Origin of the sequence: Ammoniphilus sp. YIM 78166 (genome assembly GCF_004522215.1) — a bacterium.
In the GTDB taxonomy this organism is placed as follows: domain Bacteria; phylum Bacillota; class Bacilli; order Aneurinibacillales; family RAOX-1; genus YIM-78166.
In genome coordinates this window covers 1-55,279 of sequence record NZ_SDLR01000012.1, presented here as the reverse complement: position 1 = coordinate 55,279, position 55,279 = coordinate 1, and the positions used below count along the sequence as shown (strand labels likewise).

Here is a 55,279-nt window from a genome sequence, read left to right as displayed (position 1 = left end):
GAGAGAGGAGAGGGAACTGCATTTCTTTCACCAATCGATTAGCGTAAATATGCCCAGCAATGTGATGAACACCGATTAAAGGAATACCCTTCGCAAAGGCAATCGACTTAGCCGCGGATACCCCTACTAGCAACGCCCCCACTAAGCCTGGACCATACGTAACAGCAATTGCGGAAACATCATCTAACGTTAGTTTAGCTGTGTCTAACGCTTCTTGCAGAATAACTGTAATGCCCTCTACATGTCTGCGCGAGGCAATTTCCGGGACCACCCCGCCGAAACGCTTGTGGATATCCACTTGAGAAGAAACCACGTTCGAAAGAATCTCCACCCCATCACGAACAACCGCGACAGAGGTTTCGTCACAGCTGGTCTCGATCCCTAGAATATAGCAAGGCTTACCTGGTTCATGAACTTTTTGACTCCATTGATTGATCTTCATTTTCAAAATTCACCCACATAATTAGGGCATCCTCGCCGTTATCAGAATAGTATCTGGGACGAACCCCTTTATTATAAAACCCTAGCTTCTGGTAGAGACTTTGCGCGATCACGTTAGATACCCGCACTTCCAGAGTCATCGCCATAGCTCCTTGTCTAATCGCATGAAGCTTCATCGCGACCATCAGTTTTTCTCCCCACTTCTGTCCTCGATAGGCAGACGCAATTGCAATATTGGTAATGTGAGCCTCATCTCCTATAATCCACATTCCTCCGTATCCCGCGACCTTCCCTTGAACCTCCAAAACTAAATAATAAGCAAAATGATTGTTAGAAAGCTCGTTTTCGAAGGATTGCCTAGACCAAGGAATGGTGAAGGTGTCACATTCAATTTCTTGCACGGCATCCAAATCACCTAGGGTCATTCGACGGATTCGATAATGGTCCATTGTGGTTCACCTACTTTTGTTGGGAAGCGAGCCATTTGGACTCCGCTTCAGCTAACTGTAAATATTGAGGTGCAAAAGCATCCACATCCATAGTGGAGCCTTCCTGCAGCCTTCTAAGCCCTGTTCTGGCAATATAGCCAGCACGAGGGACATTCCACTCCGGTTGGCCAAAAACGGCAAGGGAGCCCATCTTTTCTTCGATAGTTTGGCGATGGATGGCCACATCATCCCCTAAAAAGAGCACCGGAACCGCTTCTTCCGCCAAGCGTGCCGTCCACTCCTCCATCAGGCACAGCTGATCGGCCTGAACCCGTGTTCCATTTTGGAATAAACTTGTATAAGCCTGCCCTCGCCGAGCATCGAATAAAGGACAAACTCTCCCTGTAAAATACGGGATGTTAGCAGCTAACGCTTCTAAACTCGACACCCCGACTAAAGGGATGCCTAGAGACCAGGCCATGCTCTTTGCTGTCGTTACTCCCATCCGGACCCCAGTATAAGACCCAGGTCCATGGGCAACCGCAATCCCTGATAGCTCACTTGGAGATAAATCGAGCTCTTCCATCAGAGCCGCTATGGCGGGCATGAGCCGGATCGCATGGTTTTTCTTGAGATTCGTAGTATATTCCCCCAGCAGCTTATGCTCCTCCACCACCGCTAGGCTTAACACCAGATTGGACGTATCTATGGAAAGTACTTTCATGTTTTCAGCTCCTCACACATCCTCTGGAAACGCTCCCCCTTAGGATACAGATGGATTTCCCGAGAATCGCCTTCTAACCGCTTAATATAAATGCTAAGCAACTCGGAAGGGAGTAAAGAAGGAATCCGGCTAGCCCATTCCACAACGGTTACGCCCTCACCGTAAAAATATTCATCAAATCCCAGCTCTTCAAATTCATCGTCTACCCGATAGACATCCATATGATAAAGAGGCATCCGTCCTTGGTATTCCTTGATCAGGGTAAAGGTTGGACTGTTGACTACTCCTTTTACCCCTAGGGCTCGAGCTAAGCCTTGCGTGAAGGTGGTCTTACCAGCGCCTAGGTCGCCCTCCAGTGCAAGAACATCTCCTGGAAGAAGCAGCTCAGCCAATCGTTCAGCCCAACTTTGGGTTTCTCCCGCTGAGTGAGAGGGAAAAATATAGGGATCACTTGAATAATTCAATTTTAGACACTCCTAATAAATTAGAAATTCTTCCCTGCCTATTATATCTTTCACCAACTTTGGCCGCAATAAAACCAACAGGTAAACTTGAAAAGCAGGAAGGGATTTTAGTAGACTAAGGTCAAACGATTTGTTAAGAGAGAGATGGAGGACGTAAACATGCGCTTTTGCTTGCTTCAAGGACCACAGGGGCTTGAATTTGTATCGATACCTGGGGATCATATGTATCAATTCGTAGCGTTATTCCGTAGGCTTCATAAAGAAATGGATAAACTGACGGCTGGAGAAAAGCCGGTTTTACCTACCGTTATTGCCGAATTCAATGATTTAGAGCTGGTTTCCTACGACCATAGCGTGGTGGATGGCTTGGACTACATTAATCAACTGGAAAGCCTATTTGCTGATATTCAAGAAGAAAACTATCCGTTGATTTCTTTATTAACAGAAATTCGAGCTTTTCAAGCACAATTAGAGTACTTAGCAGAAGAAGAAGAAAATTAGTTGTTCACCCTCTCCCCTTTTCTGAATATCTTATAGGTAACAGAACCTTAAGAACAAAAGAAGAGGGCAGAGGAGGGACCTATCATGCCCGAATGGCTGCGCAAACAGCTTATGCGTGCCTTTCTCGGAAAAGATCGAAGGCAGATTCGTCTACTGAACGATTGCTGGTTTGTCTATAAAGAAAAAAGCAACAGCAAAGGCTTTTACTAGCCTAGCGATGTTTATGATGAAAAAAGGAAGCAGTCCCGTGACTGCTTCCTTTTATGGTTTTCTAGGATGTCGGCGGAACCATGGATAAGCCCACTCGCATCTTTTTCACATCGATTTCAGTCACCCATACCGTTACAATTTGACCGACGGACACCACGTCTAGCGGATGTTTAACGAACTTGCCACTCAGCTTGGAAATATGGACTAATCCATCATTCTTTAAGCCGATATCGATAAAGGCTCCGAAATCCACCACATTACGCACCGTCCCTTGAAGCTCCATCCCCACTTTCAAGTCCTCAATGGTAAGGACATCCTTCATCAACAAAGGCTTCGGCAGCTCGTCACGAGGATCACGACCAGGTCGCAGCAAGCTGTCAAGGATATCCTTCAGCGTAGGTTCCCCAATTTCCAGCTTGGCAGCCATATCGGCAAGATGGACCGTTTGCAGCTTTTCTTTTGCCTCAGGACTGCCAATCTCCACTGGCTGAATGTGGAGTAACTCGAGTAACTTAGCTACTTTATCATAGGATTCGGGATGAATCGGTGTTTTATCTAAGGGGTTTTTCCCATCCATCACTCGCAAGAAACCAATGCACTGTTCGTAGGTCTTGTCCCCAAGTCGAGGAACTTTTTTCAGCTGAGCGCGACTCGTAAACTTGCCCGTCTCTTCCCTAAGCTTCACGATATTCTTGGCTACTTGCTTACTGACCCCTGAAACGTATTGGAGCAAGGAAGGAGAGGCGGTATTCACATCGACTCCAACATAGTTTACAGCGGACTCCACCACAAACTGGAGGCTGTCGGCCAATCGAGTCTGGCTGACATCATGCTGGTACTGGCCTACCCCAATCGATTTTGGATCAATCTTAACCAGCTCTGCCAAAGGATCCTGCAGGCGGCGTGCAATGGAGACCGCGCTGCGCTCTGCCACATCCAGATCAGGGAATTCTTCCCCGGCAAGCTTCGACGCGGAGTACACGCTCGCTCCGGCTTCACTCACGATAATATAGAAAATTTCTTTCTCGATTTCTTTGAGCATGTTGGCGACGAATTCCTCGGTTTCTCTTGAGGCCGTTCCATTCCCGATGACCACGATATCAATTTGGTAGGTTTGGATCACATCTTTAAGGATTCGCTTGGCCTCTTCTACCTTATTGGCAGGAGGAGTCGGATAAACCACCCCAACTTTATGTAGCTTACCGGTTTCATCGACCACCGCAAACTTACATCCCGTCCGATATGCCGGGTCTAATCCCAAGACCATCTTCCCTTTTACTGGGGCTTGCAACAGCAGCTGACGCAGGTTTTCAGCAAAAATATGAATCGCCTGCTCTTCAGCGGTCTCGGTTAATTCATTTCGCACTTCACGCTCCACAGCAGGAGCAATTAAGCGCTTATATCCGTCTTCCAATGCGGATTCGAGATAAGAGGCTGCTACCGTCTGGCGAGGGATGAACTTTTTCGTAAGAAATTGAGTGATCGGCGCCGTATCTACTTCCAGCTTGACCTTCAAGATGCCCTCTTTTTCCCCGCGGTTAACCGCCAGGATGCGATGAGGAACAATTCGCTTCACAGGCTCAGAATACTGATAGTACATCTCATAGACGTTCTTTTCCGATTCTTCGTCTTCCTTCTTTTCGACTTGGATTAGCCCTTGCTGTAAGGTTTGCTTTCGAATCCACTTCCGCACATCCGGATCATCCGATACCATTTCAGCGACAATATCCATGGCTCCTTGGAGGGCTTCTTCTACCGTATGGACTCCTTTTTCGGCATCGACGAATGGCGCGGCTTCCTCTTCTGGGTTGCCTTTCACCGGTAAACTCATCAGATAGGCAGCCAATGGCTCCAAACCTTTTTCCTTGGCCATGGTCGCTCTTGTTCTGCGCTTTTGTTTATAAGGGCGATAAAGGTCTTCTACTTCCTGCAGCTTGGTTGCCGCTAATATGCTTTTCTCAAGCTCTTCCGTAAGCTTGTCCTGTTCTGCGATGAGGCGGATCACCTCTGTCTTCCGTTCTTCAAGGTTTCGCAGGTAGGCTAAGCGCTCCTGAATCGTCCGGATTTGATTTTCATCTAATGTTCCCGTTACTTCCTTACGATAACGGGCGATAAATGGAACAGTATTACCTTCATCGAGGAGCTCCACTGTGCTTTTGACGGATTTAATGCCAATTCCGGATTCCTTCGCTATGGTATCAATCATTTGGTTCAAGTCCATTCCCGTTCGCTCCTTACATGGGGGAAAATAGGATAGGCGGTGAGCCTAGAATTACCCCTATATTAACACTCTGCCTTCCATTGTACCATTTTCTAGCATAACAACGAAAGGGCTCACCGGAGTGAGCCCTTGTCTGATGGATATCTAGCTTGCCAAAGGAAAGGTAAATAATATTGCAAAAAACTATATAAACTAAAAGTCGATCAAGCCTAAACTTATCTGTATCGCTTCGTTCACCTTATCCATCATTTCTTCATCAAGGTGTGTGATTTTGTCCGTCAATCGCTGTTTATCGATTGTACGGATCTGCTCCAAAAGAATCACCGAATCCCGGTCGAACCCATAGCTCTTAGCATCAATCTCGACGTGTGTAGGAAGCTTAGCCTTTTGAATCTGAGCTGTTATAGCCGCGACGATGACCGTCGGACTGAAACGATTCCCTATATCATTCTGGATAACTAGCACCGGACGAACACCGCCCTGTTCTGATCCTACAACAGGAGATAGGTCCGCAAAGTAGACATCGCCACGTTTAACAATCACAAATTACACCCCGCTAACTAAGCGGCCCAAGGTATAATTCGCTTCCTCTTCCGCTTGGAAAGCCTCCGAAGCCATGTTGAGATTGATGTTAGCCATCTCCATGTACCCTCGTTGCATAGTTTCACGGATATGGCGCTTCTTGCGCTCTCTAAGATAGAGTTTCATCGCTTGTCTGATAAATTCACTTCGATTTGATTGTTCTCTTTCCACGACACCATCCACCTCTTCTAGCAAATGATGTGGCAAGCTGATCATAATACGCTTGGTATCCATCTTAGACAAGACAAACGCACCTCCAACGACACTTACACCATGTGATCTGCATAAACGCATGCCAATAGTACCATTATGTCGAAACACATGAAGAAATATACCAATGAGTATATATCCTAACACGCTTTTTCTTTCAACACAACCTATTTATTCTCTGTCGAAAGCCGATATCCTTCTACTAATTTGTAGAAATTAGGACTCCACTGGCGGATTATACTCCATGATTGTACCATTTTACTCTCCTACCCGACAAGGAAATACGACAATTTCAAAGCAGAAAATTTTTGGTCATGACCGTGGTCCCTTGCTTCTTATAAACCCTTGGCACACGCTTACTTATCATGCATGTCACTTCATAATTAATGGTTTCAAGCAGTTTGGCCACATCATCAACGGTGATCTGTTGGTGATCTTGCTCCCCCATCAGTACGACCTCATCACCAATACGCGCATCTGCAACAGCTGATATATCGAGCATCAACTGATCCATGCAGACTCTTCCGACAATCGGAACATATATACCTTTCACTAAGGCCTTTCCTTTGTTAGATAAAGCACGGGAGAAACCGTCAGCATAACCAATGGGAATCGATGCAATTATCGCTTCGGATGGGGTAGTATACGTAGCTCCATAACTGATGGATGTGCCTGGCGGCACCTTTTTCACATGAGCGATTTTAGACTTTAGCGAGAAGGCTTCTTGAAGTTGAATCCCTTTATTGCGTGTATAGGCAGACGGATATTGTCCATATAAGCTTATTCCTAAGCGCATCATGTTATAACCATAATCCGGGAATAAAATTCCTCCAGCACTGTTGCTGCAGTGTATAATGGAAAATGAATACGGTTCAATCACTTTAATAAAGTTATGATGCTGAAGGTGGGTATATGCTGGATCTTCTTCATCCGCACAGGCAAAATGTGTAAACACCCCTTCAACTTCCACACCAGGAGAGGCCTTAGCCACTTGCATCAGTTCTGCAAGTTCCTCCTCTGTTCTAAGCCCCACACGCCCCATACCCGTATCGACCTTAATGTGTACTTTCACTTGCTGATGGAGACGACTAGCTTCTTCCTGCAGCGCTTCGATAAGCTCTCGGTGAAAAACAGTCAACGTAATTTGATGCTTAATCGCTTCTCCTACAAATTCCGGTGCGGTATAACCCAGCACGAGGATAGGCGCTTGAATCCCAGCCTGTCGCAATTCGAGGGCTTCATCCAGCAGCGCTACGCCGAGATAGGTTGCTCCTGCTGCAATGGCTGTTTTCGCAACGGGTACAGCCCCGTGACCATAGCCGTCCGCTTTCACTACAGCCATAATCTGAGTCGATTCAGGGAGATGCTGGCGAAACGCCTGCACATTATGAGCTATTGCATCCAGGTCTACTTCTACCCAAGTGTTCCGGTAAAACTTCTCCCCCATAGCCAATCACCTTTTTTTCTTATTTTTTTTCATTTTCTCTAATTGATCATCTAGTTCCCATAAAAAATCCTTAGAAACCATGAGGGGCTCTTTCTTTCCTTGTAATCGAAACAAGGCTTTCCAATCCGATGCACGCTCCACCTCTTGGAGGGGGAAAACACGCTCATTGCCACTCATGCGGATAATGAGCTCCTTCTTTGTCAAGATATACTCAGGAGTAAGCACTTTTCTGTACAAGATGGGAGCGCATCCAATAATGACCACGGCAGACAATACAGCAAGCACTTTATAAAGCCCGGTATCTGCTGGCATATACCCAGCTAAAACAAACATTACAGCCATATAGACAAGTGTTTCATAAATCCGGTAGCGGGTGGGTCTTTTCTGAAAAATGTCCATATAGGTAGAACTTTCTCTCCTAATCAAGTCTTGCACGTTTTATTCACTCCCTTCATCCATCTACCTTAGCGAATTTAATTTGGGAAGTCAATTTACATTATAGTCTACCGTTAACAGTTGACCATTTACTTTTTTTTGATATGATATATTTATTTCAATTTCCAATTGGAGCCTAATACTTATGTCCATTTTCCTTACAATGTTTTTCACGGGTATCCTCCTTGGATTTACCGGAGCTGGCGGTGCAGGGTTCATGATCTCTATCCTGGTTACCTTTTTTAACATTCCCATCCATACAGCTTTGGCAACAGCTATGGCCGCGATGTTTTTAACGGTGGTATCAGGAGCATTCAGCCACTTTAGAGAAGGTAACCTTGAACTGCGCAGCGGAATCGTAGCTGGCCTGTTTGGAGCCGCTGCTGCGTATGCAGGAACACAGGTGGCCCACCATATTCCGGGTGAACAGCTTATCGTGTTTACAGCCGCGATGCTTCTGCTGTCTGCTCTCATTCTTTGGCTAAGGACCAGGTGGAAATTGACCGAATCCGATACAGAACTCACTGAGGTACGTAGCTGGCGCTTGAAGTCGGCTGGAATCGGGCTCGCAACCGGTGGGATGTCTGGACTTTTTGGCGTTGGCTCAGCTCCTTTCATCCAAGTGGGCTTATTAATCTTCTTGCGTAAAAGCTTAAAAATAGCCGCAGGAACAACGATGCTCATTATTCTGCCAACAGCCCTTTTTGCTTCAATAGGATATTACCAAAGCGGACACCTTGATCCGAACTTGTTAGCCAAAGTCGTATCTGGATCGATGATTGGTTCCTATATCGGGGCTAAGTTTACCAAGCACGCTCCTGTTTCTGTACTGCGCATTTTCATGATTAGTGCACCCCTTCTTAGCGGCCTTCTGCTCCTATTTTAACTAAAGAAGAGACTGACTCGAGGGAGTCAGTCTCTTCTTTAGTTTACTTCCCGATTTGATTAAAGGTGGACTTCGCCACAGAGATCAACTCATCCTCCGGAAGATCACCTGTAAGCAGGTACTCCACGCCGTCAAACGCCCATGTTAGAGTTTTCTTCTGTTCCCCTGTCATGACGCCCATCGTATGACCGAGATCCACAATCTCTCCACTTGGATAACTCACCGTTGCCGCCTTTGGTCTTTCCTCAATCAAGGTCATGCTATACTCGCCTTGGTAGCGTAATACCACCTGTGGGCCTTCAGGCGTATCTACCTTTTGTACACCCATGAAGGTTAATCCCTCTGGTACGTAGGTTGGTTGAATGACGCCAAAGCTGCCCTTAGGCTCTGGAGCTGGCTCTCCATTAGCCATTGTAGGTACGGAGCCGTTAATCATGCTCGTTTCCATATTTCTTTCTTTATTAAAAGAATTGCTGTCAAACTTCGCATCGGATTGGAAGTTTGCAAACTCTACGGTTACCATGACGTTCTTATTGGTATCCATCACATCTACTTTAACAGGAGACAAATCGGTGGCTAACCAGATTTTCTGTGTAGTTAAAGAACGATTCTGATAATCTGCCTTAACTTCAAAGGTATACTTGCCTTCTTCTTCAGCAAAGACGCGCTGGTCATCGTTGAGGATGCTCTTAACTAAGGATTCATAGAGATAAACCTGTGCATGATTTTCAGGCCATCCGCTTTGGAAACGGAAACTCTTGTTCAAGTGAGGGGTAAGAACAAACACCCCTTCTTCGTTGCGTAAAATAATTTGGGTAATGTCTCTTTCCTTTGAGGTGAGAGCCACACGGTAGAAGTCCGGCTTATTATGCCATACCTCCACATCATAGGTTTGTGGATCTTTACCTGTTTGCAGGGTCAGCTTCGCATTCATCTTATACCCTGTCATCTTTCCTAGCTGAGTATTCAAATCTGCCACAATATCATCTACACCCTTAGGGCCGCAGCCCGTAGCAAGCATGGAAATGATGGCAACAAGCATCATCAGCCATCCAAGTTTACGTTTCATAATCAATTCATCCCCTTCGCTCGTAGTTTGAACAAAGGAGGGCCCCACATTGGGTTATGATGCCGTGTATTTTACGCTTCAACTGACGATAAATCGTGGATCGCTCTTCCAATCCAGTGGCCTAGATCAGAGGCTGCCCCGCTGTATTCGTCCATGAATTCTCCCGACATTCCATGAAGATACACTCCAAGTAAGAGGCCTGACAGAATATTTCCCGTTTGGTTGGCAAACGAGGCAATCATGCCGGACAATACGTCGCCAGATCCGCCCTTGGCAAGCGAAGAGCTGCCGCGAGGACTGACAAAAAGTTCTCCCTGGGGAGTAGCAATGATGGGATAAGTTCCTTTAAGCACAATGTATACCTGATGTTGGACAGCAAATTGCCGAGCAATAAGAGGGCGCTGAGCTTCCACTTGCTGGGCCGTCAGCCCAGTAAGCCTGGCCATTTCCCCGGGATGCGGGGTCAGCACCACCGACTCCCTGCCTTGAATCATCGTGAGATCCTTAGCGAGTAAGGTTAAGGCGTCCGCGTCGAGCAAAAGAGGTCCCTGCGTGTGACGTATCACCTGTTCAAGCCATTCTCTGCAAGGGGCCTGACCGATTCCGGGACCTACGATGGTAAAATCATAGCGTCCCTGGCGTTCCGACAAGAGCTTCCAGCTATCTTTTGACAGATAGCCTTCCTCTTCTGGCCATAGCCAATAGATCGGCTCGGTCATTTTTCCTGCGACCATGGGCTGAATGGATTTGGGAATTGCTAAAGTCACCATGCCTGAGCCGGAACGAACGGCTCCCATGGAAGCAAGGGCGGGAGCTCCCACATAATCGGCGCAACCTGCCACAATGAGAACATGTCCGTATGTCCCCTTGTGAGAGTGACGTGGTCTTCGCGGAAGAAGCTGTCCCATGCTTTTCTTGTCCAAAACATGGTCCTTCACCCCTGCTTGCTCATGCACCCAGGAAGGGATAGATATATCCCTAACGATCAGCTCTCCACATTGACTCGAACCGGGGAACAGGTATTGCCCCCATTTCGGGCTCGCAAACGTCACCGTTACGTCTGCCTGGATGGCTTGGTCGTGGATCGCTCCGGTATCTGCACAAACTCCACTAGGTAGATCAATCGAGAGGATGTACGCTTTCGGCTGTCTGTTGACCTCTCCGATTACTTGGTCTAGCGGTTCGCGCAGTGCCCCTCGAGCGCCTGTTCCCAAAAGGCCGTCTATGATGAGATCCGCCTGCTCAAGGTCCTGGTTTAGCTCGCTGGCCTCATGATCCTGCCACTTCTTCACAGCATGTCTGCTTCGAAGCAAGGCCTCATAGCAAGTTCGCGCATCCGCACTCAACTTCTCCTCAGATCCTATCAGCCAGGTGTCCACTTTGAACCCCTTGTTGATTAAATGTCTAGAAACGACAAACGCGTCACCGCCGTTGTTTCCATGCCCCGCCAGTACGACAATTCGAGCCTTTGCCCAACGGGCTTCCACCTCTTTTACAACAGCTTGCCCTGCTGCCTCCATCAAGACTATGCCTGGAATGCCGATTTCCTTCATGGCGAAGCGGTCGATCTCTCGCATTTGCTGCGCATTCACCAAATACACCCTTCTTCCCTCCTGATCCCGCGTTATATATGTATGTCCACACCTGTCCACTTATGACACTATGCTTGTTCGATAATCACCTGAGCCACCGCATATTTCTTTTCATGAGAAATTGAAACATGAAAGATAAGCTTCTCTTCTGGATCGTTGATGGCCCTCCAAGCAGTAGAGGGCGCGATGATCGGCTTACCTCTCTCATCTCTCGTAATTTGGATGTCTTGCCAACTTAGTTCCCTGCCAAAACCAAAGCCTGTGGCTTTCGCGAAAGCTTCCTTAGCCGCAAATCTCCCCGCGACAAACTCAATTTGTCGGTTTCCGGTAGGAATGTTCTGGCGTTCCTCTTCCGTCAGGATACGAGCTAAGAACCGCTCTCCCTGACGAGCTAGGATCCTTTCCATTCTCTCTTTATCTACAATGTCGATACCGATTCCCTTGATCATCTATTTTAGCCTTTCTGCCTCTAGGGCTTCCTTAGGTAGTTCTTTTGCCGTGGTCTCTCCTACGTTTCGATACTCTGTCATGTACACAATATGTTCGTGTAGGCGGGCAAGAGAGGGCTTCATCTTTACTTCGAGAACTGTTTTCTGTAGATGTTTTGACTCCTTGTTGATCGAGACCGTTAAAGTTCCTTCTAGCACATCGTCAAACCTTACTCCATGAACCTCATCCTGAAACGGATGTAGGCTTATTTTGTATAAGGTGTTGTCTTCATGATGAGTCCGTTGTATCGTTTTAGCTTTCATTAAGATCCTTTCCCAAAAAGGGAACGGTTCCTTGAGCCCCTGCACCTCTCCAGCCACAGGATGGGTATAGTCCGCTTTATTCCAATGGTTGGCATTCTCACTATAAATATAGAGGACATCGGGCTGAAAATAAATTTGAAAATGAAACTCCTCCGTGTCGGTTAACCGTGCTGCAGAGGATACCCAAATGACATAGGGGTCGAGTTTGGCTTGTGAGTGTATTTTGAGCTGTTGTTGATCGCCGGACCAGATGGTTTGAACGGTTTCATAGGAAGGCCACTCCTGGGCGCGAGAAAGATGGTCTCGAAGCATCAGCAAGGTTTCTTCCTGACCGCTGTTAATAGAAGTATAGGTGATGAAAAAGGCGCCTAGGCATACCGCGATGAGGATGCTGTATTTAAGATAAGTAGCCATTGAGACTGTACCCCTCTTTTTCTTGCCAGTACCCTAGATCTCTTCGATTGGTAAACTCGATCCGCTCCAGCCATTTGATGGATTTATACCCATACATCTGGGGGTGAAAAAGCCGGACAGGAGCTCCTTGACTTTCTAACAAAGGCTTATCATCGATTTGGTAGGCAATAATGACATCACGACCTACCAACTGGGACCATTCATAGGTTTCCGTGTAGATCTGATCCGAAGAATACATCTTTACATACATCCCTTCCGGCTGTACCCCCGCTTGCTTCACTAGCTCACTTAGCGGAATACCGTCCCATTTTACACCCGTTACACTCCAGCCAGTCACGCAATGAAAGTCTTGGATATAGCTGTGCTTGGGCAGTTGCATTAGTTCATCGAACGTAAGCTCAAGAGGTGTTTGGACAAGTCCGTCTACACGTAATCTCCATGTCGCTGGATCAAACACGGGAGTCTCACTGCTCACGGAATAAATGCGGAAATATCCTCTTCGCTTCACTTCTTCTATGCTTGCTAGAAACGACGCCGAGATCGGTTGAAACCATTTGGTTAGTCCACCGAGTAGCATGGCGATGGTCGTTCCACCAAACAGGAAAAGGACGTCTCTTCGGCTGATTAGCCACCCACGATCCCGCTCCACTACTCTTGGTTGTTTGGGTTGGTATTTGGAGTATATCCACAGTCCAATGTGTATGAGGATCCAAGGGATGATAAACAAGCTGATGGCATCGTGAACGGTGATCGATAGTTGGCGAAGAGTAAAGTACCCTGCTGGGTTAATCCACAAATAGATGCCGGTAACTGTCCATAACAGCCCTAGAAAAACCATGAGACAAAGATGGAACGTCTTCCTCCAAGACCGGTGCTTCTTGAAGTAAGGGAAGACAAGCGGAATCGCAGCAAGCAGGAACAAAGAATAGAAGATACCTACTGCAATATGAAACTGCCGGATCTGCCATCTTCCTTCAATCAGGAGAATACGAAGCTCTGGGATAAAAAGAATGGCGCCGCTGAGGAGTAGGATCAGAATGAGCAGGGCATGGGTGAAGTGGATGTAGCGATAGAGGGTCTGTTTTTTCACAAGCATCGCTCCCTTTAATACTAATATCTTAAATATAGCAGATGGCGGGGTGAAATGATATCGGGGGTGGGGAGTTCGGCTATGGGGTGGCAACAGTATCCTGGGCCACTATGATGCACCCTTCTCGGCTCTCGAGCGGATTCGGTTTAATCTAAAAATACAGACTAAAATCACACAAAACCTCGAAAAAGTTTAGCGAGATGCTCTACCTCCTTTACCAAAACGAGGTCACGGGACCAGGCTATGGCTGGAACATAGCAAAAAACGCTGATCCCCCGGGATATCCCAAGAAATCAGCGCTCCAAAAATCTTATAGTACTCGTGTAAAGCCGTGATAAATATGGCCTTGGTGTGGATCGACGGTTATTTCGTCCCCATCCTTCAGGAGGGTTGTGGCTTCCTCGACTCCGATAATGACGGCCTTGTTTAGGTTTAATCCTACGATGGCCCCATGGGAGGTCAAGCCGCCTTCTTCGGTAATCAATCCCGCTGCCTTCTCAATATAAGGCGTGACCTCTTTGTCAGTCGATTTGGCGACGAGGATGGTGTTTTCGTCGACGCGGTCTTCCCAGCCAGGGCTGCCAATGACGACGACTTTACCGGAAGCCGAAACATCGCTCATGCCTCTCCCTCTGGCCACAACTTTTCCTACAACATGAACCTTCATCATGTTGGTTGTGCCTGGCTCTCGGACAGGTACACCTGCGGTAATGACAATCAGGTCTCCCTGCTTAATGATCTTTGCCTGAATGGCCGACTGGATGGCTTGCTCCATCATTTCATCTGTGTTGTCTGCACTCTCGAACTGAATAGGCACAACACCCCATACGAGGGAAAGACGATTGACAATGTGCTCATGAGGCGTAACCGCTACAATAGGACAAGCTGGACGGTGCTTCGATACTACATGAGCAGTATAGCCGCTTTCCGTTGGGGTAAGGATGGCAGCTGCGTCTAACGAAGCAGCCGTAGCCGAAACCGCTTGTCCCATCGCATCCGTAATGGTCACTTTGCCTGATTGAGGAGGGTGTAGCCGCTCCTTATACATCGATGAAGACTCAGCGCGTCGGGCAATACGGTCCATGGTTTCCACAGATTCAACTGGATATTTCCCTGCAGCTGTCTCACCAGAAAGCATAATCGCATCGGTTCCATCAAAAATGGCATTCGCCACGTCACTCGCTTCCGCTCTCGTCGGACGAGGGTTTCCTTGCATGGAATCAAGCATCTGAGTGGCTGTAATGACAGGCTTACCTGCAAGATTGCAGCTGGAAATCAGCTTTTTCTGAACAAGAGGAACCTCTTCAGCAGGAATCTCAACTCCTAAATCTCCACGCGCTACCATCAAGCCATCGGCTACTCCAAGAATTTCATCGGCATTCAAGACACCTTCTTCGTTTTCAATCTTGGCGATGATGGCGATACTTGCACCCTGCTCTTCTAACATCTGGCGGATCTGAAGCACATCTGCTGCTTTACGAACGAAGGAAGCGGCTATAAAATCGACTTTCTTGCGGATACCAAAGTTAATATCGGAGATATCCTTTTCTGTGATACTTGGAAGATTAACGGCAATCTTAGGTAGATTTACACCTTTGCGATTCTTAAGCACCCCGCCATCCAGTACGCGGCAACGAACGTCTGCTCCATTGATCTCCTCAACTAAAAGCTCAATCAGACCGTCGTCCACAAGAACTCTTGCCCCAATGTACAAATCGCGTGGAAGCTGGTCATAGGTCACACTGACTTTTTCCTGCGTACCCTCGATCTGCTCCGTTGTGAGGGTAAAGGAATCTCCGGTTTTCAAGGTAATCTGTCCGTCTCTAAGAACTCCTGTACGAATCTCTGGACCCTTCGTATCTAACATAATTGCTACGTTGCGTCCCAGTTTTTTCGCCACTTCTCGAATTCGGTCAATTCGAACCTCATGCTCCTCATGAGAGCCATGAGAAAAGTTTAACCGTGCAACATTCATGCCGGCTACAATCAGTTTCTCTAGCGTTTCAGGTTGTTCACTCGCAGGTCCAATGGTACAAACGATCTTAGTTCTTCTCATCCCGTCACCTCATTTGTTTATATGGAAAGACTTCTTGCTAAGTGATACATAGACATATCTAGCGTATGCTTGTCCCGAGCGGCATCGACGAATGGAGCATGGACGAGCTGTCCACCTTTTAAGCCTACCATAACTCCTTTTTGTCCTTCGACGAGCAAGTCTACTGCTTTTGCCCCCATTTGGCTGGCCATCATTCGATCATAGGCAGAAGGAGATCCTCCTCGCTGCAAGTGGCCTAGAACGGTTACTCGAGTCTCGAGTCCCGTTCGTTCCTGTATCATTCTGGCTACTTCAGCTCCGCTGCTTACCCCTTCAGCAACCACGATAATACTGTGTTTCTTACCACGCTTGTTTCCTTGTTCTAACCTTTGGACGACATCATCCATATCCACTGGCGCCTCAGGGATAATAATGGATTCAGCTCCCACACATAATCCAGACCATAGAGCGATGTCACCAGCGTCTCTGCCCATTACCTCTATGATGTAGGTGCGCTCATGAGAAGAGGCAGTGTCACGAATCTTGTCAATCGCATCTACCACTGTGTTCACGGCCGTATCGAAGCCGATGGTGTAGTCTGTTCCAGCAATGTCATTGTCAATTGTACCTGGTATTCCAACTGTTGGAAACCCTTGTTCTGTTAATTTTCCAGCACCACGGAAGGAACCATCTCCACCAATCACGACTAATCCATCGATTCCGGCTTCTTTCATGCAGGCTAGCGCTTTATTCTGACCTTCAGGAGTTCTGAATTCTTCACTGCGGGCACTGCGAAGGACAGTTCCTCCTCGATGAATAATATCCCCTACACTACCGAGATCCATGGGCACAAAATCTCCACGCATTAAACCATCGTATCCCTGTTGAACCCCAAACACGCTTAATCCCTTATAGATCCCTCTACGGACAACCGCTCGGATGGCAGGATTCATGCCCGGAGCGTCCCCTCCGCTTGTCAATACGGCGATTTTCTTCATGGTTACTTTCCTCCATTTTGTCCTGGTCGTGAATTCCTATGTACCAACCATGCAGCTCCCAACCAACCGGCCTTATTGCCTAGTGTCGCCGGCACGATGTCTGTCGTTTCACTAACCTTATTTAAAGCATATTTTATAAAGTTTTCACGAATCGGTTCTAGGAAAAAGTCTCCTGCCTTCGAAACGCCCCCACCAATGACAATCTTTTCTGGATTTAATACATTTGACATCTGGGCCAAGGCAAGCCCCAAATAATAGCCGACATGATGGAGGATCTTCACGCTCACCACATCACCTGAGCGCGCTGCGTCTATAACATCCTTCGCCGTGATGACCCCCTGTTGCTTCAGGGTCTGTGTTAATCTTGTTTCTTGCTGTTCATCCACGGCCTTTCTTCCATAGTAAGCAATGGCTGTTGCGGATGTTTCCGTCTCCAAACATCCTGGCTTCCCACAATTACATAGAAGTCCTCCCTCGGGCCGGATGGTCATATGACCAATCTCCCCGGCTAGCCCAAGAGCTCCGTGATAAATGTCCCCATTGATAATCAAGCCGCCGCCGATTCCCGTGCCTACGGTTATGCAAATGAGATGTCGAGAACATTTCCCTGCTCCCTGCCACATCTCGCCTAAAGCAGCCGTATTTGCGTCGTTATCCACATAGCTGGGTAAGCCAAGCCGCTTTTCTAATTCCGCCTTTAAAGGTACATTCTTCCACCCCAAGTTGACAATTTCATACACATTGCCCTGTTCTACATCCAAAAGGGCCGGTACGCCCACGCCAACTCCAGCTAAATCCTTGGGGCTTAGTTCTGCTTCCGCCAGCAGTTGATGAAGCATCTGCTGAAACGCCTCTAATACGTTTTCATAATGACCTTGGGGAGTAGCTTGTTCCCGTTCGCAAATAATCTGACCATCCGGCGAACAAATGCCCATCTTAATGGAGGTTCCGCCCAGATCGATTCCAGCATAGTATTGGTTGTCCATGCTTTGCTCCTTATGAGTGGACTGAATAAGTCCCGTATATACATTTTATGTCCATGTCTTTATTTTATATGAAAATCCATTACATGACAATGAATCTTTTCGCAAACATATATGTATTCTTCCAATGCTGTTCATCGAGTGTATTGAGGGTTACTCCTGGCTTGCCAAAGGTATGGATAAATTGACCATTCCCTATGTACATGCCAACATGCCCTACAATCCGATTGGTTTGGAAGGGTCCTGGCACGTAAAAATAAAGTAGATCCCCGATCTGCAAGTTTCCTTTGTCTACAAGAACCCCAAGCGCCGATTGGGCCCTAGCAGTTCTAGGGAGTGAGATGCCAAATCTAGCATATACGTGGCGCGTATAAGACGAGCTGTCAAAGCGCTTGGATTGAGGGAAAGGATCTGCACCAAATTGATAAGGAACCCCCAAATACCGCTTGGCATACTGGACTAACGCTTTGGTATTCACTTTGGCAGTGGGAGCGACTACCGTAGCTACGGCCACTTCTCCTTTAGCAGACGGGGCGCTTAAAGGGGTAATGACAAATCGCTGACTGGACTCATTCCAAGCAACCTGCGTTTCCCAGAGCTCTTCTAGGGCTTTAACCGTGATATAGGGTTTTTGATTGATGGTTTTTGGTGCCGTTGATAGCGTGATTGGTTTGCCGTTCGAGTATGCCTCTTTATGATCCATTTCCAATCGATACACGACATCGGTATACCCCATGTTAAACGTTTCGTCTGATATATCGTAAGTATAGGTAAAGTCTAGGGATTGAGCGGCCTCCTCGAGGGGGATCCATCGTTCTCCACGATGGTCTTGACGAAACTGAATCTCCGAGAAGGTAAGCTTCTCTCCTACCATCAAACGGGCCGACGAAACGGTAGGCTGATGATGGCCAAGATGAGGTTGTAATCCTGCACCACAAGAGGATAATAGGATCACGAGGGATAGCATCATAGAATACCGGAATACACCTACAGTCAAAGACATAGCACACCTCTGCGATCAGTTTAACTTCCTTATCAGGATAATTCCCTTCAAAAAGCTTCTCTAATCGCGAGATTGCATTAAATTTCCATCTTTAAAACCGTTTCAGCTGCTGATTCATCTATAATCAATACATTAATTGAACCTGATTTCGCAATGGCATAGATCGCTTCTGCTTTATTGGAGCCTCCCGCTAAACCGATGACTTGCCGAGCTTTCTTGACATCCTCAAGCTGAAGTCCCATGGTTTCCATTCGATGAATAATCTGCCCTTCCTTATTGAAGTAGTAACCGAAGGCTTCCCCTACCGCCTTGCCTTGCTCAAGGACCTTCAACACCTCACTCGGCGCGTTTCGGCGTATTGCCATCTCTACCGCGCGACCGATACCATGGACGACCACCTGGGAAGAACGAATCAGATCGAGCATTTCACTGATATAGGGGTCGGATTGGATAGACTGATAGACAGATGCGCTTAGATTATCGGAGATATGAAACATGCGATATTGCGCACCCAGCTTTTTAGCCAGGTTGGCGGCAATCTGATTAGCTTGCAATTCCACATTTTCCCCTAAGCCGCCCCGAGCTGGCACAAAGGTGACCTCTGGAAACTGACGGTTCCCGCTCATCATCTCCGCCATCGTCGCAATCGTAGAACCACCGGTCACAGCCACGATATCTTGTTCTCGAAGCACGGACAAAAGATAGTTAGCTGCTGCTCGGCCCAGCTCTTTTTTATCCAGCTCCACTTCGCTGGACTGTCCCGGAACCACGATGACGCGATTGACCTTTAGCCTCTGCTGAAGCTCGGACTCCATATCCGATAAACCATAAACATCTTTAATTAAACCCTCTAAAGATTCTAGAATTTGTAAGCCTGTATCCGTCAAGAACATCCCAATGCTCTCCACTTGGACGAGCCCTTGCTCTTTAAGAAAATCAACCTCTGCCCTTAAGATTCTCTCCGTTGTATGTAGCGAAACAGCTAAACTGCGGCGACCAATGGGCTGTTGCAGATAGATGTTTCGAAGAATGGAGAGTCGCTTTTGCATGACTTCAACGAGGTCGGGAACAAGCCTGAGCTGTAAAGCTAAAAATTCACGCATAGCCGTTTCTCCTCTTTGTCAAAAAATGATCTCATGGCTCCATTATAAGTGGATGGGACGAGAAATACAATTGCAGGACATATGCAGTCCCTAGATCCTTATTTAATTTCCAGCAACTCGGAAACGGTCACAAATTCAAACCCGTCTTTTCTCATATCATGGATCAGTGAAACCAAGGCTTTAATCGATTCTTCTTGATTCACGCCGCCGTCGTGAAAAAGCAGAATGTCGCCTGACCCAATCTTGTTCTTGATACTGCTGGCAATGACCTCTGCCGTTCGGTTTCGTTTCCAGTCTTTCGGATCTACTGACCAATGAATCAGTTCATAACCAGCATCGTAAGTGGCTTTAAGTACAGCAGGCGTCACGACACCGCCGGGTGGCCGATAGCATTGGGGTCTTTTCCCAATTGTATTTACTATCACCTTTTCTGCTCGCTTGATTTGCTGATAAACTTCTGGCCTTTTTAACTTCTTGATATCGGGATGAGAATAGCCGTGATTTCCGATTTCATGTCCGGCCTTGTGTATCCATTGAAGGATTTGAGGGGATTTCTCTGCTTGATTCCCTAAGACAAAAAACGTCGCCTTGACCCCTTCAAGGTTCAAGGTTTCTAATAAAAGAGGGGTATATTTGGGGTCAGGGCCATCGTCAAAGGTAATGGCCACCACTTTTTTCTCCGTATCAATTTTAAAGATGGGGAAGGCTTGATCTGTCGTCCCCAGCGTCATTCGGGTCGGGCAAAGGAATAAGATGACAAGCAGTAAGACTTTCCATGGCATACTGCATACTCCTCTCTTCAATCAATAGCTTTAAATAGTATGGTCCCCCTTGTCCGGAATCATCCTCCACCTCCTGTTGAACACTATAGAAAAAAGGAGGAAAGAGATGCTCGTACGCCTAGGCTATGTGGCCCTATCCCTAGAGCTTAAAAACAGCTCTCCTAACAAGACCATCACGTGGACAAACCTGCAAAAGATAGACCCTAAATTTTATGTATCCAGGCTCACGATTCTTTCGAAGGAAAACCTGCGCAATCAGCTTCGGTTGCTGCGCTATAACTTAGGAGAAGAGATTATGCTGTACCGCTTCACCTCCAAGCTCATTCCGCTCGCCACACATGATGCGGTTGCAGGCTGGGACTTTGCGGGAGATCTGGCGGAGGACTTTGAGCAGATTGGTGAGTTTGTGAAGAAAAACCGAATGAGAGTGGGATTTCACCCGGATCACTTTGTGAATTTAAACAGCCCAAAAGATGATATTGTGGAAAAATCGATTCAGGATTTGACCTACCACCTACAGCAAAGTCAAGCGATGGGGTTGGATGAGACCATGAAATTCAATATCCATATGGGAGGCGCCTATAAAGATAAAAAAGACTCCATTAAGCGGCTAATTGATAATTGGACGCGAGTTCCTGCTGATATCCAACGACGCATTACGTTTGAAAATGATGATAAGACCTTCACGGCGGCGGAAACGCTAGAAGCCTGCCAAGCCTTAGGCACCCCGATGGTACTCGATATCCATCATCATCGCTGCAATCATGAGCATCACGATCTATCTTCCATTCTAGAAGACATTTTTGCCACCTGGAAGGACAGTGGTCTTCCACCTAAAATTCATGTATCAAGTCCTAAAGGAACCGAATCAGCTGCCGCCATGCGCAGTCATGCCGATTTCGTGGATGTCCATGATCTTTTGCCTTTTTTACAGCTAGCCAAACGGCATACAGACGCTCTAGACGTCATGGTGGAGGCAAAAAACAAAGATCAAGCCCTTAAAAAACTGATGAAGGATTTGATGAATGAGAACCAGGTTCAACCCCGCTCAGAAGCTTCGTTCGAGCTCTAAAATAAGTAAAAGCCTATGATAGCAAGAGAAACTAATAATAGCTCTCAGACCTTCATAGGCTTATTATTCTGGGATGTAGGTTGATCCTCGTAAACCATTAGACGGTGATGGTGCGAATAAGGTTTTTCTTAGCCTTTGTCATATTCAAGCCTTCCCAGATGTCTGGTTGATTGGCGATGACCTCCACTAATTCCCCTCTGTCATCATAAACATAAATGACATCATTGCGGTCAAATTCCGTATCACATTGCAGGCAATACCAATGCTTCTCCGCAATAATATAGTTGACTTGCTGCGTCTCCTGGCAAACCGGGCAGCATCGCTGTTCCACCTTGCGTTTACGGTTATATCCTGTCTTAATGGCAGGTTTCTTTGGAAGGCTGAGGTTGAATTTAGAAAACCAAGCTCTCACCGTTTGCGGGGTCACATTCCACTTCTCAGAAATCCAATCTACCGTTTTTCCTGCATGAAGGAAGCCTTTTAGCATATCTTTATCAGGTGTACTCTTTAGTCCTTTCATCTCGACTTCGACTCCTTACGTTCATTTTTATATTTTAACGAGATCTAATTATCTAATTTAAATCTTTCCATTTAAGAAGTAATACGAATTATCATTCGAATAAGTTTCGGTTTTTTTGCAAAAAAAACAAAAAAACTTTCAGTCTACTCATGAAAAATAGCACAAAAAGCACCTAGGTTTTACCCAGATGCTCATTGGCCGGCTACAATTTCGTCGGGCTATCCACAAATCGCAGGTCAGGATACTTATCCTCTGCCCAGCGTAGACCGAATTCGTTTTGGAACAAAGCGACCACTCGTTCCTGCTTGTCTAAGACAATGACATTGCTGCCGTTCAGGAATTTCTTCACCTGTTCTTTTGGCCCATCTACCCAGCGCGCAAGTTCATAGGTTAATCGCTGAAGCGCAATATCCACGCCATATTCTGCCTTCATCCGATGCTCAAAAACCTCATATTGAAGAACCCCAACCACACCCAGGATCATTTCCTCGATGCCAGTACCATGGGTCTTAAACACCTGAATGGCTCCTTCTTCGGTAAGCTGGTCCACGCCCTTATGGAATTGTTTGTACTTCATGGCATCCTTGACCGTAACCTTAGAAAAGTGCTCTGGTGCAAAATGAGGCATCTCATCAAAGGTAAAGGCTTCCCCTTCGCATAGCGTATCGCCAATTTGGAATAAGCCTGGGTCATAAAGACCAATGATATCCCCTGGATAAGCTTCATCTATAATTTCTCGTTCCTGGGCAAAGAATTGCTGCGGCTGAGATAACTTAATGGTTTTGCCTGTTCGCACATGCGAAACTGCCATTCCTCTTTCAAAATGACCAGAGCAAATCCTTAAGAAAGCAATCCGGTCACGGTGGGCCGGATTCATATTGGCCTGAATTTTAAACACATAGCCAGAAAAATGAGGACGGGTAGGCTCCACTGGACCTTTTTCGCTTTTACGTGGTGCTGGGGCAGGAGCTAGTGTTAAAAAGTGGTCCAAGAAGGTTTGAACGCCAAAGTTGTTGATGGCACTACCAAAATAAACAGGGGTCAATTCTCCTTTTTGCACACGCTCCATGTCAAAAGGATCTCCTGCAACGTCTAAAAGTTCAATATCATCCATTACTTTCTGATAAAGGTCTTCCCCTAATAACCCAACGAGGGCCTCCTTGTTTCCATCTACTACTTCCACTTGATCCTTCTCATAATAGTGGCCGTGACGATAAAGAACCAATTCGTTTTCATTACGATCATAGATTCCTTTAAAATCTTGGCCCATCCCAATCGGCCAGTTCATCGGACAAGAGCGAATGCCCAATACTTCTTCAAGCTCTTCGAGAAGATCAAGCGGCTCGCGACCTTCACGGTCCATCTTATTGACAAAGGTGAATATAGGAATACCGCGCATACGACAAACAGCAAACAGCTTTTTCGTCTGGGCCTCTACCCCTTTTGCTGCGTCAATCAACATGACCGCGCAATCCGCTGCCGTCAGGGTACGATAAGTGTCCTCGGAAAAGTCCTGGTGACCAGGAGTATCCAGAATATTTACCTTGATATCTTTATACGTGAACTGCATCGCACTAGACGTTACGGAGATTCCTCTTTGCTTCTCGATTTCCATCCAGTCTGATGTAGCCGTCTTCTGAGATTTTCTTCCTTTTACCGCTCCCGCTAAACGAATCGCTCCCCCAAACAATAGAAGCTTCTCGGTTAGGGTTGTTTTCCCTGCATCAGGGTGAGAGATGATCGCAAAGGTTCGTCTGCGCTCGATCTCGGACAGCATTTTATCTTGAGTTTTACTCATATATGATTTCTCCTTGAATGAGAATAAATTAGCTTTATGGACTACAACCATTCATTCTACATGGTGATAGGATGGAAGTCTAGCGTAATATGAAAAAGGATTGCATTTCCTTTTAAATTAATTTATAATAATTACATATAAGGAACCATTTTAAATGAGAGAAGATGAAATCATGAACCGTATTATGACAGATAGACGATTCTATCCCTTATTGATCGCGAACTTATTTTCTTCAGTTGGATCCGGCATCACGATGATTACTATTCCCTGGATCCTAGTCAATCGTCAAGGAGGAGAGCAATTATTCGGCTATGCCGCCCTAGGTATGACCTTAGTCTTATTTTTTGTTTCCCCATATATTGGCACGTTGATTGACCGTTTCTCTAGAAAGAGCATGTTGTTGTTTAGCGAGGTGTTTGGCTTTGTTTTGATTGCCGGCCTTACCCTATGGGGCTATCTCGCAGGGCACTATGATACCTGGCAATTAATCGCGATCTATGTCACAGGATCACTCTATTATTCCGTGCACTTCCCTACGCAGTTTGCTTTTACCCAGGAGATCTTTGACCGGTCCCAATATCAAGCCCTCAACAGTGTCATGGAAATCCAAAATCAAACGGCCTCCATGATTGCAGGAGGCCTGGCTAGTATGCTCATTAATAAGGTAGACTTAGTCTATTTACTTTCCTTAGACGCTTTAACCTATCTTGTTGGATACGGTTTAATCTCTTCAATCCCTTATCAACATTCTCTTGGCCATCATGCCAACGCAAAAACGACCATTTGGAGCAATATGAAAGAAGGCTTCCTGTATATGAAGGATAAACCGCTGTTCATTCTTTTCTTTGCCTGTTCGCTCATGCCCTTTATCGGAGTGATGATAGGGAACTATCTATACCCTGTTTATGTTTCGAAGGTTCTTCAAGCAGATGCCAGCGTCATGGGACTGTCGGATATGAGTTATGCCATTGGCGCCATTCTTGCTGGGTTCACGATTCCCTGGCTCATCACCAAGCTAGGCTCTTATCGTTCGGTTAGCCTTACTGTCGCTACCTTCGCTCTCGCAACCATCCTTACGGCTTGGATTCCGATCGTGGGCCTGTTCCTGCTACTAAAAATTGCTTTGGGTTGGGGAAATGCCGGCTCCCGAGTGGCTCGTAATACCATCCTCATGCAAACTGTACCCAATGCCTTGATCGGAAGGGTTAACAGCTTCTTTAATGCCCTTGGCATGGGGCTGCGTGTAGGCTTGCTTGGCTTGTTCAGCCAGACGGTTTCTTATTCGGGCGCTTCTACTTCTCTATCCATGATGGGACTACTGCTTATTGGGGCCTTTGCCGGAGTCCTATTCAGCCGCAGCCTGTTCACGGTTCAAACGGACGTCCGCCAGTCCACTGTCTAAACCGTACTTCTTTAAGGAATATTCGGCAAGTGCCACACATTCCCGCAGCGTATAGTACACGATATTGAGCGGGGTAAGCGTAACAGGCTCGGCACTTGCTTGTATTCCAAGGTCCTCGGCCATCTTCAGTGAACGATGCGTATGAAAACCATGCGTAACGATAATTGCTGTGCTCCATGCTTGCTCCTCCATGATCCGCTGACTAAACCGCAAATTCTCCCACGTACTCCTCGCTTGATCTTCTAAGTGAACCACCTGAGCTGGCACACCTTGCTGGACTAAATATTCCTTCATGACTTCCGCTTCGGATTTTTCTCCTTGCCCAATCCCACCTGAAACAATAATCTGACTCGCCATTCCTGCTTGAAATAATTCCAAGGCTACATCTAGTCTTTCTCTCATGGCTGGACTCGGCTTGCCGTTCCATACAGCAGCCCCCAGTACGATGATACAATCGCTAGGCGTTCCTTCTGAAGACTTCCAGGTGGACACAATCTGATAACTGGTCCACCCGAAATATCCGGTTAATACAAGGAAGGAAAGCAGGAAAAACAGGATCAGATTCTTACTTCTTTGGAGTAATCGCAATGACTTCATCATCCACCTTCAACGTCCCATCCCTTTGAAACTCGTAGCTTCCAATAAAGTCTCTCTTCAACGGTTCCATGACTTCCTGGCCCGATTCTATATCCACTACACAGAGATAATAGGTTGCCCCAGCATTCGGCGGAAAGCCGTGTACGCGGAAGGCGGCTAGCTTCCCATCAGCTGAAAGCTTCACTTCATGATCCATGGCGAGCGGTTCAGCAAACCCCTTTTCATAAACAGAGGCAAATTCATGGGACTCGAGATCATAGGATCCAAACCTCAACATATAGCTTTTGTTGTCTGCGGTGTAGACGGAACCCACCAACTGGCGCGTGCTCTCCCCGAGAACGGGATAATAATATTGATCGGAAAGCCGACTCTTAGACTGCGCGATGAGATCATCGACAGGCCGGAACTCTTGTTTCTCCATATCTAGTGTATAAAGCTTCTCGGTACCATGGAAGGAAACGTCAAAGGTTTGAGACCCTACTTGAACAACGGCTACTTTATTTTCCTTTCCATTGGGAACGTGAATTTTTTTCACATAGTGTCCTTTAGGGAAAAGTGGAATCACGGTCTTGTATTCCCATGCCGACTGATTCTCAGGTCGTACACCGTAGAAGGCGTGAGCTCCAGGATTAAAGACGAGCAATTCTTGGTCCGTTACCCAGGCCACCTCCCATTGCATGGTGTCTTCAGGGAGTTGGGTCACATCCTTAGTGGCTTCTGTGATCTGGCCATAAAGCGGCTTATATGTGAGCTCATCTGCCAACAGCTCCCCCACTGCCCATTCCTTCCCGTTTTCTAGTGCGAGGTAGGCCTTCGTTCCCGATGGTGACCACTGCAGCTGGTGAAGGGAATTATACCCTGGTTGAGGGATGTTCGCCATGGCGTCTACGGTTCCATTCCCTCTTAACAATAAGACATGGTCATTTCGTTCCACCTCTTTGTCTTGTACAAGCACCTTTTCGTCATTGACCCAAATATAAAACTGATTCGGCTCGTTAGGGAAAGGATAACTCCTCGCGGACAAGATCCGTGTATCCTCAGTCGAATACAAGAGGATCCCCATGTTCTCCTTTACGGCGTACAGCTTTTTCTGATCTGAGCTGGTAAACAACGCTAAGTTATGGTTTCCGGCGATATCATAGTCCATAATGACGAGCTGATTGGTATCGACAGGCTCCCATGCACTGGACTGTGTCATTTCATGGTTGGTGGGTGGTGTTAGTTGGGGCGGCTGCACTTGGTTGTTAGTCCAACCTAATGGGTCGCCTTGATAGGCTAAGACCCCTACGAGCAGTGCTGCAGCAGCGGCACCTGACCAGGTTACTCCTCGAAAAAACCTCCGCTTTCTTCTCACCTCTCTAGCCTTCTTCAGAAATTTGGCCTTCAGTTGGGCTTCAAAGGCGGGATCGGGTTCGGGAGACGTAAACTGTTGCAGGGATTCAATGATTTTCTTTTCCGTAGATTCTTGTCTCATCGGATTTCCTCCTTTACCCAAATTTCTGTGTTCGCTACTGTTCTCAGCTTAGCTAATGCACGATTCTGCGTCACACTCACCTGATTAGGCGACATATCTAGATATAGCGCGGTTTCCTGTACCGACAACCCTTTAATGAAGCGAAGATAAATGACCGATCTCATCTTCTCAGGCAAATATCTTAAGATTTTCTCGATGGACTCTTTCTGTTCTTTTTTTTCTAATATCTCTTCTGGCAGGTCGATATCATCTGCGGCCTCGTAGTCCTCAGGAATATGGTTTTTCCAGAAAGTAAGGAACTTTTTCGTTTTTTTCTGGCGGGTGAAGTCGATGACCGTTCTCCTGGCAATGGTATAGATCCAGGTAGACACGGAGCTCTCTCCTCGAAAATGATGATACGAAGAGGCTACCTTCATAAACACCTCTTGGGTGATATCCTCCGCATCCGCTTTATTCCCTACCATATAATGAACGTAATGGTAAATGGAATGAAAATTTTCTTCAAATAATCGTTCAAACTCATCCATATATATCCCTCCCCCCTATTGCTATCGCGAGCACGCCATGGGGTTGTGTTATTCTATTTCATTAGACGAGAACATCAGTTAATTCTTACATCTCTCTTAAGAAAAAATCTAGCAGCCAAAATTTGTGATGATCGTCACAGTCATTGGGTCACCTTACCATTATAATAAACGTTGAAACAATACGGAGGAGGAAATAACCATGGAACAAGAAAAATCCCTTTATGAGATTCTAGGAGGAGAAGAGGCCATCGGAGCCGTCGTGGACCGCTTTTATGAAAAGGTATTGGCAGATGAAACCATCAGCCACTTTTTTGCCCATACCGATATGGAAAAGCAACGCCGTCACCAAACGCTTTTCATTAGCTGGGCAACCGGTGGTCCTAATCAATACTCGGGTAAAAGCATGGAAAGAGCTCATGAGGGAATGAACCTTCAAGAAGCCCATTTTGGTGCGGTTGCCCATCATCTCGTAGAAAGCCTAAAAGAGTTTCAGGTGGATGATCGCTACATTGATCAAGTGGTTAACAAGCTTCTCACCCTTAAAGATGCAGTATTAGGAAAGTAGGTCCGGGATTTCCCGGACTTTTTTTATGGAAAAATGGGGATATTACACAAAGAAAAAACCTAAAGGAGAAGATATCCATGACTAAAGGAGCCGCTTTTCCTCCCCAACATCAAAACCAAAGACCAGGCATCGAAGTTGAAATGGTTCCTAGACCCCTAGCTGAAAAGCCAGGTCATACGGGAAGCGGGAGGCTTACTAACAAAGTAGCGATTATCACAGGCGGGGACAGTGGCATTGGTCGGGCCGTTGCCTACGCGTATGCGGATGAAGGTGCAGATGTAGCGATCGTTTATCTTAATGAAACAGTGGATGCGGAGGAGACTAAACAACATATTGAAAGCAAGGGACGACGTTGTTTGCTATTTTCCGGAGATATCGGGGATGAAAGCTTCTGTAAGCAGGTGGTCGAACAAACCGTTCAACAGCTAGGCCAGCTCGACATCTTGGTGAACAATGCAGCCGAACAGCATCCTCAAGCCAAGATTCAGGATATTACCGCCGATCAGCTAGAGCGTACCTTTCGGACGAATGTGTATTCCTTTTTTTATTTTACGAAAGCCGCTCTTGGGTATCTCCCTGAAGGAAGCTCGATCATTAATACGGCATCCGTTACGGCCTACAAAGGAAATGAACAGCTGATTGATTACTCGGCTACTAAAGGGGCCATCGTCACCTTTACACGCTCCCTATCCTTACAGCTGGCCAGCTCAGGTATCCGGGTCAATGGAGTGGCACCTGGTCCGATTTGGACTCCTTTAATCCCCTCTACCTTTTCGGAAAACCAGGTCGCAACCTTTGGAACAGATACCACCATGAAGCGTGCAGGTCAGCCTGCAGAAGTAGCTCCTTGCTACGTCTTCCTTGCCTCCGACGATTCGTCTTACATGACAGGCCAGATGCTTCATCCGAACGGCGGCACAGTCGTGAATGGATAGCCCCGAGAAGGACACAATAAGCCAGAAAAGGAGTGAGATTCTATGGTAAGAAACAAAGACAGAAACTTCCCGCCAGATAAGAACATCGAAGACCCGAAAGCCAAAGCAGCCCACTCTCCCCTAAGGCCGAATGGACAAACCGCCCCCACTCCACAGGAGAGAATGGCGAAGAGAACAGAGTAGAAGCAAGAAAGGAGCCCAGGGTGGGCTCCTTTTATGTTCAGATCGATAGAGAAATAAGGATTGTGCTCCTTATGGTACCTCAACCGAGCAATTCGCTAGGTTCAGGGCACGATTCACGGGCTTGCGGTACCCCATTCGAGCGATCCGCCAGACCAGGGCACGATTCGCGGGCTTGTGGTACCTCAGGTGTTCCAACTTCTTGAAATCATTACCGGTATGTAAGTAAGTAGCTGGATTTCGTGATCAACTGGAGGGTTGATTTGGAATTATACCAGGTACGTGAGCAAACGCCAGGCGATCGTGAGCAACTACCACTTTTCCGTGAGTATATCCGAAATTTCGTGATCATCCGGAGCCGAACGCGAGCGATAGGGTCTAGAAATCGACCAGGAAAATAAAAAAACGTAATTACTTAAAAATCAGCTTGATAATGGAGGCTCTAAACGAGATTTTAATGGCACTCATGAAAAACTAGACTAAAATTACTCAAAACCTGAAAAAACTTAAGCAAGCGGTACCTCATCCGAGCGATCTACCAGCTTCAGGGCACGAACCGCGCACTTCCCGAGCAATCCAGCCTTTCACCCCGCCACTGCCAGCCTGCCTAGCACGCGATCCATCCCAATATGAGCCACCCAAATCAGTCCAATCATCAAAATCGCATCATGAACAGCAAGACCTATAATGATTAATAGCATGGGTACTATATAAGTATGAAAAAGGTTGTAAGCCATAGACCCTATTCTTTTTCCATATAAAAAACCAATCTTCGAGATGTCCGGAACTAGCAGAAGCAGAAAAAAAGCGATCCAGCTAAAATCCATGTAGGCATAGAAATAAATGGCGACAACTACCATTGAGAGCCCCTCGAGCTTGAATAAAACTTTATCCATTTTTTCAACACTCCAGCTTTTTAATTAGTTGATTAACTAACTCGCACTAGTCCACGACAAAGCTGTTTTCTTGATGTTCATGAAGCTCGCCTTTCTCAACATGGGTAATCACCTGGTAATTTCCGCTTTCCTCGGGAACGATTTCTGCACGATATTCACCAGGTTTGATTTCTGCGGCATCAACGTAAACATGGTTAGGACCTGATCCTAACCAATATTCGAATTGAACCCTTGCTCCTTCAATCGGTTGGCCCTCTTTCATGAGGTGAGCCATAAGACGTTGCGGCTGTTTCGCTTTAGCCCCTTGCTCGGCCATGAAGTGGATCGTAACTCCATGATGGTGGTGGTGATGTTGGGAAGAAGGATCGGCTTGCGGCTCCTCGACTTGCGGCTTTTCCTCTTCTCCTGTAACGGGAATTTCCACTTGCTGCATCACATGCATATCTCTAGCTGTAACATGGTAAATAACAAAGTATCGGCCTGGTTCGTGAAACCTTTCCTTCATAGAATAGACCCCATCGCCTTGATGCTCCGCTTCCACCATATCGTGCTTTTCCTGACCTTCCTTCCAAATCTCAAACTCTACCTCTTGCGCATCCAGCACAGGCTTGTCTCCTTGCATGACCTGGACACGAATCGTCGTAATCTCTCTAGCTTTGACCTCTTCTGGCTCTAGCCCAAACTCCACAGTAACTGGCAAAACTGGTTCCGGCTCATTCGTCCCAGTGCACCCTGCTAGAAACACAGATAAGAAGACTATCCATATGAATTTATACATGATAAGGGCTCCTTCTATGACAATAATCTCTCCTTTCTCCATCCTACCCTATTTAGAAGGAAGAAAAAATGACCCGATAGGGTCATTTTTTGAGATCGGTTGTTTTTACTTTACAATCATTACCGGGCACTTCGACTCATGTAGCACTCTCTGGCTTACACTGCCCATCAGTACTTCCGAAACTCTTCCTAAGCCTCTGCTTCCCATTACAATTACATCGAACTGACCCCGCTTGGCATGACTGGTAATCTCGGAGGCAGGATCTCCCCATGCGACTTCTAATTCATAGTCAAGTCCTTTTGCCTGGAGTAGGGCTTCTGTTTCCTTGAGTGCGTCATGGGCCTGATCTTCTAATACAGAGAGCACATTGAAATTGGCTTCCAGCAGCTTACTTCGCGAAGGCATCGCCGAGCTCACGTGCATCAAGGTCACCTTGGCTTCTGGCATCTTTTCTGTGAGCTTCAGCGTATGTTCCACTGCTCTACGTGCATGGGCTGATCCATCTGTAGCTAACAAGATCTTATACATGAGGCTTCACCGCCCCTTCGAGAAACTCCAGCCAGCCTTCGTGGGCATTGATTCTGGTTTGGATGCCTATAGGAAGCGTGAGATTAGGCTGACAATGTCCAGACTTCAACCCATAATAGGCAGGAATGCCAAGGGGCTTCACGATATCGTTTAGGACCTGGTGAATGGTGAGGCTAGGCTTATCTGGCTTAGGGTCTGCTTCACTAAAATCGGTAAAGACAATGCCGCTCGCTTTCTGCAGCTTGCCTGCTAATCGGAGCTGGGTCAGCATGCGATCAATGGAGTAGGGTTCTTCTCCGACATCTTCAAGAAACAGAATTTTATTCTCTGTTTCAATCTCGAATGCCGTGCCTAGAGTTGCACTCAGTAGGCAAAGATTCCCTCCCACGAGCTCGCCCTCTGCCACTCCCTCCGTAATACAGAACTGGAACCATTGGCTGGAATAGCGCGAAACCGGTGATGGATCGGATAAATGCTGGAATAAGGTGGGCCAGGTTAACGGATCCGGATTATCCGCTAGCTCGGCTACCATCGGTCCGTGAAAGGTTAGTAGCCCGGTATGCTGATGAATAGCCGTATGTAAGGCGGTAATATCGCTATACCCGACAAAGATCTTAGGGTTTCTTTGGATTAAATCGTAGTTAATCGACTCGAGAATCCTCGGAGTCCCGTATCCCCCGCGAAGACAAATGATGGCATCCACCTCAGGGTCCGCGAACATACCATTGACCTCGGAAGTACGCAAGTCATCCGTGCCGGCCAAGTAGCCATATTCCGCTTCAACGGTTTCTCCTAACTTGACTTTATATCCGAGCTCACGCAAGATCTGTAACGCTTTTTCCCTTCTTCCTTTCTCTACAGGACTAGAAGGGGCAATCACCCCAATGGTATCCCCCGGTTTCAATGCCTTGGGCTTGATGATGGACATTTTTAACCTCTCCCTACAACCTACGAATACTCTTGATCTGAACGTCCGTTACGGTATTGATTTCCCCTGTTTGCAGCGTAATCTCGGCCATACATCGGTCCGGGCTGATCCAGCTGAGAGTACCTTTGATTTTCCCATTCGTTTTGGTTTGAATCTCGATCTGATGGCCTAAGCTTTCTTGAAGCTGCCTTCTCATTTCCTCATTCATTAGAAAGCCTCCCCTGTTTGTCACTAAAGAAAACTTGGCTGGCGCTGAAACTCCACTTGACATTCTTTATGTCAAGTGAGTTGTGCGGCAGCCTAGTTGCACTTATGCAGATAAGGAATTCTAGATATTTTATAAATTCTTATCTGCTAAAGAAAAAAAGAAGCCCTGACGAGGGCTTCGCTCTTTGCTTCATTGCACAGCAAAAAACAACGATTGCCTCTCTCGGTACGCTTACGAGGTTAGCTGACGGATTCGGGTAGTAGAGTCACCCTGCTTGGTTTGCACCAAGGTTCACCCCATATGGACAAATGGTTCCCCCGTTCCTAAAAAAGGATTCAGCGAGCAAGACAATTTGGATTGATTTGCTGATAATGATACTCCTCAAGGAAATGATTGTAAAGGGTTAGATCGTAAACAAATCCCGACATTTCCTCCCCTAGCTCGAGTGATGACGGATGGCCAGCTGCAAGAGCGTTCTCACGGCTACCCCCGTGGCACCTGCCGGGTAGTGTCCTTTGTCTTTTTTTGTGGTGGCGGTCCCTGCTATATCCAAGTGAACCCAAGGGGTATCCTCAGCAAACGCGCCGATAAAGATGGCCCCTTGAATACATCCCGCTGGTCTTCCTGCGTCATTTTTAAGATCAGCAATTTCGCTATCAATATACTCTTGATACTCTTCAAAGTTCGGAAGTTCCCATACTTTTTCCCCTGCGATCTGAGCTGCCTCCTTGACTTCGTCCGCCCACTGCTCTTCATTCGTTACGAGTCCCGTGGCCACATGGCCGAGGGCGGTAATGACCGCACCGGTTAGTGTCGCGACATCCACAAGCTTCGTCGCTCCCAGGTGCTTCGCATAAGCTACTCCATCCGCAAGAATCAATCGGCCTTCTGCGTCCGTATGAATAATTTCAATGGTTTTTCCTGCAAAGGATGGGATCACGTCTCCTGGCTTCAAGTTGTTGCCGGCAATCATATTTTCACAGGTCGGCACGACAGCAATAATATTTACATGTGGACGAAGCGCGCCAATGGCATCCATAGCCGCGATGACCGCCGCTGCTCCTGCCATATCTGTCTTCATATCTCCCATGCCCTCATCTGGCTTGACTTGGATGCCTCCAGTGTCGAAGGTCACTCCTTTTCCAATAAACCCGATCGTGTCTTTGGTTTCTGGGGCACCCATATACTTCATCACAATCATTTTGGGATCATTCACACTAGCCTGTCCGACCCCTAGCAGCGCTCCCATTCCCAGTTCTTCGATCTCTTTCTTATGTAAAATGGTAATATCCAGATTCCGCTGATGGGCAATTTGCTTGGCCTTCTCGGCAAGGATAGCCGGTGTCATCCGATTACCGGGCTCGTTGACTAAATCGCGGGCAATATTGGTGGCATAAGACGCTGCTTGAGCTCGCTCGATCCCTGCCCGGATGGCATCTTGTCTGAGCTCTCCGTCGACAACCAAGGTGAAGTCTTCAATCTCTTGCTCTCGCCCTTCTTTTCTCTTATATCCTGAGAATTGGTATGTACCCAAAAGAACACCTTCCACTACGCCTTGAACAATATCGACCGGATTCCAAAGCGTTTTCTCCATATAATAGTTGGAAATGCCAAAGGTAATATTGCGGATGCCTTTTTGCTTAGCATATCGGCCTGCAAGACCTATACCATCTCGAACCCTTTCAACCGTCAGCTTACTTTCTTTTCCCATTCCGATGACAAGAACACGTTTTGCAGGGATTTTGCCCCAATTATGAAGAAGGACGATCTCCCCGAATGTCCCTTTGATTTCTTTCTCCGCAATCAGCTGGGAGATTCGATGTCCAAGCGCTTCATCCACTGCTTTCGTATAGCCCTTAACTGTATCCTGCCCTTCGCAATAGCTTACAACTAAGCAATCGGTTGCAATAGAAGAAATGGGTTCAGTTGAAATTTTCACGTTCATATACATGCCTCCTCGAGCATAATACCAAACAATTCCAATATAACATTAAGCGCTAGCGTATGGTAGATATAAAAGAAAGAGCTCCTCTTTAGGAAGGAGCTCTCTTATTTTACCACTTTAAGGTCTTGGCTAATCGGAAAAACTTCTTTTTCGCTAAACTCTGTGCTTTTAATCCGAAGAAATAGTTAAACATCTGAACCGCCTCCGTTGGTTGGTTTTCTTAATTTGATTGTACTATGGGCGAATGATGTTTTCAATGGTATTTTGTATTTGGTATACCAGAATTCATCTTTTCGTCACATCTTCTTCTGATTCCGGAATTTCGTCAATGGAGTGCTTATAGGAATAGCCTGCGTTAAGATACCACACAGCTAGACCAATCATCCCCACGCACATGAGGACAACAAGAATCATGACGGCAGTATAGGACATGGTATGTACTCCTTTCCGTTTAGTTTAGGGGAGGCCCTCACACTCGCAAATCTCCATGCTGTAATTGGGACTTTTCCACTTGGATCGTGGTATGCATGATCTTAAACTGCTGTTCAATTTTATTAATAGCTTGCTGTAGAATATCTTGGCTATCTCGATCATCTTCAATGGTAAGATGACAGCTTAATGAATCGAGTCCGGATGTGATGGTCCAGATATGCAGATCATGCACATCGATGACTCCATCAATCGACCCTAAGGCCAGCTTCACTTCTTCCTGATCCACCGTGATCGGTGTTCCTTCCATTAAAATATGGACCGTATGCTTAATAACGCCCCAAGCGCTGCGAAGAATCAGGAGCGATACAATAACACTGATAATGGGATCGGCGATATACCATTCGAAGAAAAACATTACGGCTCCAGCCATAATCGCTCCAACTGAACCTAGTGCATCCCCAAGGACATGCAGGTAAGCACTGCGCATGTTCACATTGTCTTTGACGTCCCCTTTAATCATCAGGGCCCATGCGCTTAATAGATTGGCCAATAATCCGATGGAGGCAATCGCCATCATGGTTCCGCTGGCAACCGTTGGCGGTGCCCAAAAGCGGTGATAGGCCTCCCACATAATAAAACCGGCAATCAAGAACAGCGTAATGCCATTAAACAAGGCGGCGAGAATCTCAAATCGGTAAAATCCATAGGTTTTATTAGGAGAAGCCGGGCGTGTCGCAAACCAGATGGCAAATAAGCTCAAAGCAAGAGAACTGGCATCACTCAGCATGTGCCCTGCGTCAGAGAGTAGAGCCAAGCTGTTCGTGACAAGACCCCCAATAAATTCCAGCAGCATAATTCCTGTCGTGATAAGGAGTGCGATAATAAGGCCTTTCTTATTTCCTTCCCTGGTATGATCATGATGGTGGTGACAGTGACCATGCCCGTGACCATGATCATGGTTATGATGATGGTGATGCCCATGATGCGAATGCATAAGATCCCCTCTATTCGTGCGTAATATGATGAATCATCTGTTTCAGGATGGTAATGACATGCTCATCATCGATAGAATAATAGAATGTCTGGCCTTCTCTTCTGTACCTGACCAATCGAAGATTGCGAAGAAAGGAGAGCTGGTGCGAGACGCCCGATTGGGTCATTCCCAGAACGTCGGCAATATGTCCCACGGAGCATTCTTCCTGCGAAAGGAGGTATAATATCTTTATGCGGGTGGGATCCGCAAGGGCCTTAAAAGTAAGAGCGACCTCATTGATAATCTTGGATTCTAAAAAATGGTGTTCCTGCTTCTCCATCTGACCTCTCCCTTCCTTAATGATAGTATATGAACATCTGCTCATATATTGTACTCTATTTTTTGGAAAAGGAAAAGAGGCCCATGGCCTCTTTTATGTATTCAATATTTCCTTTGGGTATACCCGCATAAAAAGTTTAAGATCAGATGGACCCCCGTTTTGACCGTGATTCCATTCGCTAAGTCCTTTGTTGGATCAAGCTCCACAAGATCCATAGCGCCTACCTTCTGTTGCTTTCCTAACCAGTAGACCGCTTCAAACAGCTCACAAGTAGACAGCCCTCCTGGGGTAGAAGCGGGAACACCCGGAGCAAAGGCCATATCGAGAACATCCATATCCACCGTTAGATAAATAAAATCCACCTGATCTCGCAAGGAACGAAACGCTTCCTGCACAACCTTCGTAATTCCTCGACGCCTCACCTCTCTCACAGTATAATATCGAACCTTATGCTGTTCGGCATAGCGCTTTAATGACACAGAATTATAGTATCCGTGAAGACCAATATTCACGACATGCTGTCCTTTTACGGTTCCTGATTCAATCAATCCTCGGATCGGCGTTCCGTTGGCTGCGCCACCCGTACTTAAGTCCCGCAGATCAAAATGAGTATCAAATTGAAGAATTCCGATCGTTTTTCCTTGATGAACTTCCTTTATTCCTTGAACAAGCGGGCAAGTGATCGAGTGATCACCACCCACGATAATCGGCAGAAAAGGGGGATTGTGCTTAAGAGCTTCTACTATCCCCTGTTGAATATGCTGATGACAAAGCGGGATGTCCGTCCAATGCATTTTCACATCTCCGATATCTACAATCCGCAGACTCTTTAAATCGATATCCCAATCAATATTATAGGTAGAGAAATACTTCCAAGCTAAGCGGATCGCTTGGGGGGCCTCACACGCACCGGAAACTGAGATGGAGGAACGAGAGAGAGGGGCCCCTAACAGCCCCACATCAAAGGATTGACTCCCCTCCTGTCTACGAATGAGCTGATTCATTTTCATCTCATCGGCTTGACCCAGCTCCTCCCCATGGAGGATGGGGGGTGGGACAATCCATTGATAAGAACTAGACACAGAGAGTACCTCCTTTAACTACCACTTGCCCGTTTTTGATCACGGTGTCCACGAGATTGACTCCAAAGTTGTACTGCAAATAAGCGTAATTCGGCGCATCAAACAAGACTACGTCTGCTTTTTTGCCCTTTTCTAAGCTCCCTACTTGCTCTGCTCGCCCAATTGCATGGGCTGCATTAATCGTTGCAGCAACGAGCACCTCTGCTGGGCTCATGCGCATATTCACACAGGCGAGGTTCATGATCAGCGGCAGGGACTCGGTCGGTGATGATCCGGGATTGCGATCCGTAGATAACGCCACTGCTAGACCAGCTTCAATCATTTTTCTTGCCTTAGCTGCTTCTTCCTTTAAGAAAAAGGCCGTACCAGGAAGAAGGACCGCAATAACACCAGCCTTCGTCATCTCTTGAATGCCTTGATCCGAGGCTTTGAGAAGGTGGTCTGCAGATACAGCACCCACCCAAGCCGCGAGTTCCGCTCCGCCGAAGGGTACGATTTCGTCGGCGTGAATTTTCGGCTTTAACCCAGCTTTTTTTCCCGCTTCAAGGATTCGCTCGGATTGCTCCACAGTAAATACGCCTTTTTCACAAAAGACATCGCAGAACTCAGCTAACCCTTCTTGAGCCACCTTGGGCAGCATGACATCGATCACAAGGCTTACATACGCCTCTGGATCAGACTGATATTCGATGGGTACCGCATGGGCCCCCATAAAAGTAGAGACCACATCCACCGGATGCCGCTGATCTAGCTGGCGAGCGACCCGCAGTTGCTTGAGCTCATCTTCTACAGTGAGACCATAGCCACTCTTTGCTTCCAAGGTGGTGACACCATAGAGGAGAAAGCGATCTAATCTTTTTTTGCTTTCTTCGAATAATTGCTCCTCCGAGGCCGCCCTCGTTTGCTTGGTCGTAAATAAGATCCCTCCCCCTTGCTGAAGGATTTCCATATAGCTGGCTCCCTGCAGCCGCTTTTCCCATTCTTGCTCGCGGCTCCCGGCAAAAACCACATGGGTATGGGGATCGACTAAACCGGGGGTGACGATTTTGCCTGTGGCATCCAGGACAAACGGCTCGACCGACAGCGAATCGATATACCGCTCGGCCTCTTCCCTTGGGCCGACAAACGCAATAACCCCATCCCTCAGCACCAAGCCACCGTTTTCGATAATCCCTAACTCCGACATCTGCCTGCCCTTCTTAGGGGCTTGTGAAGCCCCGCTGACCGTAATCAATTGATTCGCGTTCTTGATATAGATGGCTTCCATTTTATCCGCTCCTAATCTAGCATCGGCATCTGGATCCCTTTTTGCCTGGCTGTGTCGACGGCCTTTTCGTAACCGGCATCGGCATGGCGGACCACGCCCATCCCTGGATCTGTCGTCAAAACACGCTCTAGCCGCTCAGCAGCATCAGAACTTCCATCGGCGACGACGACCATTCCCGCGTGGATGGAATAGCCCATGCCGACCCCGCCTCCGTGATGCACCGATACCCAGCTGGCTCCTGCAGCGGTATTCAACAGAGCATTTAAAATAGGCCAATCAGCTATGGCATCGCTTCCGTCTTTCATCGACTCCGTTTCCCGGTTGGGGGAAGCAACCGAGCCTGCGTCCAAGTGGTCCCGACCGATAACAATAGGGGCAGACAGCTCTCCAGACGCCACCATATCATTGATGATTTTTCCAAACCTCGCTCTTTCCCCATAGCCCAGCCAACAGATTCTAGCAGGAAGACCTTGAAAAGCGATTCGGTCCTGGGCCATCCGGATCCAATGGCAAAGGGAGGGATTATCGGAAAATTCACGTAGAATGACCTCGTCAGTTTTATAGATGTCCTGTGGATCACCGGATAGCGCTACCCAGCGAAAAGGCCCTTTTCCCTCGCAGAACTGAGGCCGAATATAGGCAGGAACGAAGCCGGGAAACAAAAAGGCTTGCTTCACTCCTTCATCAAAAGCAACCTGACGAATATTATTGCCATAGTCAAAGGCAACCGCCCCTTTAGCCTGCATCTCCAGCATGGCTTGCACATGCACAGCCATTGAAGCCTTAGCTCGCTTGATATATTCTGTGGGATTGGATTGACGGAGCAGGGCTCCTTGCTGCAAGGTCATTCCTGCAGGGAGATAACCGTTTAAGGGATCATGAGCAGAGGTCTGATCCGTAATGATATCGGGGATAAAGCCGCGTCCTAGCATATCGGGCAAGAGTTCCGAGGCATTGCCAATCAGTCCGATGGACAGGGCCCTTTTTTGGGCTTTGGCCTCCTCCGCCAATCGAAGAGCTTCTTCCAACGAATCAACCACCTTATCGCAGTAGCGAGTTGCGATTCGTTTTTCTACCCTTGTACGATCGACTTCGATTCCAATTAGAACCCCACCGTTCATCGTGACCGCCAGGGGCTGAGCTCCGCCCATTCCGCCCAATCCGGCCGTCACGGTTATCGTCCCTTGCAGCGTTCCTCCGAAATGCTGCCTGGCGCATTCCGCAAAGGTTTCATAGGTTCCCTGAACAATCCCTTGGCTTCCAATGTAGATCCAGCTTCCAGCAGTCATCTGACCAAACATCATGAGCCCCTTCCGATCTAGCTCATGAAAGGTCTCCCAATTAGCCCATGCTGGCACCAGGTTGGAGTTGGCAAGCAGTACCCTTGGGGCATCCTTATGGGTGCGAAAAACAGCGACCGGTTTGCCGGATTGGATCAGTAAAGTCTCATGATCCTCTAGTTCCTTGAGACTTTTGATAATTCGCTCATAGGCCGGCCAATTTCTCGCGGCTTTTCCAATTCCTCCGTACACAATCAGCTGGTCAGGATGCTCGGCGACATCCGGGTCCAAATTATTCATGATCATGCGAAGCGCCGCTTCCTGGGTCCAGCCTTTGGCTTGAAGCTTGGATCCTCTCGGTGCCCGAATGGGTTGACCCATCTTCATCTCCCCCTCTGCTTCCTGTTCTTCTCTCTATCTTACGAGGGGGGACACGCTGTTTATGATATAGTGGAATTAAACCTTTGGATGAAGGAGAGAACCTCATGCAGAAACGCTTACTGATCAACGGAAACTTTTATCTTTCCGGACCTTCTAAACAAAAAGTTGAAGCGCTTTATATAGAGAATGGCAAGATTGCAGCCCTAGGCACGAATGATGAACTGAAGCTGCAATGGGGACGTCCCCAGGTGGAGCTGGTGGACTTGGAAGGGGCTTATGTCCTCCCCGGACTGGTGGATAACCACCTTCATTTGCCGGCCCATGGGATGAAACTATCCACACTGGATTTATCTGGAGCACGGTCAAAGGAGGAAATGCTGTTCTTAGTTCAACAGAGAGTAAACAAGACCCCCGAAGGAGAATGGGTGATCGGCTTAAACTGGAATGAAAACGCCTTTGAGGCCTCAGTCATCCCTACCCTAGAGGAAGTGGATCAACTATCTGAACGGCACCCCATCTTTTTATCCCGGACATGCTCCCATGCTCATCTAGCTAACTCGCTTGCCTTCTCCCGGGCAGGAGTTCATCCGGACACAACGGACCCGTCAGGCGGCTCCTATGGCAGACATGCGGATGGGCGCTTGAACGGTATGATTTATGAGCTAGCATCCGAGGCCTTCTATGCAGCGCAGCCTCAGGCCGATTACAACATGAAAAAAGAATTCGTTCGCATCGCCATTCAAGATGCCCTTCGCCTCGGCTTATCCGCTGCTCATACCGAGGATTTGCGTTATCTGGGAGATCTTCCTACCGTCTTGCGCATTTATAAGGAGCTAAAGGAAGAAGGCTTGTTTTTCCGTACCCACCACCTGATTTATCATCCACACCTGACCGAACTAGACGAGCTTGGATTAACGGCAGGAGATGGAGATGAGTGGCTGCGGATTGGTGCAGTTAAAATCTTCTCCGATGGCGCCATTGGTGGCCGAACCGCGTTTCTCAGCCAGCCCTACCATGATGCCCCTCATACCTCAGGGATGGCGATGCACTCACAGGAAGAGTTGAACGAAATTACCCGCCAAGCCCGTACGCGTAAGATGCCCATCGCGGTCCACGCGATTGGCGATGGCGGAGCAGATATGACCATCCAGGCTATGGAGACCTATCCGGTCCAGCAAGCGACCCGCTATCGTGACCGACTGATTCACGCCCAGGTTTTGCGCAAAGACTTAATCGAACGCCTTCAGTGCTTGCATGTGGCCATCGATATCCAGCCTCGCTTTGTCGCCAGCGACTTTCCTTGGGTATTAGAGAGAGTAGGTGCCAGTCGAAAAGACTATCTGTATGCTTGGAAAACCCTACTCCAAGCTGGCCTATTCTGTGGAGGGGGAAGCGATGCCCCTATTGAACCACTAGATCCTCTGCTCGGGCTGCATGCAGCCGTGACGCGAAGACGTCCCGCAGAAACCCACGCGGGCTACTTAGAAAACGAGAAGCTGACCATGTCGGAAGCCATTCGCCTCTTTACGGTTGGCAGCGCGCAAACGGCATGTGAGGAGCATGAACGCGGACGAATTTCTGAAGGGTATTATGCGGATCTGACCATTTTGGATCGCGACCTTTTGCAGGTGGACCCCGACGAGGCTTTACAAGCCAAGGTGAAGATGACGGTGGTCAATGGGGAAATTGCTTATCGTGACCGTGGATGAAATAACCGGAAAACTCCGGTTATTTTTTTGTGTTTAAATTCAGTTAATTTCACCTGTTTAGAATAGGTCAAAACTGGTTAAGCTTTAATTAGTAGAATAGTAGATTACTAAAAAGGAGGGCTGGTTACTCCCCCATGCAACAGGACTTATCCGTTTTATACGATATCTTTTCCCGTACCCAGGCTAGCATCGGAGGATTTATGTCGATTCTCACTCCGGTTATTACAAATGCACAAACCGAACATGAACGTTTATACTTCCATCACATCTATGAAGAAGAAGAGCAGCGTCTAGATCGGCTGGCCGTGTTCCTTCCGAAGCTGGCAGGCTTTTTGGAAGAGGCGGATACGGCAGATTACTCTAGTACGACCTTCATCACTCTTTTACAGGATATTAATCTAGAGAAGTTTGGTCTTCATAATTTTCTCGAGCACCTTGAGCTGTCGCTGTTTGAGTTCCAAGATGAAGAACGCGCGGGGACACTACAGCCAATGCAAGAAACGACTCGTTCCGATTACCTAGTGGTAAAAGAAATACTCACCCGAATCAACGAGGAGTTCCTTCCTCAAGTCAATCACGTCAAGATATCCGACACCCATGCGGTTCAATCGGCAGCGCACGGGCATGAACATGATCATCATCATGAGGTACCTAGCGTCCCAACTGCGTCTCTTGTAGCCGCACGAAAAGGACTTAGTGTAGGAAGCTTAAAATCATTTAGGGTGTAAGGAGGAAATAACAGATGGACAAGCATATTCGATATCCAGATTCCCCGCTGGATACCCAGCACTGGGGACGCATGGACCAAACGGTAATTGAGGCGGCAAGAAGGCAGTTAATTGGACGACGTTTTATTGATATCTATGGACCTCTAGGAGAAGGATTGCAAAGCGTCAGCAATGATATTTTTGAAGAACCCCAGGGCGGCGGAATCAGCTTGCGCGGAGAAACGCTAGAGATGTCATCTCCCACGCGGCGTACGAATCTATCGATCCCTATGCTTTATAAAGATTTTGTGCTTTATTGGCGGGACGTAGAACAAGCCAAAACACTAGGCATGCCCATTGATATGAGCCCCGCGGCCAATGCGGCGATTCAATGTGCCCGACTTGAGGATGATCTTATTTTTAATGGAAATGCGGAGTTTGATTTGCCCGGCTTAATGAACGTAGGAGGTCGCCTGACCCATATTCTAAACGACTGGATGAAATCAGGAAAAGCCTTTGGAGATGTGGTAGAAGCTATTAATAAACTTCAGCAAATGGGACATGTTGGACCGTATGCTTTGGTACTTTCCCCTGAGCTCTATGCTCTTCTTCACCGAGTTCATCAAGGAACACATGTATTGGAAGTGGAGCATGTTCGTGAGCTCGTAACCGACGGCGTCTTCCAATCGCCCATGATCCGCGGGAAGGCAGGAGTGGTTGTTGCGACCGGTCAGCATAATCTGGATTTAGCGGTGGCTGAAGATTTTGATACAGCCTTCCTTGACCGGGATAATATGAATTATCTATTCCGTGTTTATGAAGCGGTTGTGCTGCGTATTAAGCGACCCAGTGCGATTTGCACCTTGCATGATCAGGAAGTTTAACATAAAAAAGAGGTCCGGATATTTCCTTCCGGCCTCTTTCTTCTATCTTATGCGATTTTGCCTTTAACCAGCTGGATAACATTCTGCTTCTCTGCAGACGGCTCCATATCCCCAATATCCTCGATAACTTGTGCAAGCTCCTTTTCGAATACGGGGTTCGTCGAGCCTTCATTCAACTCAACAAGCCGTTTGGCATATTTCAGCTTCTCCGCGGTCTTCTTCTGCTTCACGGCTTGATTCTGCAGCTCATGTATGCGCTTATGGCTAGCCTCGTAAATTAAACTAACATCATCAATATGGCAAATATAACTTTCCCCTTGTTCGGTCATAAAGGACAAGGTGTAAAAAAGATGCCCGCTCATTTCTACACTCGTGATCACAGCATGAGGGAACTGTTCTCCACTTCGCAAACGAATATATCCAACTTCAATTGCGCCTCCAAGCTTGCGTTCATTATTCAAAACGGTATACATGTCTGACAAACCTTGAATCGGATAACCCATTTGATTCCCTCCTGATAGTCGTTGTTGATATAATCGATATTGATTCTCAATAACAGTCTATCAAGCCTTACTCTTTCTGTCAATAGTGAAAATCACTATCATTCATAAAGGTAATTTCGGATTTCTCGGTCTTGGGGTACCCAGTCGCGGTGACATTTTTTCTTGAAGGGACACATGCTGCAATCCGAAAAAGACTTGGGTCTCATGTAGCTGTCTGTATTTTCAAGGATGTCTTTCGCCAGGTGAAAATAAGCTAACGCTTCCGCTACACTTTTTTCGCTCGGGTAGTACTGATGCTCTTCTCCAGTCAACAGATTGACGATATCGATCCGCTCTGGCACAGTTTGAAAGGCCTTGTTGCAAAACAGAGTCGCCATATGATGATAACTTACATAAAATTCAGCATCCGCATCCAAGACGTATTTCTTGAGGATAAAGCCTTCGCCCGACCAATCAGCAACTTGAAGGGTCATGGATAAATCGATCTCTAGCTCCTTGATTTCCGTTCGAAACTTTTCCAATAGAAAGAGCGGCGGCTCGATCCGCTTATCCTTCAACAAGTGGTGTAAAAGATGGCTCGTAATCTCTCCAAGTACCGTCAAGTAATGAACCCTTGACTGAAACAGATCTACCCTTTTCACCCAATAACGATGAATGGACTCGAGAATTTGAACAGAGGATCTCCCTTCCACAGGACATTGATAAAACTCGCGAATCACTTGATTTACCGTGTATTGAGCCATATGCCGCCAGGACGGATAGGACGATTCTTGCCCCAGTAAATGCCGATAATAAAATTGGTAAGAGCACCTCATGTAATCCTCCAAATGATAATCAGCAATGGTCTTTATGGAGACTACGGTCTTCTTTTTCATCCTTCTCACCTACTTGATGCCGAGAAACTGTGAGGCAAAACGCTTCCCGAAATTTTTACACTCCTCTACCTCAGGGCCATACGGGGACATCTCGATCTTTAAACCTCCTTGAACAAGCTCTGCTCCTAGCTCCTTGACTTTCGTTTCTAATATATCTACGGCCGCGCAATAATGAATATACGCATGATCTCCGGATCCGAATACCGCAACCTTTTTTCCGCTTAGGTCTAGGTTATTCATGTCTTCATAGAAATCTAAGAATTCATCAGGGAGTTCCCCATCCCCCCAGGTGTAGCTGCCAAGGAGAATTCCTTCATAATCCAACAGGTCTTGGGGGGTAGCATCCATGATCTCTTTAAGCTCAACCCGACCGCCTGCTTCCACGATTCCTTCTTCGATTAGCTTTGCTATCCCTTCCGTGTTTCCTGACATACTGGCATAGATCATTAGGAATGTACTCATAATACAGGCACCTCTCTCTACGATAATGATTTTCATTATCTATATAATAATGATAATGAGAATTGATGTCAACTAAGAAGTTCGTTGAAGGGGTTAGCTGCGCCTGTTATAATTTGGATGAAAGGAGACTGACATGATCATAAAAACCCGAGAAACCCCAATTTTATTGCAGCAAGAAGAAGCCCTCAAGCGACGACTACCTGCGTCACACCCCCACTATGAAGATCTTTCCTACAGCATTGCCAAAGGCCGCAAAGGACACGCTGGCGAAAAACAAGTAGATTATGAGGTAAGCTTTCTCCCTGACCGAGACTACTTGATGTTTCAGGACCTACGCCTAATGGTAGGGTCCAAGAGAGCCTTTCAGATTGATCTCCTCATCCTCTCTCCTCACTTAGCCATTCTCATCGAAACCAAGAATATCTACGGGAAGCTTTTCTTTGACCGCTTTTCCAAGCAAGTGATCCGTACCTACAAAAATAAGCAGGAGGGATTTCCCAATCCCATCCTGCAAGGAAGAAAGCATCAGTCGTTATTTCAAGAATGGCTGGTCACCCATCAATTTAGCCGAATGCCGGTCGAGCATTTGGTTGCGATTGGCGATCCCGCTACCATCGTAGAGACAAACGACAATGCCATTTTTCAAAAAGTGCTGCATGCCGCTCACATTCCCGATAAGATTTTGGAGCTTCACGAGGGGACGGCTCAGGCCCTGCTTAACTCGAATGCCACCGAGCAGCTGAGTAAGCTTCTCCTGGACAAACATACTGTATATTATACGGATGTCCTGAAAAAGTACCGGGTCGATCCTTCTCAACTTATTGAGGGAGTCCTGTGCCCAAACTGCCAGCTTCCAGGGATGGCTAGAGGCCACTCCGCTTGGCATTGCAGTGGATGTGGGGGCCGCTCCAAGGATGCTCATGTACAAGCAGTTAGGGATTATCTGCTCTTGTTTGGCAGCATCACGAACGAACAGTGCCGCAGGTTTTTGAAGCTGAGCTCTCCAGATACCGCAAAACGGATTCTGACCTCCCTCAAACTTCCCTATAGAGGGTTATATAAGGATCGGACTTACCTGCTGTGGGATACCCCACCCTCTATTTAGGCCCCTTTCGCTCGTCACTTGCCGGTAAGTGAGCCTTAGATGCCGGTAAACGGGGCAAGTCGCTGGTAAAACAAAAAAGTCGCTGGTATTTTCTTGTGATACCGCAGAAGTCCAAAGAAAAAAGGGGTATTTTGTGTAAAATACCCCCCATGTCACGCTGCACTTGACACTTTTTCCCCTAATTTGCCGGTATTCTATCAAAATTCGCCAGTACACTCTCCATTGTTGCCGGTAGACCAGCCAAAATCGCCGGTACCAGCCCTATTCCCGCCAGTACTATCAACCAGCCTGCCAGCCTACCTCTCCCTCACCATCGCATTTAAAATCGAGCTGACCACCGTCGTCAGGATGGCACCAAAGAAGGCAGCCCAGAAGCCTGTAATATCAAATCCTGGCACAAGGGCGGAAGTAAACCAATACGTCAGAGCATTAATCACTAAGAGAAAAAGACCTAACGACATAATGGTTAAAGGCAGGGTGAAAAAGACCAGGATCGGGCGTACGATCATGTTTACCAATCCAAGAATAAGGGCGGCAATGAGGGCGGTTCCGAATCCGCTAATCGTAATCCCTGCTAGCAGCCAGTCTGCAATAATTAAAGAAAACCCAGTAAGAAACAATCGAATCAGCCAATTCATTCTCGTTTCTCTCCTTTACGTCTCATTACACACCATTATATCACGAAATGGAAAAAGCCTCCGTAACAGGAGGCTCTTCTTTTATTAGGCAGTGTCTTCATCGTCTGGCTTCTTATCCATGTTCTCACTAAACTTATTGAGTTCATCTAAAAAAGCTAGCGAGCCCGATCCACTGCCTACACCTGTTAGGCCGCCAAGACCACCGGCTGCTCCTCCTAATCCTCCTAATCCTTTAAGTAAGCCTGGTCCAAATAAGGAAAAGAGCTTAAATAATGGAATTAATCCACCTAGTGCTCCGCCTATGCCTCCAAGGCCTCCAAGTGCTGGGCCTGCTGCTCCTAAGCCAGGGAACCCAACTTGCTTGACTTTTTTGGGATCCATGCGGTTAGCCTTGATGACCGCTTTGTCCCCCTTTACCCCTTCAATCGTTAAAAGAAAGGGTTGCCCCTTTTTTGACATATAGACCATTGGCTTTCCTTTAAGCTGCTTTGCCACAGCTCTCATTTTTTTGATACTTTTTTTCTTGGACATGGTATCATCACCTCTTTCCTTTCTTTCATAGTATGGAAAAGGTGGACAACAGGTAACGGCGTTCGTCTTGAGTCGAACAACTCTATAAAAAAAGGGCTGAATCATTATCAGCCCTTTTCTCATTAACGTGCATTGGGGAATATTCTGCGAATCATTTCGTTAAATTCAGTGAAAATCCCAGCTACAGGTCTTCCTTGCTGAAGATGGGTCGAGTAGCCTCTCATGCGGTTTACAAAATCGGGATTCGTGGACACATACACATTTTGAATCGTGGGATCCGTCATTTTTACCTGATTGGCAATGCGGCTCTCAATCTCTCTTGTTAGGGCTCCCTCTGCATTGTTCATAAGGGAAGCCGCTACATAAGCGTTTCGGTTTGTCACAATGACGTTGGCCGCACGGACTTCAGCCATGTTTGTAATCTGGTTAGCCGCTGCGCTAGCCACGGTCATTTGATTGGTTTGGACTCCTTGCTGCTGTTGTTGCGTACGCGCACCCATTCCGCAACCTGCCAAAGATACAGAAGCTAGGCTCACTAGGAGGGTCAATTTCACTGCTAGAAGCTTTCTCATAAGGAAACTACCACCTTTCTCATAATTTAAAGTTTAGTGGGTATTTTCCCCCCCTCTTTCCATTTCATACATTTATTTTGGACGAAGAGAATAAGCTGTAAGGAATCTATAGGAATGGAGAGATGACCGTGAAAACTGCAGATTTTCAGCAGGCAGCCCTGTTCGAGCATCGTTTCTGGCTGCAGATTTTAGGGGATCATGCTCGCATGCTTCTTGATCAGCTATCTCCAAAAGAACAGGAAGAGGTTAATAAAGCCCATCATTTCATCCAAGTCTTTGATCAGCTGTTGCAACAAGCACGCCAAAATCTTGCCGGTGAGGATTTACATACGCTCACATCCAGAGCGAAGACCTGTGCAGAGGAAATCAGAGCCTGGAAGCTTCATCTAATCCGGCGGCATTTGACTGAAAAACTAGCGATTGGGTTTCCTCCATCCTTCCTAAACCACATGGTAAACGAAGTGGAGGAGTACCTTCGGATACTAGAGTTTTTGGTGAAAGGCTCCATCCCCCCGCCGATGCACCCCATTCATCATCACCTAGTCTGGCTACTTGATGCAGCCGGCCATGCTGCAGGGATCGCAGGTGACCTCGATGCGGTAGAAAAAAAGCTAAAAAAGAAAAGTGAGCACTTTGCGATGCTGTTTGAGGATCTTTATATTAAAGCCGTTGAAGTAGCCGGATTTATGCGTACAAGTTTAAAGCAGTTTCCTGCCCTTAACCGCTTCAACCATGAAGTCGAAATGGAGATTCTCCTCTTTAAGCAATTTCTAAGGGAGTTGGAGGGCCTCGAACTGCAGGACCAAGTTCTCAGCGCACTGGCCCCTCTCATTATGGATCACATGGCTCGTGAGGAATGCTACTATTTAACCAAGCTCGCTCAAGTGGGTGCGGCTCAGCCTACACAATGTGATCCCACCAAGCCTAGAACGGAATAAAAGACTCTGAGATACGCAGAGTCTTTTATCGTTTATTTGTAAAAAAAGGGATAAATCCCTTATTTTCAATGAAAACTAAAAAAAATAACAGTTGAGGTGTGTTTTGATGAAAACCAAAAACAAGTGGATTATGGGTTCTTCCTTAGCGCTCTTCGCTGGGCAAGTGGTCGGTACTTGGCTGCTCAATCGAAAGCCGCAAGTTCAAGAGAATACGGAAACGACCTTTAATCTCAACAAGGATTTTCCGACCATCCATCCCTCCTCTTACATCCATCCTCAAGCCTCTGTCATGGGACAAGTTCACGTAGGCGAGCGAGTCTTTGTCGGACCTTTTGCTTCCATACGTGGCGACGAAGGGCTCAAGATTCATATAGGGAGCCATTCCAATGTGCAGGACGGCGTCATTCTCCATGGACTTAAAAATTTTGATCATGGGGGAAATATTACAGAAAATACGGTGTTCGTGGAGGACGAGCCTTTTTCCATCCATATTGGAGAACGAGTCACGCTGGCTCATCAATCACAGGTACACGGTCCATCCCGAATCGAATCTGAGGTTTTTGTGATGATGCAGGCCCTCGTCTTCAACAGCTATGTTCAAGAAGGAGCCGTACTGGAGCCCGGTTGCCGTGTGATCGGTGTGACCATCCCGCATGGCCGCTACGTTTCGGCAGGCCGCATTATTACCAAACAAGAAGAAGCCAACCGCCTGCCGGAAATTACGCCGGAGTACCAGTACTATCAGTTCAATCAAAAGATCACCGATGTGAACCAAGAGCTGGTTACTGGGTATAGGAGGCAACAGTAAATGGAGCTCGCCAAAGATTTAATCCTGGTGATTGGGCGCATTTTCACGATTCTTCCTCTCCTGCTGGTGGTGACACTGGTCATGGGGAAGCGGTCCATTGGTGAACTTCCTATTTTCGATTTTCTAGTCATCATCACCCTCGGTGCTGTTGTCGGAGCCGACATTGCCGATCCTAAAATCAGTCATATCCATACAGTCGTAGCGATTCTTGCCATTGCCCTGTTACAAAAATTTGTGGCCAGGCTGGTTCTAAAACGCCGAAAAATCGGCCGGCTCATCACTTTCGAACCCACCATTGTTATCAAGGACGGCCAGTTTCTTAGACAAAACATCAAGGACATTCGCTACTCCATTGATAATATTCTGCAGATGCTGCGGGAACGCGACATCTTCGATATCCGAGATGTTCATCTTGGCATCGTTGAAGCGAACGGCAAACTGACCGTTCATAAGCAGCCTCATAAAGATATTGTCACTGCCGAAGACATGGGAATCAAAAAAGCCAAAGGCAATATGACCTATCCCGTCATTATTGAGGGAAAGCTTTACGAAGATGTGTTGCAGGCGTTAAGCCTGTCTGAGCAATGGTTCAAGGATGAACTAAAGCGTCGCGGGATTAAAGATCTGGACCGAGTATTTTTTGCCTCGGTAAGCGAGAAAAAAGAAATTCATGTGTCCTTGGCTAAGGATTTTCCCCCTGGCCCACCCGTTCATCATTAAGTTTTTTATCCCTAAATCCAAAAGAAAAAGAATGGAATTGGAACCATTGAAGAAAAATAAGGGAAAGCTCCAGGAAACAATTTATGCTTCAGGAGGAAACCATGAAAAAGTATCTATTGCTATTTTTCACGATTGCTTTAGGCTTCTTTTGTATAAGCATGGCTCTGTCATCGGTTCAAACGGAGGAGACCGCTGCTCAAGGGATTGTCAAGCGGGGGGCCGTAGGTGGACCCGTATGGGAAATTCAAGGCCGACTGCAGCACCTTGGCTTCTATAAAGGCAAAGTTGACGGAAAGTTTGGCTGGCAAACCTACTGGTCGGTTCGAAATTTCCAGCATCGCTTCGGCATGAAGGTGGATGGAACAGTAGGACCCAAGACAAGACAAAAGCTATGGCAAGCAACGAAGAATTGGAAACCAGGTACAAGCGGTACGGCCAGAGCTCAAAGCAATCCCGGAGGCAAAATCACCAAACGAGGGGCCGTCGGCGGTGAAGTGTGGGAGATTCAAGGAAGGCTACAGCACCTTGGCTTCTATAAAGGGAATATCACCGGAAAATACGGTCCTGCTACGGAGAATGCCGTACGCACCTTCCAACGCCGTTTCGGGATGAAAGTGACAGGAGCCGTTGGGCCAGATACCCGCAGCCGATTATGGAGAGCGTCGCAAAATTGGCCAGGCAATAGAGGCGGAGGAGGAGCTGCTGCGCAGAGGCCTGCTGCTCCGGCACCGGCGCCCGCACGAAATCCGGCTCCGGCTCGTCAGCAACCAGCCGCTGCCGCACCTACGTATAAGGCTCATGGCTATTCCGATAACGATCTCCGGATGATGGCGAATGCCGTATACGGAGAAGCAAGAGGCGAACCTTATGTCGGACAGGTGGCTGTAGCAGCGGTTATCCTAAACCGTGTACGCAGTGCTACATTCCCAAATAACCCGACAGGCGTTATTTTTGAACCCCGTGCTTTTACAGCTGTAGCCGATGGACAGATTTGGCTTTCGCCTAACGACACCGCGCGAAAAGCCGTTCAAGATGCACTTAACGGCTGGGATCCTTCCGGCGGAGCCATGTATTACTTCAATCCTGACACTGCCACTTCCGGTTGGATCTGGACCCGTCCCCAAATTAAGAAAATCGGGAAGCATATTTTCTGCAACTAAAACAAACAGCTTGCTCAGTGATCGAGCAAGCTGTTTTTTTCTCCCTGCCTTTCTCCCCCTTTTAGCTTATCGAGGACGAGCTTAAGCCCACCTATTCGATAGAGATAGTGATAATCTACGACCTTTTTTACGAAGGAGGCTTTACTGCCGTAGAGCTTTAAACCATAGACATTTCCGGCAGCCACCTTCTTTCCAATCGAAACGAGCGTTCCTTTGATTCGAGGTTCAAAGGCTTGGAGCGGTTTATTCCTTAGAAGAGCCAATAGGTTATGGGCACAGGCTGCACCCTGCTGCACCGCCATTTGTGCGGTCGGGGGGTACGGCCCCTCCTTTTTGCCATAAATAATGGAGCTGTCGCCAATTACAAATACATCATCGTGATCAGGAGGACGTAGATATTCATCGACCTTTAGCCTTCCTCGAACCGTTTCATGCTTAATCCTTTTGGTAATGGAATGTCCCCGCACTCCAGCGGTCCAAACTACGGTGGACGATCTGCATTCCTCTTGATCATGAAGAATCACGCCATCCGAAGTACATGCTTTTACAGGAGTAGACGTCTTAATGACTACCCCCTTTTTCTCCAACACTGCTTTCGCATATTCGGAAAGTTCCGGGTCGAATCCTGATAAAACCGTTGGAGAGGCTTCCACATTGGTGATTACCACTTTGTCTCGGTCTATCTGATATTCCTTGCATAACTCATCAATCCGATCGGCCAGCTCCCCCGCAAACTCCACTCCCGTAAACCCAGAACCGCAGATGACAAAATGAAGTCGCTCTGGCCGGTAATTATCCAGCTTACATCGCCTAAACATCCTCTCCACCTGATCTCTAATCGCTAGAGCGGTCTTGAGGTTTCGAATCACGTACGTATGTTCTTTCACCCCCGGGATTCCGAATGACTCAATTTCACTCCCTAAAGCCACAACCAGATAATCATAGGAAAGCCGCTGACCACCGCTCAAGTATACCTCTTTCTGGCCTAGGTCAATGGACTCCACTTCTGCCTTTAGTAGCTTTACTTTTTCTGGTTCAAGGACACTTTCTAGGTCAACCATACACTTATCCGTTGGACTGGTCCCTGCGGCCAGTTCATGTAACCAGGTTGTTATATGATGGTAACTATCTTTATTCACAAGAATGACTTCAGCTTCCCTCAGCTTCATTTTCCTCTGCAGCATAACCGCGGTAGATAAGCCTCCATAACCAGCACCTAAAATGACGATTTTTTTCTGCATATCTCCCATCCTTGCCCTCATAGTCAAATTTCTAATGGGCGATGGCCCAGTGCCTTTCCTTCAAGTTATGCACGGGCAAGGGAGATGTTTCTTCCAATCATTGAATTTCCATAGCCGATTTATGTATACTATCAAGGTAATCTCTTAAACTACTAAATCTCTTTTCAAGGAGTAACCCATGGACTTGCTCATTCTGCTAAAATTCGCTTTTTTAGGACTCTTGCAAGGCTTTACCGAACCGATCCCCATTTCCTCTAGCGGCCATCTTGTCATCGTTCAGCATTTATTTGGCTTAGTCATCGAAGGATTCCAATTTGAAATCCTTGTTAACACCGCTTCCCTGTTAGCCGTCCTGATTATCTATCGAGAGGACTTGCTGCGATTTACGAAGAACGGCTTGCGGTTCCTGACGACTCGGGAAAAAGAGTATAAAGCTGATTTTATGTTTATCGTGTTTTTAGTGATTGGAACACTACCCGCTGGGATCATCGGAGTATTGTTTAACGACCTGATATCCGACACGTTGAAAGGTATACATATGGTCGGAATCAGCTTGCTGATTACCGCCGTGGCCTTATGGCTCATCCGAAACCTCCGCGGACGTAAGCAAGATGCTGATCTGACCTGGAAGGATGCGCTTATCGTGGGCTTCGCCCAAGCCGTGGCCCTGATCCCTGGAATCAGCCGTTCCGGAGCTACCATCGTCGCCTCCATGGCACTCGGCATGAAGCAAGAAACCGCCCTACGCTTTTCCTTCTTACTCTATATTCCAGTCAGTTTGGGCGGGATTGTCCTAGAAGCTCCTGATCTGATTCGAGATTCTGGCGCAGGAGACATGTTCCTCCCTTATACCATCGCATTCGTATTATCCTTGATTGCTTCCTATTACTCCCTTCGATGGTTTATGGGAATCATGCAGCGCGGTAATTTAAAGTACTTCTCCTATTATTGTGTAGTTGCGGGGGCTTTGATCTTGATGTTCTTGTAGGGGCTGGTGATCCAGCTCCTTTTTTTGTTGGTGGGGGTGGGGGTGGTAGGCAGGTGGAGTGGGCAGGGCCGGGGGTGGCGGCNAGGTGGAGTGGGCAGGGCCGGGGGTGGCGGCGGGGCGGGCAGGCGGCTCTTTGTAATGATTACTGGATCGGGAGCAAAAGGGGCTGATTCGTGATCAAAGTAGGGTAATTAGTTGTAATCATTGCTGCTATGTTAGTATCCGCTGTGACTTCGTGAGCATCGGCTACCTTTCCGTGAGCAAGTGGATCAACTTCGTGATCAATTGGCAAATTCGGTGTGGATCTTGTGGCTGGCTGTACGGTTTGGAAAAAATAATAGCTAGAATAGGAAAAACGGCTACCCTCTCGGACTAAAAAGGCGGCCTTAGGTGATGCTCCAGCCAAAAAACCAGCTCGAAATCGCAGGAAACTTAAAAAAGGCTACTTGAAGTGCAGTTTGATTAGGATTAGCAAGCACGGCTAGGCGGCTATTTGCAATGATTGCCGAATTGGGAGCATAAGGCCCCGATTCGTGACCAAAGTAGGGTAATTAGTTGTAATCATTGTGGCTATGTGAGCATCCGCTGTGTCTTCGTGAGCATCGGCCATCTGTCCGTGAGCAAGTGGATGAACTTCGTGATCAAATCGAAAATTCGGTGTGGATCTTGTGGCTAGATGTGCGGTTTGGATAAAATAATAGCTAGAACAGGAAAAACGGCTGCCATTTCGGACTAAAAAGGCGGCCTTAGGTGATGCTCCAGCCAAAAAACCAGCTCGAAATCATAGAAATGGATAAAAGCTAAATGAATGCTACCTAAGTGCAGTTCGATCTCGGGCGGCCTTTGGGCCCTTCATCTCCGTTTGGGAGATACCACCCTCGTTTCGCGCTGAGATCCGGATCAGGGAATCAAATCTGCCGTTTGATGCCCTCAAACCCTGCTTAAGCCCGAATCAGGGAA

At 47.2% G+C, this 55,279-nt stretch carries 63 protein-coding genes and 1 riboswitch (1 of these 64 cut by a window edge); of the genes, 18 read left to right on the top strand and 45 right to left on the bottom strand.

The genetic code is table 11. The features are described from left to right. The 4 genes in view from tsaD to tsaE are tightly spaced (at most 10 nt apart) and all read right to left on the bottom strand, a layout consistent with a single transcriptional unit that may run on beyond the window. On the bottom strand, positions 1–442 hold the 5' portion of the coding sequence (tsaD, locus tag EIZ58_RS30110; RefSeq protein ID WP_134704692.1) for a tRNA (adenosine(37)-N6)-threonylcarbamoyltransferase complex transferase subunit TsaD. Its footprint begins 605 nt before the window's first position; only the first 442 of its 1,047 coding nucleotides appear in the window; the start codon lies at positions 440–442; its stop codon lies beyond the left edge, outside the window. After that, positions 408–890 (bottom strand): ribosomal protein S18-alanine N-acetyltransferase, encoded by a 483-nt coding sequence (gene rimI, locus EIZ58_RS30105; protein WP_134704691.1) that lies wholly within the window; start codon positions 888–890, stop codon positions 408–410. Before rimI ends, tsaD begins: the two co-directional genes overlap by 35 nt. Positions 891–900: 10 nt before the next feature. Continuing rightward, entirely contained in the window at positions 901–1,593 is a 693-nt protein-coding gene (gene tsaB / locus EIZ58_RS30100; protein ID WP_134704690.1) for a tRNA (adenosine(37)-N6)-threonylcarbamoyltransferase complex dimerization subunit type 1 TsaB, read from the bottom strand. Next, the gene (tsaE, locus tag EIZ58_RS30095; RefSeq protein WP_240689463.1) at positions 1,590–2,057 is read right to left on the bottom strand and encodes a tRNA (adenosine(37)-N6)-threonylcarbamoyltransferase complex ATPase subunit type 1 TsaE; all 468 of its coding nucleotides are present in this window, start codon (positions 2,055–2,057) and stop codon (positions 1,590–1,592) included. Before tsaE ends, tsaB begins: the two co-directional genes overlap by 4 nt. A 159-nt stretch (positions 2,058–2,216) precedes the next feature. On the opposite strand from tsaE, the gene EIZ58_RS30090 reads away from it, so the two are divergent. Continuing rightward, a complete protein-coding gene (locus EIZ58_RS30090; protein WP_134704689.1) occupies positions 2,217–2,558 on the top strand; it encodes a hydrolase/acyltransferase in 342 nt (113 codons plus the stop codon). Positions 2,559–2,642: 84 nt separating this feature from the next. Then, positions 2,643–2,768: a cortex morphogenetic protein CmpA gene (gene cmpA / locus EIZ58_RS30085; protein WP_100523513.1), complete on the top strand. Its 126-nt coding sequence runs from the start codon at positions 2,643–2,645 to the stop codon at positions 2,766–2,768. 61 nt (positions 2,769–2,829) lie between these two features. Here the strand turns inward: cmpA and EIZ58_RS30080 are convergent, their stop codons facing one another. From EIZ58_RS30080 to EIZ58_RS30060, 5 genes are all read right to left on the bottom strand, one after another. After that, positions 2,830–4,989, bottom strand: a complete 2,160-nt coding sequence (locus EIZ58_RS30080; RefSeq protein WP_134704688.1) for a Tex family protein — start codon at positions 4,987–4,989, stop codon at positions 2,830–2,832. Positions 4,990–5,181: 192 nt separating this feature from the next. Next, entirely contained in the window at positions 5,182–5,532 is a 351-nt protein-coding gene (locus EIZ58_RS30075) for a type II toxin-antitoxin system PemK/MazF family toxin (protein WP_100523512.1), read from the bottom strand. A gap of 3 nt (positions 5,533–5,535) precedes the next feature. Further along, positions 5,536–5,805 (bottom strand): CopG family ribbon-helix-helix protein, encoded by a 270-nt coding sequence (locus EIZ58_RS30070; RefSeq protein ID WP_198589152.1) that lies wholly within the window; start codon positions 5,803–5,805, stop codon positions 5,536–5,538. A gap of 268 nt (positions 5,806–6,073) precedes the next feature. Next, positions 6,074–7,228 carry an alanine racemase gene (alr, locus tag EIZ58_RS30065; RefSeq protein WP_134704687.1) on the bottom strand — a complete coding sequence of 385 codons (1,155 nt, stop codon included), beginning with the start codon at positions 7,226–7,228 and terminating at the stop codon, positions 6,074–6,076. 6 nt (positions 7,229–7,234) lie between these two features. Next, positions 7,235–7,663 carry a hypothetical protein gene (locus EIZ58_RS30060; protein ID WP_134704686.1) on the bottom strand — a complete coding sequence of 143 codons (429 nt, stop codon included), beginning with the start codon at positions 7,661–7,663 and terminating at the stop codon, positions 7,235–7,237. A 145-nt stretch (positions 7,664–7,808) separates the two neighbouring features. Between EIZ58_RS30060 and EIZ58_RS30055 the strand changes: the two genes are divergently transcribed. Next, positions 7,809–8,549 carry a sulfite exporter TauE/SafE family protein gene (locus EIZ58_RS30055; protein ID WP_134704685.1) on the top strand — a complete coding sequence of 247 codons (741 nt, stop codon included), beginning with the start codon at positions 7,809–7,811 and terminating at the stop codon, positions 8,547–8,549. Positions 8,550–8,592: 43 nt separating this feature from the next. Here the strand turns inward: EIZ58_RS30055 and EIZ58_RS30050 are convergent, their stop codons facing one another. The 11 genes from EIZ58_RS30050 to EIZ58_RS30000 form a co-directional block, all read right to left on the bottom strand. Then, positions 8,593–9,618 (bottom strand): outer membrane lipoprotein-sorting protein, encoded by a 1,026-nt coding sequence (locus tag EIZ58_RS30050; protein WP_134704684.1) that lies wholly within the window; start codon positions 9,616–9,618, stop codon positions 8,593–8,595. Positions 9,619–9,689: 71 nt separating this feature from the next. Continuing rightward, positions 9,690–11,219 carry an NAD(P)H-hydrate dehydratase gene (locus tag EIZ58_RS30045; RefSeq protein WP_134704683.1) on the bottom strand — a complete coding sequence of 510 codons (1,530 nt, stop codon included), beginning with the start codon at positions 11,217–11,219 and terminating at the stop codon, positions 9,690–9,692. A gap of 59 nt (positions 11,220–11,278) precedes the next feature. Continuing rightward, complete coding sequence (gene acpS / locus EIZ58_RS30040; protein WP_134704682.1) at positions 11,279–11,659, bottom strand: holo-ACP synthase; 381 nt, start codon at positions 11,657–11,659, stop codon at positions 11,279–11,281. Next, positions 11,660–12,376: a hypothetical protein gene (locus EIZ58_RS30035; protein WP_134704681.1), complete on the bottom strand. Its 717-nt coding sequence runs from the start codon at positions 12,374–12,376 to the stop codon at positions 11,660–11,662. It lies immediately after the preceding gene. Next, complete coding sequence (locus EIZ58_RS30030) at positions 12,360–13,466, bottom strand: molybdopterin-dependent oxidoreductase (RefSeq protein ID WP_167578048.1); 1,107 nt, start codon at positions 13,464–13,466, stop codon at positions 12,360–12,362. Before EIZ58_RS30030 ends, EIZ58_RS30035 begins: the two co-directional genes overlap by 17 nt. A 310-nt stretch (positions 13,467–13,776) precedes the next feature. Further along, the gene (gene pyk, locus EIZ58_RS30025) at positions 13,777–15,522 is read right to left on the bottom strand and encodes a pyruvate kinase (RefSeq protein WP_134704679.1); all 1,746 of its coding nucleotides are present in this window, start codon (positions 15,520–15,522) and stop codon (positions 13,777–13,779) included. A 17-nt stretch (positions 15,523–15,539) separates the two neighbouring features. After that, a complete protein-coding gene (gene pfkA, locus EIZ58_RS30020) occupies positions 15,540–16,499 on the bottom strand; it encodes a 6-phosphofructokinase (RefSeq protein ID WP_134704678.1) in 960 nt (319 codons plus the stop codon). A gap of 2 nt (positions 16,500–16,501) precedes the next feature. Beyond that, positions 16,502–17,485 carry an ROK family glucokinase gene (locus tag EIZ58_RS30015; RefSeq protein ID WP_134704677.1) on the bottom strand — a complete coding sequence of 328 codons (984 nt, stop codon included), beginning with the start codon at positions 17,483–17,485 and terminating at the stop codon, positions 16,502–16,504. A gap of 79 nt (positions 17,486–17,564) precedes the next feature. After that, complete coding sequence (locus tag EIZ58_RS30010; protein WP_167578047.1) at positions 17,565–18,479, bottom strand: C40 family peptidase; 915 nt, start codon at positions 18,477–18,479, stop codon at positions 17,565–17,567. Between the two features lie 83 nt (positions 18,480–18,562). Next, a complete protein-coding gene (locus EIZ58_RS30005) occupies positions 18,563–19,588 on the bottom strand; it encodes a sugar-binding transcriptional regulator (RefSeq protein ID WP_134704675.1) in 1,026 nt (341 codons plus the stop codon). Positions 19,589–19,686: 98 nt separating this feature from the next. Next, entirely contained in the window at positions 19,687–20,370 is a 684-nt protein-coding gene (locus EIZ58_RS30000; protein ID WP_134704674.1) for a polysaccharide deacetylase family protein, read from the bottom strand. 106 nt (positions 20,371–20,476) lie between these two features. On the opposite strand from EIZ58_RS30000, the gene uvsE reads away from it, so the two are divergent. Then, a complete protein-coding gene (gene uvsE, locus EIZ58_RS29995; protein ID WP_134704673.1) occupies positions 20,477–21,442 on the top strand; it encodes a UV DNA damage repair endonuclease UvsE in 966 nt (321 codons plus the stop codon). A gap of 97 nt (positions 21,443–21,539) precedes the next feature. On the opposite strand, the gene EIZ58_RS29990 is transcribed toward uvsE, so the two are convergent. Together EIZ58_RS29990 and EIZ58_RS29985 are read right to left on the bottom strand one after the other, a co-directional pair. After that, positions 21,540–21,962 (bottom strand): hypothetical protein, encoded by a 423-nt coding sequence (locus EIZ58_RS29990; protein WP_134704672.1) that lies wholly within the window; start codon positions 21,960–21,962, stop codon positions 21,540–21,542. Between the two features lie 202 nt (positions 21,963–22,164). Then, a complete protein-coding gene (locus EIZ58_RS29985) occupies positions 22,165–23,760 on the bottom strand; it encodes a peptide chain release factor 3 (protein WP_134704671.1) in 1,596 nt (531 codons plus the stop codon). Between the two features lie 154 nt (positions 23,761–23,914). Between EIZ58_RS29985 and EIZ58_RS29980 the strand changes: the two genes are divergently transcribed. After that, entirely contained in the window at positions 23,915–25,162 is a 1,248-nt protein-coding gene (locus EIZ58_RS29980) for an MFS transporter (RefSeq protein ID WP_134704670.1), read from the top strand. Here the strand turns inward: EIZ58_RS29980 and EIZ58_RS29975 are convergent. From EIZ58_RS29975 to EIZ58_RS29965, 3 genes are read right to left on the bottom strand one after another with little or no spacing between them, the layout of a single operon-like run. Continuing rightward, complete coding sequence (locus EIZ58_RS29975; protein ID WP_134704669.1) at positions 25,106–25,762, bottom strand: YdcF family protein; 657 nt, start codon at positions 25,760–25,762, stop codon at positions 25,106–25,108. The genes EIZ58_RS29980 and EIZ58_RS29975 overlap by 57 nt on opposite strands. Continuing rightward, positions 25,728–27,233: a hypothetical protein gene (locus EIZ58_RS29970; RefSeq protein ID WP_134704668.1), complete on the bottom strand. Its 1,506-nt coding sequence runs from the start codon at positions 27,231–27,233 to the stop codon at positions 25,728–25,730. Before EIZ58_RS29970 ends, EIZ58_RS29975 begins: the two co-directional genes overlap by 35 nt. Continuing rightward, positions 27,230–27,760, bottom strand: coding sequence for an RNA polymerase sigma factor (locus EIZ58_RS29965; RefSeq protein WP_134704667.1), 531 nt, complete (start codon positions 27,758–27,760; stop codon positions 27,230–27,232). The genes EIZ58_RS29970 and EIZ58_RS29965 overlap by 4 nt, the downstream gene beginning before the upstream one ends. Positions 27,761–27,959: 199 nt before the next feature. Here EIZ58_RS29965 and EIZ58_RS29960 point away from each other — a divergent pair, with 199 nt between their 5' ends. From EIZ58_RS29960 to EIZ58_RS33955, 4 genes are all read left to right on the top strand, one after another. After that, positions 27,960–28,325, top strand: a complete 366-nt coding sequence (locus EIZ58_RS29960) for a group I truncated hemoglobin (protein ID WP_134704666.1) — start codon at positions 27,960–27,962, stop codon at positions 28,323–28,325. Positions 28,326–28,402: 77 nt separating this feature from the next. Beyond that, positions 28,403–29,260: an SDR family oxidoreductase gene (locus tag EIZ58_RS29955; protein ID WP_134704665.1), complete on the top strand. Its 858-nt coding sequence runs from the start codon at positions 28,403–28,405 to the stop codon at positions 29,258–29,260. A gap of 42 nt (positions 29,261–29,302) precedes the next feature. Further along, positions 29,303–29,443: a small acid-soluble spore protein K gene (gene sspK / locus EIZ58_RS29950; RefSeq protein WP_134704664.1), complete on the top strand. Its 141-nt coding sequence runs from the start codon at positions 29,303–29,305 to the stop codon at positions 29,441–29,443. A 260-nt stretch (positions 29,444–29,703) separates the two neighbouring features. Beyond that, positions 29,704–29,841: a hypothetical protein gene (locus EIZ58_RS33955; protein ID WP_167578046.1), complete on the top strand. Its 138-nt coding sequence runs from the start codon at positions 29,704–29,706 to the stop codon at positions 29,839–29,841. Between the two features lie 183 nt (positions 29,842–30,024). On the opposite strand, the gene EIZ58_RS29945 is transcribed toward EIZ58_RS33955, so the two are convergent. The 12 genes from EIZ58_RS29945 to hutU form a co-directional block, all read right to left on the bottom strand. Beyond that, positions 30,025–30,336: a DUF4260 family protein gene (locus EIZ58_RS29945; protein WP_134704663.1), complete on the bottom strand. Its 312-nt coding sequence runs from the start codon at positions 30,334–30,336 to the stop codon at positions 30,025–30,027. Positions 30,337–30,382: 46 nt separating this feature from the next. Continuing rightward, a complete protein-coding gene (locus EIZ58_RS29940; RefSeq protein WP_167578045.1) occupies positions 30,383–31,114 on the bottom strand; it encodes a FixH family protein in 732 nt (243 codons plus the stop codon). Between the two features lie 105 nt (positions 31,115–31,219). Continuing rightward, complete coding sequence (locus tag EIZ58_RS29935; RefSeq protein WP_134704661.1) at positions 31,220–31,642, bottom strand: universal stress protein; 423 nt, start codon at positions 31,640–31,642, stop codon at positions 31,220–31,222. Next, positions 31,635–32,570 carry a S66 peptidase family protein gene (locus tag EIZ58_RS29930; RefSeq protein WP_134704660.1) on the bottom strand — a complete coding sequence of 312 codons (936 nt, stop codon included), beginning with the start codon at positions 32,568–32,570 and terminating at the stop codon, positions 31,635–31,637. The genes EIZ58_RS29935 and EIZ58_RS29930 overlap by 8 nt, the downstream gene beginning before the upstream one ends. A 13-nt stretch (positions 32,571–32,583) precedes the next feature. Continuing rightward, entirely contained in the window at positions 32,584–32,778 is a 195-nt protein-coding gene (locus EIZ58_RS29925) for a hypothetical protein (protein WP_134704659.1), read from the bottom strand. A 212-nt stretch (positions 32,779–32,990) separates the two neighbouring features. Beyond that, positions 32,991–33,129: riboswitch (cyclic di-AMP (ydaO/yuaA leader) on the bottom strand. A gap of 85 nt (positions 33,130–33,214) precedes the next feature. Beyond that, a complete protein-coding gene (locus tag EIZ58_RS29920) occupies positions 33,215–34,723 on the bottom strand; it encodes a leucyl aminopeptidase (RefSeq protein WP_167578044.1) in 1,509 nt (502 codons plus the stop codon). Positions 34,724–35,008: 285 nt separating this feature from the next. Beyond that, positions 35,009–35,155 (bottom strand): YtzI protein, encoded by a 147-nt coding sequence (gene ytzI, locus EIZ58_RS29915; RefSeq protein ID WP_134704657.1) that lies wholly within the window; start codon positions 35,153–35,155, stop codon positions 35,009–35,011. A gap of 37 nt (positions 35,156–35,192) precedes the next feature. Further along, positions 35,193–36,149 (bottom strand): cation diffusion facilitator family transporter, encoded by a 957-nt coding sequence (locus tag EIZ58_RS29910; protein ID WP_134704656.1) that lies wholly within the window; start codon positions 36,147–36,149, stop codon positions 35,193–35,195. 10 nt (positions 36,150–36,159) lie between these two features. After that, positions 36,160–36,468, bottom strand: coding sequence for an ArsR/SmtB family transcription factor (locus EIZ58_RS29905; protein WP_134704655.1), 309 nt, complete (start codon positions 36,466–36,468; stop codon positions 36,160–36,162). 101 nt (positions 36,469–36,569) lie between these two features. Continuing rightward, positions 36,570–37,550, bottom strand: coding sequence for a formimidoylglutamase (hutG, locus tag EIZ58_RS29900; protein ID WP_134704654.1), 981 nt, complete (start codon positions 37,548–37,550; stop codon positions 36,570–36,572). Next, positions 37,543–38,817 (bottom strand): imidazolonepropionase, encoded by a 1,275-nt coding sequence (gene hutI, locus EIZ58_RS29895; protein WP_134704653.1) that lies wholly within the window; start codon positions 38,815–38,817, stop codon positions 37,543–37,545. The genes hutG and hutI overlap by 8 nt, the downstream gene beginning before the upstream one ends. Before the next feature lie 11 nt (positions 38,818–38,828). Then, positions 38,829–40,478: a urocanate hydratase gene (hutU, locus tag EIZ58_RS29890; RefSeq protein WP_240689462.1), complete on the bottom strand. Its 1,650-nt coding sequence runs from the start codon at positions 40,476–40,478 to the stop codon at positions 38,829–38,831. 104 nt (positions 40,479–40,582) lie between these two features. Here hutU and EIZ58_RS29885 point away from each other — a divergent pair, with 104 nt between their 5' ends. The 3 genes from EIZ58_RS29885 (at position 40,583) to EIZ58_RS29875 (ending at position 43,778) form a co-directional block, all read left to right on the top strand. After that, positions 40,583–42,187, top strand: coding sequence for an amidohydrolase (locus EIZ58_RS29885; RefSeq protein ID WP_134704651.1), 1,605 nt, complete (start codon positions 40,583–40,585; stop codon positions 42,185–42,187). Positions 42,188–42,321: 134 nt separating this feature from the next. Further along, entirely contained in the window at positions 42,322–42,915 is a 594-nt protein-coding gene (locus tag EIZ58_RS29880) for an IMEF encapsulin system ferritin-like cargo protein (protein WP_134704650.1), read from the top strand. A 14-nt stretch (positions 42,916–42,929) separates the two neighbouring features. Further along, a complete protein-coding gene (locus EIZ58_RS29875; RefSeq protein WP_134704649.1) occupies positions 42,930–43,778 on the top strand; it encodes a family 1 encapsulin nanocompartment shell protein in 849 nt (282 codons plus the stop codon). Between the two features lie 47 nt (positions 43,779–43,825). Here the strand turns inward: EIZ58_RS29875 and EIZ58_RS29870 are convergent, their stop codons facing one another. From EIZ58_RS29870 to EIZ58_RS29860, 3 genes are all read right to left on the bottom strand, one after another. Next, a complete protein-coding gene (locus EIZ58_RS29870; RefSeq protein ID WP_134704648.1) occupies positions 43,826–44,281 on the bottom strand; it encodes a hypothetical protein in 456 nt (151 codons plus the stop codon). A gap of 98 nt (positions 44,282–44,379) precedes the next feature. Then, a complete protein-coding gene (locus tag EIZ58_RS29865; protein WP_134704647.1) occupies positions 44,380–45,156 on the bottom strand; it encodes a hypothetical protein in 777 nt (258 codons plus the stop codon). Between the two features lie 9 nt (positions 45,157–45,165). Next, a complete protein-coding gene (locus EIZ58_RS29860; RefSeq protein WP_134704646.1) occupies positions 45,166–45,618 on the bottom strand; it encodes a flavodoxin in 453 nt (150 codons plus the stop codon). A gap of 133 nt (positions 45,619–45,751) precedes the next feature. On the opposite strand from EIZ58_RS29860, the gene EIZ58_RS29855 reads away from it, so the two are divergent. Beyond that, positions 45,752–46,723, top strand: a complete 972-nt coding sequence (locus EIZ58_RS29855) for a nuclease-related domain-containing protein (RefSeq protein ID WP_134704645.1) — start codon at positions 45,752–45,754, stop codon at positions 46,721–46,723. A gap of 296 nt (positions 46,724–47,019) precedes the next feature. On the opposite strand, the gene EIZ58_RS29850 is transcribed toward EIZ58_RS29855, so the two are convergent. The 3 genes from EIZ58_RS29850 to EIZ58_RS29840 form a co-directional block, all read right to left on the bottom strand. Beyond that, complete coding sequence (locus tag EIZ58_RS29850; protein WP_134704644.1) at positions 47,020–47,361, bottom strand: phage holin family protein; 342 nt, start codon at positions 47,359–47,361, stop codon at positions 47,020–47,022. An 84-nt stretch (positions 47,362–47,445) separates the two neighbouring features. Then, a complete protein-coding gene (locus tag EIZ58_RS29845) occupies positions 47,446–47,892 on the bottom strand; it encodes a hypothetical protein (protein ID WP_134704643.1) in 447 nt (148 codons plus the stop codon). 122 nt (positions 47,893–48,014) lie between these two features. Next, a complete protein-coding gene (locus EIZ58_RS29840) occupies positions 48,015–48,464 on the bottom strand; it encodes a YhcN/YlaJ family sporulation lipoprotein (protein WP_134704642.1) in 450 nt (149 codons plus the stop codon). Between the two features lie 122 nt (positions 48,465–48,586). On the opposite strand from EIZ58_RS29840, the gene EIZ58_RS29835 reads away from it, so the two are divergent. From EIZ58_RS29835 to sleB, 4 genes are all read left to right on the top strand, one after another. Beyond that, positions 48,587–49,402 carry a DUF2935 domain-containing protein gene (locus EIZ58_RS29835; protein WP_205672415.1) on the top strand — a complete coding sequence of 272 codons (816 nt, stop codon included), beginning with the start codon at positions 48,587–48,589 and terminating at the stop codon, positions 49,400–49,402. A 106-nt stretch (positions 49,403–49,508) separates the two neighbouring features. After that, positions 49,509–50,210 carry an LbetaH domain-containing protein gene (locus EIZ58_RS29830; protein ID WP_134704640.1) on the top strand — a complete coding sequence of 234 codons (702 nt, stop codon included), beginning with the start codon at positions 49,509–49,511 and terminating at the stop codon, positions 50,208–50,210. Next, entirely contained in the window at positions 50,211–50,930 is a 720-nt protein-coding gene (locus EIZ58_RS29825) for a DUF421 domain-containing protein (protein WP_134704639.1), read from the top strand. It begins immediately after the preceding gene. A gap of 101 nt (positions 50,931–51,031) precedes the next feature. After that, positions 51,032–52,090, top strand: a complete 1,059-nt coding sequence (sleB, locus tag EIZ58_RS29820) for a spore cortex-lytic enzyme (protein ID WP_240689461.1) — start codon at positions 51,032–51,034, stop codon at positions 52,088–52,090. A 14-nt stretch (positions 52,091–52,104) separates the two neighbouring features. Here the strand turns inward: sleB and EIZ58_RS29815 are convergent, their stop codons facing one another. After that, positions 52,105–53,331, bottom strand: coding sequence for an NAD(P)/FAD-dependent oxidoreductase (locus EIZ58_RS29815; protein ID WP_134704638.1), 1,227 nt, complete (start codon positions 53,329–53,331; stop codon positions 52,105–52,107). A 178-nt stretch (positions 53,332–53,509) separates the two neighbouring features. On the opposite strand from EIZ58_RS29815, the gene EIZ58_RS29810 reads away from it, so the two are divergent. Next, the gene (locus EIZ58_RS29810; protein WP_134704637.1) at positions 53,510–54,319 is read left to right on the top strand and encodes an undecaprenyl-diphosphate phosphatase; all 810 of its coding nucleotides are present in this window, start codon (positions 53,510–53,512) and stop codon (positions 54,317–54,319) included. Positions 54,320–54,461: 142 nt separating this feature from the next. Here the strand turns inward: EIZ58_RS29810 and EIZ58_RS29805 are convergent, their stop codons facing one another. Beyond that, positions 54,462–54,725 (bottom strand): hypothetical protein, encoded by a 264-nt coding sequence (locus tag EIZ58_RS29805; protein ID WP_134704636.1) that lies wholly within the window; start codon positions 54,723–54,725, stop codon positions 54,462–54,464. Positions 54,726–55,279: the final 554 nt, after the last annotated feature.

Excerpts from the sequence above, each read along its gene's own strand:
- rimI (WP_134704691.1), bottom strand. The coding sequence starts at position 890 with ATGGACCATTATCGAATCCGTCGAATGACCCTAGGTGATTTGGATGCC.
- tsaB (WP_134704690.1), bottom strand. The coding sequence starts at position 1,593 with ATGAAAGTACTTTCCATAGATACGTCCAATCTGGTGTTAAGCCTAGCG.
- EIZ58_RS30090 (WP_134704689.1), top strand. The coding sequence starts at position 2,217 with ATGCGCTTTTGCTTGCTTCAAGGACCACAGGGGCTTGAATTTGTATCG.
- cmpA (WP_100523513.1), top strand. The coding sequence starts at position 2,643 with ATGCCCGAATGGCTGCGCAAACAGCTTATGCGTGCCTTTCTCGGAAAA.
- EIZ58_RS30080 (WP_134704688.1), bottom strand. The coding sequence starts at position 4,989 with ATGGACTTGAACCAAATGATTGATACCATAGCGAAGGAATCCGGAATT.
- EIZ58_RS30070 (WP_198589152.1), bottom strand. The coding sequence starts at position 5,805 with ATGGATACCAAGCGTATTATGATCAGCTTGCCACATCATTTGCTAGAA.
- alr (WP_134704687.1), bottom strand. The coding sequence starts at position 7,228 with ATGGGGGAGAAGTTTTACCGGAACACTTGGGTAGAAGTAGACCTGGAT.
- EIZ58_RS30055 (WP_134704685.1), top strand. The coding sequence starts at position 7,809 with ATGTCCATTTTCCTTACAATGTTTTTCACGGGTATCCTCCTTGGATTT.
- EIZ58_RS30050 (WP_134704684.1), bottom strand. The coding sequence starts at position 9,618 with ATGAAACGTAAACTTGGATGGCTGATGATGCTTGTTGCCATCATTTCC.
- acpS (WP_134704682.1), bottom strand. The coding sequence starts at position 11,659 with ATGATCAAGGGAATCGGTATCGACATTGTAGATAAAGAGAGAATGGAA.
- EIZ58_RS30035 (WP_134704681.1), bottom strand. The coding sequence starts at position 12,376 with ATGGCTACTTATCTTAAATACAGCATCCTCATCGCGGTATGCCTAGGC.
- pyk (WP_134704679.1), bottom strand. The coding sequence starts at position 15,522 with ATGAGAAGAACTAAGATCGTTTGTACCATTGGACCTGCGAGTGAACAA.
- pfkA (WP_134704678.1), bottom strand. The coding sequence starts at position 16,499 with ATGAAGAAAATCGCCGTATTGACAAGCGGAGGGGACGCTCCGGGCATG.
- EIZ58_RS30015 (WP_134704677.1), bottom strand. The coding sequence starts at position 17,485 with ATGGACAACCAATACTATGCTGGAATCGATCTGGGCGGAACCTCCATT.
- EIZ58_RS30005 (WP_134704675.1), bottom strand. The coding sequence starts at position 19,588 with ATGCGTGAATTTTTAGCTTTACAGCTCAGGCTTGTTCCCGACCTCGTT.
- EIZ58_RS30000 (WP_134704674.1), bottom strand. The coding sequence starts at position 20,370 with ATGCCATGGAAAGTCTTACTGCTTGTCATCTTATTCCTTTGCCCGACC.
- uvsE (WP_134704673.1), top strand. The coding sequence starts at position 20,477 with ATGCTCGTACGCCTAGGCTATGTGGCCCTATCCCTAGAGCTTAAAAAC.
- EIZ58_RS29990 (WP_134704672.1), bottom strand. The coding sequence starts at position 21,962 with ATGAAAGGACTAAAGAGTACACCTGATAAAGATATGCTAAAAGGCTTC.
- EIZ58_RS29985 (WP_134704671.1), bottom strand. The coding sequence starts at position 23,760 with ATGAGTAAAACTCAAGATAAAATGCTGTCCGAGATCGAGCGCAGACGA.
- EIZ58_RS29980 (WP_134704670.1), top strand. The coding sequence starts at position 23,915 with ATGAGAGAAGATGAAATCATGAACCGTATTATGACAGATAGACGATTC.
- EIZ58_RS29975 (WP_134704669.1), bottom strand. The coding sequence starts at position 25,762 with ATGATGAAGTCATTGCGATTACTCCAAAGAAGTAAGAATCTGATCCTG.
- EIZ58_RS29970 (WP_134704668.1), bottom strand. The coding sequence starts at position 27,233 with ATGAGACAAGAATCTACGGAAAAGAAAATCATTGAATCCCTGCAACAG.
- EIZ58_RS29965 (WP_134704667.1), bottom strand. The coding sequence starts at position 27,760 with ATGGATGAGTTTGAACGATTATTTGAAGAAAATTTTCATTCCATTTAC.
- EIZ58_RS29960 (WP_134704666.1), top strand. The coding sequence starts at position 27,960 with ATGGAACAAGAAAAATCCCTTTATGAGATTCTAGGAGGAGAAGAGGCC.
- EIZ58_RS29955 (WP_134704665.1), top strand. The coding sequence starts at position 28,403 with ATGACTAAAGGAGCCGCTTTTCCTCCCCAACATCAAAACCAAAGACCA.
- sspK (WP_134704664.1), top strand. The coding sequence starts at position 29,303 with ATGGTAAGAAACAAAGACAGAAACTTCCCGCCAGATAAGAACATCGAA.
- EIZ58_RS29945 (WP_134704663.1), bottom strand. The coding sequence starts at position 30,336 with ATGGATAAAGTTTTATTCAAGCTCGAGGGGCTCTCAATGGTAGTTGTC.
- EIZ58_RS29940 (WP_167578045.1), bottom strand. The coding sequence starts at position 31,114 with ATGTATAAATTCATATGGATAGTCTTCTTATCTGTGTTTCTAGCAGGG.
- EIZ58_RS29935 (WP_134704661.1), bottom strand. The coding sequence starts at position 31,642 with ATGTATAAGATCTTGTTAGCTACAGATGGATCAGCCCATGCACGTAGA.
- EIZ58_RS29930 (WP_134704660.1), bottom strand. The coding sequence starts at position 32,570 with ATGTCCATCATCAAGCCCAAGGCATTGAAACCGGGGGATACCATTGGG.
- EIZ58_RS29925 (WP_134704659.1), bottom strand. The coding sequence starts at position 32,778 with ATGAATGAGGAAATGAGAAGGCAGCTTCAAGAAAGCTTAGGCCATCAG.
- EIZ58_RS29920 (WP_167578044.1), bottom strand. The coding sequence starts at position 34,723 with ATGAACGTGAAAATTTCAACTGAACCCATTTCTTCTATTGCAACCGAT.
- ytzI (WP_134704657.1), bottom strand. The coding sequence starts at position 35,155 with ATGTCCTATACTGCCGTCATGATTCTTGTTGTCCTCATGTGCGTGGGG.
- EIZ58_RS29910 (WP_134704656.1), bottom strand. The coding sequence starts at position 36,149 with ATGCATTCGCATCATGGGCATCACCATCATCATAACCATGATCATGGT.
- EIZ58_RS29905 (WP_134704655.1), bottom strand. The coding sequence starts at position 36,468 with ATGGAGAAGCAGGAACACCATTTTTTAGAATCCAAGATTATCAATGAG.
- hutI (WP_134704653.1), bottom strand. The coding sequence starts at position 38,817 with ATGGAAGCCATCTATATCAAGAACGCGAATCAATTGATTACGGTCAGC.
- hutU (WP_240689462.1), bottom strand. The coding sequence starts at position 40,478 with ATGGGTCAACCCATTCGGGCACCGAGAGGATCCAAGCTTCAAGCCAAA.
- EIZ58_RS29885 (WP_134704651.1), top strand. The coding sequence starts at position 40,583 with ATGCAGAAACGCTTACTGATCAACGGAAACTTTTATCTTTCCGGACCT.
- EIZ58_RS29880 (WP_134704650.1), top strand. The coding sequence starts at position 42,322 with ATGCAACAGGACTTATCCGTTTTATACGATATCTTTTCCCGTACCCAG.
- EIZ58_RS29875 (WP_134704649.1), top strand. The coding sequence starts at position 42,930 with ATGGACAAGCATATTCGATATCCAGATTCCCCGCTGGATACCCAGCAC.
- EIZ58_RS29870 (WP_134704648.1), bottom strand. The coding sequence starts at position 44,281 with ATGGGTTATCCGATTCAAGGTTTGTCAGACATGTATACCGTTTTGAAT.
- EIZ58_RS29865 (WP_134704647.1), bottom strand. The coding sequence starts at position 45,156 with ATGAAAAAGAAGACCGTAGTCTCCATAAAGACCATTGCTGATTATCAT.
- EIZ58_RS29860 (WP_134704646.1), bottom strand. The coding sequence starts at position 45,618 with ATGAGTACATTCCTAATGATCTATGCCAGTATGTCAGGAAACACGGAA.
- EIZ58_RS29855 (WP_134704645.1), top strand. The coding sequence starts at position 45,752 with ATGATCATAAAAACCCGAGAAACCCCAATTTTATTGCAGCAAGAAGAA.
- EIZ58_RS29850 (WP_134704644.1), bottom strand. The coding sequence starts at position 47,361 with ATGAATTGGCTGATTCGATTGTTTCTTACTGGGTTTTCTTTAATTATT.
- EIZ58_RS29845 (WP_134704643.1), bottom strand. The coding sequence starts at position 47,892 with ATGTCCAAGAAAAAAAGTATCAAAAAAATGAGAGCTGTGGCAAAGCAG.
- EIZ58_RS29840 (WP_134704642.1), bottom strand. The coding sequence starts at position 48,464 with ATGAGAAAGCTTCTAGCAGTGAAATTGACCCTCCTAGTGAGCCTAGCT.
- EIZ58_RS29835 (WP_205672415.1), top strand. The coding sequence starts at position 48,587 with ATGACCGTGAAAACTGCAGATTTTCAGCAGGCAGCCCTGTTCGAGCAT.
- EIZ58_RS29830 (WP_134704640.1), top strand. The coding sequence starts at position 49,509 with ATGAAAACCAAAAACAAGTGGATTATGGGTTCTTCCTTAGCGCTCTTC.
- EIZ58_RS29825 (WP_134704639.1), top strand. The coding sequence starts at position 50,211 with ATGGAGCTCGCCAAAGATTTAATCCTGGTGATTGGGCGCATTTTCACG.
- sleB (WP_240689461.1), top strand. The coding sequence starts at position 51,032 with ATGAAAAAGTATCTATTGCTATTTTTCACGATTGCTTTAGGCTTCTTT.
- EIZ58_RS29815 (WP_134704638.1), bottom strand. The coding sequence starts at position 53,331 with ATGCAGAAAAAAATCGTCATTTTAGGTGCTGGTTATGGAGGCTTATCT.
- EIZ58_RS29810 (WP_134704637.1), top strand. The coding sequence starts at position 53,510 with ATGGACTTGCTCATTCTGCTAAAATTCGCTTTTTTAGGACTCTTGCAA.